Below are 57,671 nucleotides of genomic sequence, written 5' to 3' on the forward strand. Positions count from 1 at the left end.
TTACATTTAAATTTATATCCTAAATATTTCAAGGAATATAACTATGAAAATGTGAAGGAAGTTTTCAAAAGTCTTGTTAATAACGAAAGTTTCGTTTTCCTTTTGTTAGAAGATAACGAAGAAGCTCTCGGCTATGCTTGGATAGAGATAAGAGAATATCAAGAAAATGCGTTTAAAAAAGGATATAAGTCTGTTTATGTACACCAGATTAGCATAGTGGATACAAAGAGGAATAAGGGTTATGGTTCAAGCCTTATGGAATGTATATATGACATTGCGAACGATCGAGGAATAGACTTAATAGAATTAGATTATTGGTTTGAGAACAGTGTTGCAAAGGACTTTTATAAAAAGCAAAATTTTATAAAGTATAGGGAGTTTGTATATAAACAGTTGTAGTTTCTTGTTTTAATTAAGGGGCAGTTCAATTGAACAAAAAATATTAATATTAAATAGTAATTATCATAAAAATTTAAATAAAGGTTGTGCATCAAAGATGGACATTACCATAAAAAGAACAAGTTTAACTGAAGTAGATATGTTGTTAGCTATACAAAAAGAAGTTTTTGCAGAAGATTATGCCTTATATGAAGACCACGATTCAACCCCTGTAAATGAAACAGAAGCAAAATTGATCGAAAACATGAGCGTTTTTTTCATTACACAATATTGTCTGACAATGCTATTATTGGAGCAATAGATATTCGCCCTTTGGATGAAAACCGATTAAGATTAAGTAAATTTTTCTTAAGAAATGAATTTCAAAATAAAGGACTAGGAAGTAAGATAATCAAGTTAATGGAGTCCGAATTTCCGTTGATAAAAGATTGGAGCTTATATACTCCTTATTTAAACAAAAGAAATCACCATTTTTATGAAAAGCTAGGTTATATAAAAATATGTGGAGTACAAGTTACTGAAAAACTCCAGTTATTTAAATATGAAAAAAAGTTATAAGATTATTTATTTTTTTCTTCTCTATAAGAGATATCTTTAAGTTAGTTATAGTGACGACTTATTCCGATTTCTCAAAAAAAGATTATGAAGATTTGTACTTAAACTAACGGTGCGTTAGTTCATTAACAGGGGTTGCTTCGGCAGCCCTTTTCTTATGGAGCTAAAGAACCAGATACCCAAATAAAAAATGAAAATTTGTTATATTTTGGTAAAATAGATTAGAGGGAAGGGTGGGGAATCATGAGAAAATATTTAGGGATTATTTCGTTTACTTTAATTATCTTGGTTATTTGTTTCTTTGCTGCGAATATAACACGAGTAATTGATCATGGAGTAACAACTTTTCGTATATTAATGATATTTGGAATCATTATATCTTTCTCTTTTTCTTTTCTTAGTGAGAAAGGACTTTGGAGAAAATTTGCTTTAGCTCTTAGTATTTTCGTTGGTTTCGTTTACTTTATAGCCGTCGAATTAATGAGAATAGTATTCCAGGGTAATGGATTTTAAATTGTTTATTCAACAAACAAGTGCGTTAGCTGAAGATCGGAGCTGTCTTTAAGGCAGCTTTTTCTTATGCTACTAACGGGGCGGGTTAGTTGAAAAAAGAACTATTTTGAACTACCTAGAAATAAATACTATATAGAAAAAAGATAAGGAGGTGTTTGTATAGAAAAGGTACCTGTTAAAACGATTAAGAAGATAGAAGAGGACATTGAAAAAAATGATTTAGGAAAAGCAAGGGATGGACTAATAGGGTTAATTTCAACCTATCCTAATGAGTTAGAACTCCGTAAAAAGTTAGGGGACATCTAATTTGCATTAAAATATCCTTCAATGGCAGGTCGTTACTGGTATTTAGAAAAGAATAAGGCATCAGAGATGGAAAAAGCGTGTATTCTGTTCGAAAAAATCTTTGGGAAACGAACCCATTCTATTAGTACAACAGTGCTGTTTGATCTTTGTTCAACAATTGGGCCAGATAATAGAATAACACTTGGAAGTTAATTTGGATATTTTCGTGAATAAACCTTTTTGCTGCAACTTAAGTATAGATCTTCCCCTCCTCAACTCTTTCAATGGAATTCATATTTTCTTATTTTACTAAAGAAAACCCCAATTTATAAAAATGAATTTAAGTCTTTTTCACTAATTTTCGCAAAAATAATGATTTTTCAGAACATATAAAAGAGAAAGTAGGTAGAAAGTTCTGTAAAATTAACCCTATAGCAATCAGATAGAAAGGCAATTAATATTATTGTATGAATATTTTAAATTTTTAGAAAGGGATATTTTTTCGGGGAATTCTATTTAACTAAGAAAGTAGGGAAGATATGAAAATTCATTCATTCATTAAACGAACAGCAGCGATTACGCTGTCAGCTGGCCTGCTGCTATCATCAGCAAACACGCCTTTCATTCCTTATGCAAATGCAGCGAACATAAAGGCAGAAGACGTCTTGGCCTCGTTGACAAGTGAACAACGAAAAGCGTTAAATAAACTTGAAATGACAGATAATGTCGGATTGCAAGGATTTAAAATGGAAGAATTAAAAAAGGAAAAAGAAATCTCGGTCATCGTCCAGTTCAAATCAAAGCCGGGAAAAGTTGCAGTATTGGATGCGAATGTAAAAGGAAAGAAGCTTTCAAAAAAACAAGCGGATGATCAAGTAGAAAAGGAACATGCTCAGTTTAATAAAGACATTCAATCGATTCTTCCATCTACTAATCTTAGAAGCAAGAAAACAGGTCATAAAATCACTTCTACCTTTAAGACCGTTTATAACGGGGTAGCTATGAAGCTGCCAGCTAATCAGGTAGAGCAGCTCTTGCAATCCAAAGTCGTAAAAGCAGTATATAAAAATGTAGAATTTAAGGTCGATCCGATCGCCATGGGAGAGAAATCAGCCCCTGGTACATCCGTTGAAAGTATTCCATATTTAAAAATTGACCAGCTGCACAATGAAGGTATTACAGGAAAAGGAATCAAAGTTGGGGTTCTTGATACAGGGATTGATTACAACCACCCTGATTTGAAAGATGCCTATAAGGGCGGTTACGATTTAGTTGATCAAGATAATGATCCAATGGAGGCAACGTACAAGGATTGGCAAGCGTCGGGGCAACCAGAATTTAGCTGGTCCGGTTCTTCCTATTATACTTCCCATGGAACACATGTTGCAGGTACCATTGCTGGACAAGGAACGAATGCAGAGGTTTCTGTAAAAGGTGTGGCTCCTGATGTGGATTTATATGCCTATCGTGTTCTTGGACCATATGGATCAGGATCATCTGAAGGGGTCATTGCAGGTATAGAAAAAGCTGTAAACGATGGCATGGATGTTATCAACCTTTCCCTCGGATCGGACATCAATGATCCTTATGATCCAACCAGTACTGCCATTAACTATGCTGTCCTTAATGATGTAACAGCAGTTGTAGCAGCTGGAAATGCAGGATCAGATGATTATACATTAGGTTCACCTGGCTCAGCAGCACTTGCTTTGACAGTCGGGGCGAGTGATGTACCGATGGCGGTTTCTACTTTCAATGGGAAAATCGGAAATAAAGATTCGATCGAGCTTGTTAGTTTGGGACGCCACTATTCAGACCATTTAAAGGAATGGGAAGGGAAATCCTATGAGGTAGTGAATGTCGGTTTAGGAAATGGCTCTGATTATTCCGGCAAGGATGTAAAAGGGAAAATTGCACTTGTGGAACGCGGAGAATTCGCCTTAGCAGAAAAGGTCAGCAATGCAAAACAAAATGGAGCAGCCGCCGTTCTTCTTTATAACAATGTGGAAGGGCAAATTAATGCCAATCTTGGAGAGTCCGTTGACTTTGTGCCTGCATTTTCTTTAACAAAAGAAGCGGGAGAAAGCATTAAAGCACAGATTCAAGCAGGTGAAGCGAATTTTGCTTTCTCCAAATACGCGGATAAACAGACAGAAGGTGACCACTTAGCAGACTTTAGCTCAAGAGGCCCGGCAAGAGAAACATACGATATGAAGCCAGAATTGACGGCACCGGGAGTAAGTGTTCTTTCAACAGTCCCTTCTTATATGGTGGACGCTGAACATCAAGAAAACTATCAATATGCATATTCAAGATATTCTGGAACATCTATGGCTACTCCTCATACAGCGGGGATTGCAGCACTCATGCTTCAAGCGAATCCGCAATTAGAGCCGGAAGATATTAAAGCCGTTCTAATGAATACGGCAGATCCTCTCAACGGAGATTATAGTGTATTTGAAGTTGGAGCAGGAAGAGTTGATCCATACCAAGCTGTGTATAGTGGAACCAGCTTCAAAATTAACGATAAAACATTTGTTCCAGGTGCTGAGGAATTAATCAAGGTAAAAGAATTGACGGGCGGACTCAGCTTTGATGTTCACTATGCAGATAAAAAACTAAATCTGAAAAAATCAATCACTATTGAAAACCATGATAAAGTAAACAAAACTTTCAATGTATCTGTAACTGAATCGAATGGTTCAAACAGCTTGAAGGAAAATGGAGTGGAGCTGGATATTCCAAGCAAAATTTCTGTAAAAAGTGAAGACTTCAAAAAAGTAACACCACGTTTGCTTATTCCTAAGAAAGCAAAGGATGGAATTTACGAAGGATATATTACATTAACAAACAATGCGAATTCATCAGAGCAGTATCGGATTCCTTTCAGCTTCCGCACAATGGAAGATGGGTTTAATAAGGTCGGGCTACTAAATCCTGCCTTTTCCCCAGGTCATTTAAACCAAGTGGCATGGGATCCTATGCGTACTCCATTTGTAGTTGCTGATTTTAACCTTCGTGCACCAATGGAAAAAATGGATGTCGTTCTTCAAGATGGGAAAACAGGAAAGGACCTCGGGTTGGTCGGAACAATAAATTTAGATTACGCTTATGACAATGTAGATTATGGATTGTATGCATTTAATGGAGCTTATTATGAGTTTACAGGAAACTCAAAACAGCCCATTTCGGAAGAAGCAAGTTATGTGAAAAAACCGGGACATTACAAGTTGAAATTCATTGGTACAGGTACTTCCGGGAAGGTTACAACTGAAACGCAGCATATGCTCATCGATCTCGATGCACCGAGCTTCAAAAGTTCACTTGATGGAAAGTCTCCATTTATTGAATATAAGGCAGGTCAAGAAACATATCCATTCGACATTCAAATCACAGATCCAACCATTGACGAACTAAAGAAATTGGGCATAAATATCGATCAATCATCGAACTCGATGGTGTATTACTGGGGTCAAGGTGGTTTCCCTTCTTCGCCAATTCCAATGGATAAAGAAGGAAAGTTTGTCGAAGAAATCGCCCTGGATGAATCCATCCCAGCACTTCAATTTCGCATGAATGGATATGATATGGCAGGAAACAAACCTGCTACAAAGCAATATTACTTTGTAAAAGAAGGTACACCTGTTGCATATGCTATTGGCGAAAAGTATGAGGTGAAAACAGGCGATACGGTAAAAGCAACACTTTCATTAGATAACCTAAACGCAGTGTCAAAGGCGGAATGGAACTTTAATGGTGACGGAGGCTATGACAGAGGTTTAGATAGCGTAGAGTTAGTTGATGCCAAGCTTCACAGCGAATTCTCGGACAAAGCCTCGTTAACGATTAAAGACAATGTCGTTACTGTCCAATTTAATGAAGAGAGTAAAGCATTAGACCATGCAAAAGTCGTTGAGGTTACGTTAAAGGTTCAGGATGATCAATATACCCTTGGAGCAGCGATTAATCCGACTGTGAGCGTAATGAATGCTAATAATCAGACAAGCAGTGTGTTAGATGCTGGTTATATTTGGAAGGTTAATCCGCAATTCTCAATGGCCAGAGGTTATGTCTCTCCGCAAGGATTTAAAAATGAAGATGGTACTGTTACAGAGAAAAGGGATTGGAGCAAGGTTGGCGGTACAGTGAAAATCTTTGATTCAGAAGGAAATGAGTTCGATGCGACATCAACGGTAGAAGATAATGGACAATATGTATTCAACAAGCTGCCGTTAAGCACAAATGACTTCACGATTGAAATGAAAGCGCCAGGCCACTTTGTCACGAAAGAAAAACTGAATTCTGGTATTGGTTTTGAGCACAATGGTGAGTTATACGGTCAAAATCGCTGGATACCTGCCCTTGATATTACAGCAGGTGATGTAAACCAAGACCATGTCATTGATGTTCTAGATGCGATCGAAATTCAAAATGCATGGAAAACAAAGAAGCGTGCAGCGGATATCACCTTTGATGGAATAGTTGATGCCAAAGATATGAAATATGTTCAAACAAACTATCTCAAGCAAAATGAGCATGTTGATAATGCTCCAAAACCAATGAAGAAGTATAAAGGTAAGACATTGGAATCAATTTTAGTTGAGTTGGGAATACAGCCATAAATATTAAAAAACACGATGAAAGCTTAGCTTCATCGTGTTTTAACTTTTAAAGAAAGTATAAAATTTTTCTAAAAGTATTAAGAAAGAGAGTATTCCAATAAGGTTGTGTTATTTGGATTTTCTTCAGAATAAAATATTGTGGTAGATTGGGAATTCGTAAAAAAGGGAAACAAGAGTGAATATTGAAAAAGCTAATAATAGAGGGATGGTATTAAAGTAGTCTTGCGCTTTTCTTAATTTTACTAGAATATATAGATTATATATTTATTTTTTTCTATATATACTAGATAAAATTACAACCTAGAGGTGAAGCTATGATTGAGGGGAAACTTATCAAGTTTTATCGTGAAAAAGCGGGGTTGACTCAGGGGCAGCTTTGTGAAGGAATTTGTTCTGCTACACATCTTAGTAAGATAGAACGAGAGATAACAGAATACTCAGGGGAAATTACCCACTTATTATCCCAAAGATTGAATATCTGTCTTGATGATGAATTTGTGCGGTATCATAATCTTCAACAGAAACTAAAGCTATGGCACAACACGTTCGTTATGCAACAAAGCAAAGAATCAGAAATTTTAAAAGAAGAAATCGAAAAAGAAACACTGATTCAATTGCCAGATTTTCAAGTCTTCTATCAATTACTCTCTGCAAGGTATTATTTATCTAATTATCAGTTAGAAACAGCATTATTAATTATTCAAAACCTGCAAAAAAATGAATCATCTTTTTCTCCGCAAGACCGCAATATGTTAAAACATGTTCTAGGTATGTATTACTTTCACAACGGACAGTATCGGGATTGTATTCAAATTTTAACATCGATCGATCAAAGTCAATATAATCAATTTGAATATTATTACCATTTGGCACTAGCATATCACCTTATTCATTTTAATATAATATCGTATTATTATGCAGAGAAAGTTCTTGACTATTTTCAAAAAACGTTAAATGTCATCCGAATAATTGATACAGAGACGATCATGTTATTACAATTAAATGCAAAGGAGCTTCATGATTTTGAAGAGACGAAAGAACGTTACGAACAATTAATACGTACCTGTGATACCATTAATGAAATAGACCGTAAATCAAAGCTCCTTAATAATCTTGCATTTGAACTTTACAGAAGAAAAAAATACAAAGAAGCATCCGAACTATACAAAGAAGCCATGAAACTAATGGATGAAAAGGTTCCTCATTATTTAACTGCATTAGATGGTTATATAAATACTTGTTATAAAGGAAAACTACTTTCAAAAGAGATTTTATTGGAATTAGCACATAAAGGCCTTAGAATAGCAAAATCGACAAAATCGTATAACTGGATTTTTTTTGAATTACACCTTTATCAGCTTAATCATGAAGAAGACGATTACTATCATTTTATTGAGACCACAGCCCTTCCTTTTTTTAAAAATATGGGCTTCACCATGTTAATTGAACACTACGAAAAAAAACTCTTCCACTTCTATAACCGAATTGGTGCCGTTCAAAAAGCATTGGACCTTGCCAATTCTTACATACAAGGCAGAAAGAGCTACTATGATCATGAATAAGGCTTAATAAAAAAAGATACTCTATGCAGATGTTAATGCTGCATAGATTGGATTGAAGCTGAAAGTCAGCGTGAAAAAATAGTCAATCAAAGAAGAATTAAAATTGGAAAGCAATTAAAAGTTTAATTGAAAAATATCGAAAAGAAAATATGTAAAGCTGATAAGTCCATCAACTTAAAGTATGATGAACTATCAACAATTCGGCTACCTTGCCTAGTGATATTTAGTCAATCAAACAACTGAATTCCATTTTACTACATAGATACTTGGTATTGGATAATTAAAAGATAAATAGTGATATTCAATAAAAGGGCGCGTTTCTTTAATAAGAATCGCTTTTCTTATTGAACTCCCATGAAAATTAAAAAAGCACAAAATCTAGAAAAGACCACAACAAGATAGACCCATAAAAACGCTTTTTAAAAAAGGGCTGAGCCTTATGAGTGATCTGATTGAGTTTAATCAATCGTTAATCAAAAACCTCCAATAAAAGCAAATTAAGTAGAGGTTAGCGGACAACCAAAAAAGGATTAATCTCCATGAGTGCTTATCTATAAAGGGCGCGAAAGTCGTGGTACACCGTGGGCGTCGGAGTCAGACAAACGGGTGGGCTCAAAGGCACCAATGAGTTAAGTAAAAAGTATCCCTTATATATTGTCAGTAATGGACAGACAGATAGAATATTTACAAGCAATTGTAGAAACTTATAATTTGGATAGATTTATTCAAAATACATATAGTAACCAACTAATTAGATCTGGACATAAATCAGATTTAGTGCAAATGGTGAAAAATAAAAATCAAATTGGAAAAGGTTACGTTGTCGGACACCGGTCTTCGGATATATCTGCTGCTAAGGATAATGAACTTATTGCCGTTGGTGTGAACTTTGACTTTGCTCAAGGAGATGAATTAAAACAAGCAGATTTTGTAGTGAATAATTTCAAAGAAATCTTAGAGTTAGTTTAAATCCTAAAAGGCCGCCAATTGGCGGCCTTTTGAAATACGATTCTAAGCATACTTTCATATTCAAGTGAAAAAAACCTTTAATGAACTAAAGAGGCAGTTTAGTTGAAAAACAAACTGGGATTTTTATTTGTTTTACTAGTTTGGAGAGTAGCCTATAATTGTTTTTATATAAGGAGTAGTTAGAAAGAGGTTTATATGTTTCAAATTTTAAATATAACATCAGTACCTTTTATGTTTTTAGACCATAAAATTGTCGAAAGAATAATAAGCATAATCTGCTTTTTTCTTTCTGTTTTAATATATTTTCAATTAAGAAAGATGAAGAAATAATACAATGTTAAGCTAACGAGTTAAACATTTGTCTTATTCGACTAAAGGGTGCGTTAGCTGAAGATCGGAGCTGTCTTTAAGGCAGCTTTTTCTTTATGCATCTATCGGGGCAGGATAGTTGCATAGGAAGTAGTAAAATAGAGTTGAAAAAAGAATGAAATCCCTCATCTTTCATTGTTTATAAATGGTATAATAGGAAACAACTCCTAGTACAAGCGTTTAAAATGCAACTCCATTAAACTGCCCGTTTTTTGAATAAGAACCACCTTGTATTTTGCCATAAAATTCAAGTTTTTATTTTTTTTAACCTAAGGGCAACAATCTTTTAGAAAACAGCTTAAAAAAAGGGTGTAAACGGATCCTTCTAACTAAAAAAGGTGTATAGGAATGTATTTAATTGTCGAAATAATCTAATATCATTGGTGATTGTTATAGGTTAATATTAAATAATATGGTAATTTACCGCATATAAAATCGGCGTCTGTTTAAACAACAAGGCTCAATTGAATGCAGCCAGTGGAGGGATTTTTGTGAGTATAGCTATCGAAGAAAAACCGTCATTCCTATGTGCTAATTTTGAAGATGGAGTATTAATAGAAAAGGTCCGGCAAGGAAATATGGAGGCACTAGAAGTTCTGATGAAAAAATATCAATCTTTTGTAAAGATTAAGGCTAACAGATACTTCTTAATTGGGGCAGATAGAGAAGATATTATCCAAGAGGGGATGATAGGATTGTTCAAAGCCATCAGGGATTTTAATGGCGAGAAACAATCTTATTTTAAAGCGTTTGCAGAACTATGTATCACGAGGCAGATTATTACAGCCATCAAGGCAGCTACTCGTCAAAAACATACTCCGTTAAATTCTTCTATTTCGCTTGATATGCCTATATATGAAGAAAATCCGGATCATACTCTTATGGAAGTAATGACAGACACCGTTATTTCTGATCCTGTTGCGATATTGATAGATAAAGAATCTGCTGATGACTTGGAATTAAAATTATCTGAGGTTCTAAGTCCGTTAGAAAAGAAGGTTTTGGCTTATTACTTAGAGGACCTCACTTATATAGAAATGTCTGATAAATTAAATACTCACGCCAAGTCTATAGATAATGCGTTGCAGAGAGTGAAGAGAAAATTGGAGAGTTTATTGGAACTTAGAAATAGACACGCAATAGAAGGCACATTCAATAGATAAAAGAGCCGTTTACTATTAAGTTACTCTTTTGGCCAAAGGGTTTTTAACCCTTTGGCTTTATGTGTTTGAAAACCTTAGTTATATTTAATAGTGAAATTAAAAATACAACAAACACCGGTATGGAAGGAAGGGCACTGATGTTAACAGAAAGATTAAAACGATTATTCTCTCAACAAGCAAGTCACAGTTATTGCGGAAAACAAGAAGCCTATTGAATTCATGAAGATTCCGAACAAAAACCTAAAGAGGTTGGAACCTTTAAACTAGGTGAAAAGGTAAATGTAGTAGGTCATATCATAACATTAACAAATGTACATTACACAAAGGAAAGAAACGAATTCGAAGAAACACAGCCCAAAGAAGTATTGGGATTTGATATTGAATACCAAAATGGTACAAAAGAAGAACAAGTAGTTAGCGCAGGAGATTTTGAAGTGTATGACAGCAAAGGTGAAAAGATGGAGGTATATCCTCTCGATACATTAACCGAGAGTGTGCAAGCTGGTAAGCACGTTAACGGACCTGCTGCTTTCGGAGTAACCGATAATGCACCTTATGAAATCTTTTTCACAGATTATACTACGGGTAGCAAAGCAAAATGGATTATGGAAGTGAAATAATCATTTTCATATTCATTTTTATGAATCAGAAATTTTAGGCAAAAAGGTACTCACAACAATGGTGAGTACCTTTTTTTGTAATGCCTTTTATGTTTCAATCTTTTATATAAAAATATCAATGCATTGTTCTACAGTTGTTGCAGAGGCTAGCTGTTTTGCTTTTGTAGCCAATACATCTGCCGGTTCTGTATCGAGAATAACACCAAATAAGTTTTCTATTTCATCCAAGCTTTTTTCTAAACGGGTAGAGATGATTGAAATCGCTATTTCTTTGACAAGTCTGTGTTCAGCCATGTTAATACTCACTTGAATCACCCCTTCTAATAAACTTAAATACCTATATTCGATTATCCAAGTGTTAATTCCTTTTAAGAAAAGAATATGTCGAAAAATAAATCGACACCATTTACTTAATGTGTGCGAATAGATATCAAGCGTGATTCCACTATATCAAGTCTTTGCCTTTCCTTTTCCAAACATTTAGTAGATTTTGGTGGGATTAATCGGGGTAACTAGTTTGTCATAGTGTATCTCTTATATTTACAAACGATTAATAAGCTTTAATATTCTGCATCGGTCTTTTTATGACAAAATCCTTAGTTTTTTCTCCATTTTTGACTAATACCATCAATTTCCGCCCTTTACATGTTATAAATGCCGTAATAACCTCCTTTATTTTCGTCTTAACCGTGACTTTTGGTTTATCTTTCATGCGAAGGAATAAAATCACATGAGTTTAACAGAGCATTTAAAATGGTCTGTTAATTTTGAGGGTAGGGTTTGCTATAAGGAATATAGCATCCCTCAAAAAAGATTTCTTGGAGGTAATGTTGATGAAATCTGGCAATAGTGATTTAAACAGACGTAATTTCTTAAAAGTTGGCGGAATGAGTACTTTAGCATTAACACTTGGTTCAACTGGGGTATTTTCTCTTGCGGGAGCTACAAAAGGATTTGCAGCGGATTTCAGCAATCCAACAAGTGGATTTGGTGGCTATGGCCCATTAGTAAAAGATCCAAATGGAGTTCTTGATCTGCCAAGGGGATTTCATTACAAAATGCTTTCAAAAACTGGTGATATCATGCCTAATGGTGACCTTGTCCCATCTGCTCACGATGGAATGGCTGCCTATAAAGGGGAAAAGGGTACAACCATTCTTGTAAGAAACCATGAAAATGGGACAAATTCAGATTACCCTGTAAACGGGAAAAAACCTTGGAGCGCTGGTGCTGCCGGCGGCACAACCACAATAATCGTTGGACAAAATAACAAGGTCATTGATCAGTATGTATCAAGTTCAGGTACGATCCGTAACTGTGCAGGTGGAGCTACGACTTGGGGCACTTGGTTAACAATGGAAGAAACCCGTGATATGGGGCATGGCTTTGTATTTGAAGTAAATCCGCTTGATCCTGAAAACGAAATGTCAAGAACACCGATCCGTGATATGGGTTATTTCTCCCATGAAGCTGGGCATGTTGACCCTTCAACAGGAATTTGGTATTTAACCGAAGACGCAAGTCCAAGCTTCTTGTACCGCTTTACACCACATGACCGAAGTCAAAAGCTAGGTTATCTGCAAAAGGGAGGTATCCTTGAAGCAGCAGCGATTGATGAATTGCCAGCTGCAGCTGCAAGTCAATTTAGTACTGGACAAAAATTCGGGGTTGTTTGGAAAAAATTAAATCCTGAAATTGCACAGCAAGATGCTAAGGATAAAGGCTGTATTCAGTTTAGCCGCTTAGAAGGGGCTTATTTTTCTGAAGGTACTTTATGGTTTGATGATACAAGTGCAGGTTCAGCACGCCTTGGCCGTGTTTATCGCTACACGCCAGCGACAAACAACTTAGAACTATTCTATGAGTCTACTGATAAAAATGATTTAGAAGCACCGGATAACATTACGATCACTCCTTGGGGAGATCTTTGGATCGCCGAAGATGGCGGCGGCAATGACCGTATCGTCGGATTAACCCCTGAAGGAAATATTTATACTTTTGCTGAGAATATGATGAACGGTTCTGAATTTGCTGGCCCTACATTTTCTCCAGATGGAAATACTTTCTTTGTGAATATGCAAACACCAGGTATCACCTTTGCGATTTGGGGACCATTTGCACGCAGAAATTCTACCCGTAGACGAGCTATGAACCAGGCTTTGCCGCCAGCAAGTCTTGCTCCTGTTGTTTCGGATAAACTTACTGCATTCGCAGAAGAACAAGGCATGTCTATATTAGAAGCAGCAGCTTTAGAGCGTCATGGCATGCCAATTTTATAAGTGATGATCTCATTTTTTGAGTACTAACAAACCATCATGGAATAGGGGGTGAGACGTTTGTTATCCAGTATCGGCATCCCTGGTTTAATTCTCATTCTAGTCATAGCGTTAATCATTTTTGGCCCTTCTAAATTACCCGAAATTGGAAGGGCATTTGGAAACACATTAAAAGAATTTAAAAAATCGACAAATGATTTGATCAGCAATGAAAAAGAAGAAAAAACTAACTTTGAAGAAAAAAACAATCGAATAGCTCTTGAGAAATCGAAAAGACTGGAATCTAAATAACTATTTTTATCATTTAATAGAGTAAATGCATGGAGGAAAGTATGAATATAATAAGGAAGATTTATTTGAAGGGCTGCTTTTCGCTGGCGATGGCTGCCGCTTTTGCCGCAATTCCCGATACGGCAGATGCGGAGGAAAAGCTCAAGGAGGGAGAGAGGTTTGAACTCACCATTCTCCAGACAAATGACTTTCATGGTCATTTGGATGACATCGTCACGCTGGATGATGGAACCGTTCATCACAATTCTATTGCGAAGTATGCCACCATCATTGAAAGTGTGCGCAATGAAGAGGAGAATGTGCTTCTCGTCGATGGCGGGGATGTCTTCCTGCGCGGCGAGTTTCAAGCGGGTCAAGGAGAGTTGGAGACGTCCCTGTTGAAAGCTTTGGACTATGATGCAATGGCTCTCGGCAACAACGACTTCCGCGTATACCCTGCCGGGGAGGGCACACCGGACAGCCGTTATGAACAGTTAAAGGATTACCATCGCAACGTGAATTTCCCCATCCTTACTGGAAATGTCATTAATAGGGAAACAGGAAAGTACATACTGAATGTCAAGCCTTGGAAGAGTTTTACTTTCTCAGGCGTTAAAGTCGGGATGATCGGCCTTACTTCGATGAAGCCGGAAATTCGCGGTTGGGATGATGTTGCAGACCTCGATTTCATCGAACCGGTTGAAGCGTTGAATGCGTTGCTTCCTGAAGTGAGTGAGAAGTCAGACGTAAACATTGTCCTTTCGCATGCTGGAAATCCCGAAGACCACAAGCTGGCTCAGGTTCCCGGAGTTTCGGCGGTAATCGGGGCAGATACACACAAGGTCATCGAAACTCCCGAATATGAATTCAACGGAGAGGTGATGGTGCCAATTACTCAAGCTGGCGGAGAACAAGAACATTATTTGGGCCGTCTTAATTTGACTTTTGAAGTCGTTGCCGCCAAAATGACTTTGGTCGAATCCGATGGATTTCTCTACGACGTCACAAATGTTCCGGCTGATCCGGAGATACAAGCGATTATAGACGATTATCGTGCAGATTTGAAAGGGCAATAATCAACTCTTCATAGTACTATGAGGGAGGGTCAAAGCGAGGTTATTCGCTTTGTCCTTTCTCAATTAATAATAAAGTAAATACTGGAACGGGGTGTACAAGTCGTTGAAAACTAATTGACTGGCGCCTTTTTTATTTTTGCTCACCCGTCTTTTCCACTGACGGGAGTTGAACTTAGTGTAGAGTTTATCTGTTTAGTTTAGCTTAATTCCACTAATCAATGTGCTAAAAAGGATCATGGATCGTTAGGGAACAAAGCATTTGTTATGCCATTGAGATTGCGAAGATTTTTGCTTGGGGTTCCATTAAATTCCTTTTTGTTTACTGGAAATCGTTTGAAAGAATTTTTGATATCCATAAATAACCAGTTATTTTTTAACCGCTGATGGTCATTATAAATAAAGAAGAAGGGGCTACTGATTACGTATGATTCACATCATATAGTAAATGAGGTGTTAGTTAAAAACGTTTAACTTAACTACTGATAGCTTCATTAAAAAATCGATTCGAGCAAGGAGATGGTTCTCTTGCACGTAAAAGCAGAAAACTCATTCAATAATTGTCATTTATGCTTTGAAAGTTGATGAAACTTTTAAGATATAGGGGATGATTGCTTTGGATGGTAAACTCTAGTCAGATACCAGTTCTTACTCTAATGTAGATGAGGTGTTTATCGCAGAGAATTTATGCTGATTCGAAATGAAGCAAACCCCTTTTTCAGGCAGGGTGCAACGTTCCGTTGCATCCTGTTTTTATGTATTTACTTATTATCCAGACGTGAGCAATTTTATTATTCCCTTATACTCGTATGTGTTTTCATTTTACGGTAACCTGTGATGTTATAAATCAAATTCCATTTCAAACCTATTCATGGGTAAAAACAATTTCATAAAAAACAATCAGTCATTCATTTTTACTATCTTTTAAATGACCGGAACGTACGACTTTAGTTTTTAAATATTTTTCATTAAACTCGGAAATGTCTCCCCATAACGGAACTCTGCCTGCAACATTGGCACCTGAGTTTTGGAGAGCCTCTAATTTTCTCGGATTGTTGGTGATAAGGGTCACTGGATTAGAGCGCAGTTTTTTTAACACCCGAATGGCGTCATCATAGTTACGTGCGTCATCCACAAATCCAAGCTCCAAATTCGCTTCCACCGTATCCAATCCTTTTTCTTGCAGAACATAAGCCATGGCTTTACTAAATAATCCGATGCCTCTTCCTTCGTGATTCGCTAAATAAAATAAAGCTCCGGAGCCTTGAGTTGCAATCATCTTCATAGCCTGCTTTAATTGGAAGCCACAATCACAGCGTTTGCTTCCGAATATATCGCCAGTATGACAAATACTATGCATCCGGATAAGTGCATCAGCTGAATGTTGAAAATCTCCATACAGTAACACACTGGATTGCTGCATTTCCGCTAAGTTGGAAGAGGCTAAAGTTTCAATGATCTTATCTATATTATAAGTGCCGTCACCACAAAAATGACCCGCCATATTCTCACATCGTAACCAGCAATACCACTGGAATATAATTGTTTCGCCCTCTAAGTTTACGGGTAATTTGATTGGGCCGACTAAATAAATGGATGTTTCATCACTTTTAATAACGTTAATTTTATCTTCTAATATCAAAGCCACTTTTGCATTAATCATATAAACTTCCTCCCGATACTAAGATAACGTTTACTAGTTCATTTCATATTGTACCCAAAAAAGTCCACAAATTTACCAATGCAAAATAAAGGCGTAAAAGTCCTTTTTTAGTGATCGAAAACTTGATTTCCGTATAATCCAAAATTTAACAAGAACAACCGCAATAACGCAACATTATTGTTTTCACCCACTATTTTACATTTAATTTATTTTCAATAGTTAGATAGTGAAATATGTTTATTGAATTTACATATAATCGAAGAGAAATAGATTTATTTGGTCTTTGGTGATAGTTGAAAATGGAAAACCTTTCCGTTAACATATAATTAGAATCATATTATAGGAGGTTGCGCATTGGTTTTACACATTAAAGAAGTTACGAAAAAATTCGGGGATTTCACAGCAGTCAACAAGCTTGATTTAACTATTCCCGAAAAAGAAATGTTCGGCTTTTTAGGCGGGAATGGAGCGGGGAAAACGACCACGTTCCGGATGATACTCGGCCTGCTTGACCCTACTGAAGGGGAAGTTGTCTGGGATGGGAAGAAAATCGATTATACGACCAGTTCAATCATTGGCTATCTTCCTGAGGAACGCGGACTATATCCAAAACTGAAGGTGCGCGATCAAATTGTTTATTTGGCTAGATTAAGAGGGATGAACAAACGCGATGCTTTGAGAGAATTGGAGTATTGGCTGGATCGCTTTATGGTGCCCGATTATATCGATAAGCGAGTTGAAGAGCTTTCAAAGGGAAATCAACAAAAAATCCAGCTGATCGCATCCATGATCCATAAACCTGAATTGCTAATCCTAGACGAACCCTTCAGCGGACTGGATCCAGTGAATGTGGAAATCCTGAAGAAAGCGGTCATTGACCTAAGGGACAGCGGCACGACGATCGTTTTCTCGAGCCATCGCATGGAGCATGTCGAGGAGATGTGTGAGCATCTTTGCATCATGCATAAGGGTTCACCTGTTGTGGCAGGAAAGTTAAAAGAAATCAAGCGTTCTTTCGGTAAAAAGAATGTCTCAATTAAAGCAGATTTTGATCTATCTTTCTTGGATCATTATGCAGGTGTAACAAAAGTCAAGAACACGATGGAAGGGAAAATTCTTCAAGTAACTGGTGAAGATGTGGCTGAGGGCATGCTACGTGATCTTGTTCCAAGAGGTTTCGTCCGGAAATTCGAATTGGAAGAACCATCGCTGACGGATATTTTCATTGAAAAAGTAGGTGCCGTCTATGAATAAATTTTGGATTGTCCTTTCCCATACATACCTATCAAAATTAAAGACGAAATCCTTTATCATTTCTACAATCATTATGATGGCACTGATTCTCCTTCTTTCGAATCTTTCGAATCTTATTGATAAATTCGACAGTGATGAACAGGAAAAGGTTGCCGTAATCGATCAGACTGAAGGCGGTTTATTTGATTCTTATAAAAATGCTGTAGCAGGTGTGAACGATGACCTATCGATAATATCCGCCCAGAATGAAAAGGAAGCGGAGGAAATGGTCAGCGCGGAAGAAATCGTTGGGTATTTATTAATCCAAAAGGATAAAACGCTCGGCTTCAAGGGAACGTACAAAGCGAATCAAATTTCAGATTCTGCGGTAAGTAATGATTTACTATTAGCGCTTACTCAATTGAAGGGTCAAATAACGGCGAAGGAATTGAATTTGACAGAGCAGCAAATCGCTCAATTGAATACGCCGCCAGCATTTGATACGATTGCTCTTCAGAAAAATGCAAAAACGGAAGAGGATCTCAATCAAGCACGCGGTCTCGTGTATGTGCTCCTATTCGTGATTTACTTCGGTGTGTTGATGTATGCAACGATGATTGCAATGGAAGTGGCTACTGAGAAAACATCACGAGTCATGGAAATCCTGATTTCAAGTGTCCCGCCAGTCACACAGATGTTTGCCAAAATAATGGGTGTTGCTTTACTTAGTCTTACTCAAATGATTTTATTTTTTGGGGTGGGCTATTTCTCGATTAAACAAAACTTGACGGGGATGGATGAAGGATTCTTTTCATTTTTCGGTTTCGGCAGCACAGATATCTCAACGATCATTTATGCAATCATCTTCGCTTTGCTTGGGTATTTTCTATACGCGACTCTTGCGGCATGCCTGGGGTCCGTTGTCAGCAAAATTGAAGATGTCCAGCAAATGATTTCACCGATGACCATGTTAGTTGTCATCGCCTTCATGATTGCGATGTTTGGACTGGGGAATCCGTCAGCCAGTTATATTACGATCACATCATTCATTCCATTTTTCACGCCGATGATCATGTTCTTGCGCGTAGGGATGCTTGAAGTTCCATTCTGGGAAATCGCCATCAGCATAGGAGTGTTGATCTTAACGATTGTTTTACTTGGAATAATCGGAGCAAAAATCTATCGTGGTGGAGTCTTGATGTACGGTAGCTCAAAATCATTGAAAAGCATCAAGAATGCCCTGCAATTATCCAAGAAAAATTAACATGAAACCTGGATCTTTCACCCTGTTGGAGGGGTTCAGGTTTTATTAAGTTAATAATATAGGAACGAAAAGTAGCATAGATATAAGGGAACATAAATTAATCCCCTTTATGCAACCACGATTAGGAGTGAATTATTATGAGCAATCTGGTAACGTTAACGATAGTTTCAGAAGTGTTTCTCTTGCTATCCTTCATCATTATTATTTTATCAACCAAGAATCCGAAAAGAAATGTTCTCTGGGTCATCTTATTCATCATTGGAGCTGCTCCGCTTTTATATTTAGCCATAGATCATGTGAAAAACGATTATATGGACGCAAATATCGGACTGGGCCTTGCCTTTATGTATACCTGGTTATACAGCGCAGTTGCTTTTATCATTGGCATCATTCTTTTAGTGAAAAAGAAAAGGAATAATAACATTTCAAAAGAACTGTAATAATCACATTGGAATCTTAAATTAAAAGAAAATAATAACGCTGAAGAAACATAAACTATACCCCGAATAACGGACACACATCAAAAATGTCCCTTATCAGGGTTTTTTTATGTTTCAATAGGTAGAATGAGAATGGACGGAGGGTTTCTATGAGTAAGAATAAATAACCTATAATCCTGTACCTGGAAACTGGACGAAATTTTCAGTATTAGAAAGTTCTGTAGTAACATCCAAAGGAGATGGAAAATCATATATATATATATATATATATATATATATATATGCGACTTTTAATCCTAAGTATGCTTAAATGGCTACTATAATCCTTAAAACAATTAGAACATCTGTAAGTCTGGCGAAACATAGGAAAAATTCTGCTCAGCGTTTAGGAACTGCCAAAAAAGTACATTCTTGGGATGATATAATTCATTAACGATAGTCGAATGAAATTCCTTTTTCTTCTTGGCTCTTTTCGTAAAGATTGTTGTTTTTAAAACGAAACTATTTAAGGTTGATTGGATCCGAAGTGCGAGACTCCTGCGGGAGCAGCGGGACAGGTGAGATCCCACAGGCGTTTTACGCCGAGGAGGCTCACCGCCCGCCCCGCGGAAAGCGAGCATCTGGAGGGGAAATCAACCACAACTCACTACCTGGTAAATAGCAACAAAGTATGTGAAAACAGCCTTCTTCTTCAACAAACAACGCAGGTTTGTGAAAGAAGGAGAATCAATTTTAGTAAGATTATCTTGTTACATTGGTATCTCACCTGAGGAAGTATTAAAGGCATAACAAGATGGTTTATATGAAGAAATATTATGGTCATGTTCCGACGGGGAATCAGTTGGTTAATGTAAATACAGCGTAACATTATATTATACATTGGACTTCGATTGATGGCTATATTGCAAATGAGGATGGTATATTAGAGTGGTTAGGATCAACAGAAGTAGAAGGAGATTCTGGCTACAATTCAATCCTCGAAAGAATAGACACCGTTGTTATGAGAAAAGGAACTTATGATGTCATTCGTGGATTTGATATGGATTATCCTTAAAATGGTTATAAAAATCATATTTTCTAAATCTGTTAGTGGATCAGATGAATATGCTTCATTTATTAATCAAGATGTCAAAACCTACATTGAAAAAAGATGATACCACACAGAGATTGAAGAAATTTGCGACACTCCTGCCGAAATGACTGGCTAGCCGAGCCCCTGCGAGACTTGGCAGATAGGGAGCAGGCTCTGAGCTTAAGAATAATAAATGATAATAATACAGATAGTAATAAATGATGCACATAAATCTTTCTCTTTGCATAGGGTAGGAGGGTATGGTATATTAATTTTTGAGGAGGGATGGGCAATGGATGAAATGATGAATGGGCAAGATGCGGTGAATGAAGAAGAATGCTGTACGACCTCTTCCCACGGCCGAAAGAGTCATCACTCAGAAGCAGTAAAAAAGAACTTAACGACCCGGTTAAATCGAATTGAAGGTCAAATCCGCGGTATAAAGGGTCTTATTGAAAAAGATACGTACTGTGATGATGTGATCACCCAAATAGCAGCTACACAAAGCGCGATGAATAGTGTAGCCAAGATTTTATTGGAAGGCCATCTAAGGAATTGTGTGGTGGAACGCCTGAATGAAGGGGATACAGAGGTTATAGATGAAGTGCTTGTAACGATACAAAAATTAATGAAAAAATAAAGGAGCAGTGGATAAAATGGAAAATGTAACATTGAATGTTAGTGGAATGTCTTGTGGTCATTGTGTGAATGCAGTTGAAGGGAATGTAGGAAAACTTGCAGGTGTTGAAAGCGTAAAGGTGCATTTGGATGCAGGAAAAGTAGATGTAGCGTTTGACAAGGAAAAAGTATCACTTGAGAAAATAAAAGAAACAATCGATGATCAAGGTTACGATGTCGAGTAAGTTATGAGAGTGCTGTTAAGCACTTCTTTTTTACAAAGAAATATACCCCATAGTGGTATAGGGAGGCGGGATGAAGTGAGCAGCCAAATAAAAGAAACAAGTTTACAGATTTCTGGAATGACTTGCGCTGCCTGTGCAAACCGAATTGAAAAAGGGTTAAACAAAATGGAAGGCGTTGAGGAAGCCACCGTTAATTTGGCACTTGAGAAATCGGTTATTAAATATGATTCGGAAAAAGTAAGCAACCAGGACTTTGAAAAGAAAATTCAAGATCTTGGCTATGATGTAGTAAAAGAGAAAAGGGAATTTACGATTACTGGCATGACCTGCGCTGCCTGTGCAAACCGAATAGAAAAAGGGTTAAATAAGATGGATGGGGTGAGCATGGCTAATGTCAATCTAGCGCTTGAAAATGCGACCGTCGAATATGATCCTTCCCAAGCCTCTCCAATTGACATCATTCAACGGGTGGAGAAGCTGGGGTATGGGGCGATCATCAAGGAAGATAAAATGGAATCCGTGAATTTCCGTCAAAAAGAAATACAAAAACAAAAGAATACATTCATCTTTTCGGTCATATTATCATTCCCATTGTTATGGGCGATGGTAAGTCATTTTAGTTTTACTTCGTTTATCTATATGCCTGATTTCCTCATGAATCCTTGGGTGCAGATGGCATTCGCTACCCCCGTTCAATTTTTGATTGGAAAGCAGTTCTATGTTGGAGCTTATAAAGCCTTGAGAAATAAAAGTGCCAATATGGATGTATTAGTCGCGATGGGAACATCCGCTGCCTATTTTTACAGTGTTTATCAGGCGATCATCTCGATGGGTTCCCATCACAATACGGCACAACTTTATTTCGAAACAAGTTCGATTCTTATCACGCTCATACTTTTGGGTAAGCTGTTTGAAGCAAAAGCAAAAGGACGTTCTTCCGAGGCCATCAAAAAATTGATGGGGCTTCAGGCCAAAACGGCATTGGTTCTAAGAAATGGGGAAGAACGGGAAATACCACTTGAAGAAGTCATCGTAGGGGATACGATTTTGGTGAAGCCGGGTGAAAAGATCCCTGTCGATGGCAAGGTAATCGAAGGGAACTCTGCCGTCGATGAATCCATGTTAACGGGTGAGAGCATCCCGGTAGATAAAACAAACGGGGATACTGTTATCGGTTCAACATTGAATAAGAATGGGTTTCTCAAAATGAAAGCGACGAAAATAGGAAGGGATACAGCTCTTTCCCAAATCATCAAAGTCGTCGAAGATGCTCAAGGTTCGAAAGCGCCGATTCAACGGCTTGCTGACCAAATTTCCGGTGTTTTCGTTCCCATTGTTGTCGGAATCGCTCTTTTAACTTTTCTGGTTTGGATGATTTGGGTTAACCCGGGAGAATTCACACCAGCTTTTGAAGCGATGATTGCAGTGCTAGTCATAGCCTGCCCATGTGCGCTAGGCTTGGCCACTCCAACCTCTATCATGGCAGGCTCAGGAAGGGCTGCCGAATTCGGCATCTTATTTAAAGGCGGGGAACATCTGGAAACCACCCACCATATTGATACGGTCATCTTGGATAAGACGGGAACGGTAACGAATGGTACCCCTGTTTTGACAGATGTCCTCATTAAGAATGGTATGGAGGAAGAACAATTTTTATCATTAGTCGGTGCAGCTGAAAAACAATCTGAACACCCTCTTGCTCAATCTATCGTTCAAGGAATTCAAGCAAGACAGATTTCACTTGCAGCGGTTGAGGAATTTGAAGCGATGCCTGGATACGGGATTAGAGCTGTGGCGGATCAAAAAGTGATATTCATCGGAACCCGTAAATTGATGAAGCAAAAAAACGTGGATATCACTAAGGCGCTAACAGCGATGGAAGAATTTGAAGAGCAAGGGAAGACTGCAATGCTAGTAAGCATTGAAGGGGAATATGCCGGACTCATTGCTGTTGCGGATACGATAAAAGAAAGCTCGCTTGAGGCGATTAAAAGGTTAAAAGCAATGGATATCCAGGTCATCATGATAACCGGGGATAATCAAAGAACAGCAAATGCCATCGGACATCAAGTTGGCATTGACCATGTAATCGCAGAAGTCCTACCTGAAGGGAAAGCGGAAGAAGTGAAAAAACTGCAGGCCGCCGGTAAAACAGTGGCAATGGTCGGCGATGGGATAAATGATGCTCCCGCGCTGGCACTAGCCGATATAGGAATGGCAATAGGAACCGGGACGGACATAGCCATGGAAGCTGCCGATATCACTTTGATCCGGGGTGATTTGAACAGTATTGCAGATGCCATCCTCATGAGCAGGAAGACGATGAAAAACATTAAACAAAACCTATTCTGGGCTTTTGCCTATAATGTAATCGGAATACCAATTGCCGCAATCGGACTTCTTGCCCCGTGGTTAGCGGGTGCTGCCATGGCCTTCAGTTCTGTGTCAGTCGTATTGAATGCACTTCGCCTTCAACGGATAAAGCTTTAAAGATCATGTAATATATATTGATAGTTACTGACTGCATATACCCATTATACGGGCGTATGAATTTTAATCATCCAAATAAAGCCGATGATTCCTTGGCAAGAGGATCATCGGCTTTCATCTGGAATGAGGGGCATGTTACTGCAACTCTTATAGGTTGTCAAACCGCTTATTTTAAACAGTAAAAAACATAATCTGTAGGTGTGCCATTTTCGCCTTGTTGATGGAGCATCGCTGATACATTACCGCGATGATAGGTCCCATGATTCACTACATGATGGATGAGGTCGGCAAGTACAAACTCACAAGCCCCCATTTTCGGATGTTCGGTTACAATGGTCCGTTCAAGATCAGGCTGCGAAGTAAGGAAATTGTCGTAATCCTTTGCAAGTTCATCATATGAGGATTCCAGTTCATATAATGTGATTCCGTCCACTTCTTTCCGACGCTGTTCAACTTTCTTAAAAGTTTCTTGAACTGTGCTTCCTTTCATTATCTCCAACCAGGTAATATCTGTTGCGTAAAGGTGAACAAGGACTTCCTTGACTGATGGAAAGACACTTTTTATCGTGTCTCCATAGACTCCTTCCGGTAATTGTTTTAGTTTTTGGAACACTTGCTGATTAGCCCAAACATGGTAATCATACATTTTCTTGGCACGGTTATTTTCCATTTTTTCACTCCTTCAATTGTTACATATCCTTTTCGACATCATTTAAAGAATTCCTTTATCAAAGGCTGCTTCCTAATCTGATAAGTTGTCCATGCAAATGCTTAGTTTTCTACATACCATGATAATAGATGCTATCCTACTATTGTTATTACGTTTGATTGCCATCAAAGAGTCCACGAGTGTGAAAATTCACTTTATTTTCAAATGTTGTTAATATGATAGTAACTCTTATCGAGAGGTGGAAAAAAATGAGAGCAGATGCTGTTTTTGAAGGTGGGGGGGTCAGGGGAATTGCTTTTATAGGGGCAATTCAAGCAATGGAAGAGGAAAATGTCGAATGGGAAAGACTTGCTGGGACATCAGCAGGAGCAATAATAGCTGCTCTTTTGGCTAGTGGCTATAAAAGCCATGAAATTAGAAAACAGTTTAGTGAAATCAATTACTCAAAGATTCGAGGCAGGACAATTCTGAATCGAATTCCCATTTTGGGCTTCTTTTTGGAACTCATGGTTCATCTTGGGATTTACAAAAACGATTATTTGGAGACATGGGTGGATTCACTTCTTTCTGAAAAAGGGATAAAGACATTCGCGGATCTTCCAGATGGAAAGTTGAAAATCATTGCTTCTGATGTTTCGAATGGAAAGATGCTTATTTTGCCAGATGATTTGGACCGCTATGGTATGTCTCCTGCTGATTTAAAAGTTTCAACTGCCGTAATGATGAGTGCCTCCTTACCATTTTTCTTCCGTCCGGTTATTTGGAAATCAAAAGACCGGAAAAAATCCTACATTTTAGATGGTGGTTTACTTAGTAACTTCCCGATATGGATATTTGATACCGACAATCCTCGTTTTCCAACATTCGGATTCCATTTTGTGAAAGATGAAGTTAACATAGGCGGGGTTATCCCAACGCCCATCCACCTTTTCAAAAATATATTCAAAACGATGCTCCAAGCCCATGATTTACGACATATGGACGAAGAAACGATTGAACGCACGATTCAAATTCCTGTTGGCGGCATCAATGCAACGGATTTTGAACTGAATGAGGAAGAAATCAACTTTCTCTATAAATCAGGCTACACTTCTGCAAAAGAATTTTTGTCGAATTGGGATTTTGAACAATATAAGGTCAAACGCTTGCAAAGAGTCAAAAATGAGTAGGAGAAACATTCCTCTATCAATCGGTCCAAAAGGGGGAAAGAGGGGACAAGGAGCTGTTACAACGGCTCTTTTTCTTATTGAATGAATGAATCAATGGTTTAATTCAAAAGCAATAAGTGGGATTACATTCATAAAAAATTAATATAATTTATTATTTTAAAATTATCTAAATGAATAAACGGAAAACAAAGTTGGAATAAAGATTATGAAATTCAATGAATAGATCCTCAAGGAGAAGTAGTTGGCGTATCTCAATGCACTGTGAGGAGCGGAAAATGAGACAAAAAATATAGATGTAGTGAGAAAGGATGGGATCTTTGTTAAACATCCCGGCTTTCATTAAGGTTTAGTAAGTCAAATAGAAAAGTGGATACAGTTGCGCCAAGCGAACAATTAATATCCCACTTATCTGGTAGATTTCAGCTGCCTTAACAGGTACGTCTATGGTCGGCCCACATGTATCAGGACCGCTTGCTTTTCTTATAGAAAAATAATAAAAGCTTAACCGTCGTTTAACGTTGCCCGAGATTTTTGAGAGATAGAATGGAATCTCAGCCATCCCGGCAGCAAAGCTAGAGATAGAAATGAAATGGATTGTGGGATAAAGTCTGTTAAGATTTTACTACTTAAAAAAACGTCTATCAATTTTCCCCACTTGGTATATAACATTTACTAGGAATATAATCCTGAAAATAAGAATAAAGATTGACATTCACACATCCTCATAATACGATACTTTACAGAATAATAGGAATTATCTTTTTATTTTTTTGTTAGAAAACCAAAACTCAGTTTTATATTATAAAACAAAAGCCTCCTTGTATATACATATTCTCCAAGAGTGAACTGGGCTTTTTCTTATTTTGGAAGCGCTGCCAATTTAGGCGTTTTATATAACAAGGGGGGATAAGGTATGGAAGCAAGAATGGAAACAAAGCAAGAAAAGCCATTAAATTTTGGCCGGAAATTTCGCTGGACAGTCGTCATCTGGTTATTGATTGGGGGAATAATCAACTATCTAGATCGTGCCAATCTCTCCATTGCAGCTCCCGAAATGATGAAGGAACTCGGGCTAAGCGTGACCGAAATCGGGTTATTGGGAACCTTTTTTTCTTGGAGTTATGCATTAATGCAGCTTCCTTCAGGCTGGCTGATCGATCGGTTCGGGACCAAAAAGGTGTATACAATCGCGCTTATTTGGTGGAGTGGTGCGACCATTTTAACGGGAGCCGTTCATAAAATGGGTTCATTTATTGCCGCAAGGATTTTACTTGGAGTGGGTGAAGCACCGTGTTTTCCTACAATGGCTAAGATTACATCGTATTGGTTCCCAAAAAAGGAACGCGGCCTGGCAACTGGAATTTGGGATTCTTCCTCCAAATGGGGACCTGCCATTGCACCGCCACTTCTCGTTTTCATTATGGTGACTTTTGGGTGGAGAGCGTTGTTTTATATTACGGGTGTAATCGGCATCATTTTCGCGATCGGTTTTGTTATTTTTTATAAAAATCCTGAAAAAAGCCAAAAACTTTCCAAGGAGGAATTTGAATACATTAAGTCGGAAGGTGGTGGAGTGGAGCAAGGCATTCAATCATCAAAAATAAAATGGGGTTCGTTATTTAAATATCGAAGCGTATGGGGGATGATTCTAGGCTTCTTCTGTACCATCTGGATCTGGAATATTTTCCTTGTATTCCTTCCCCTTTATTTGTTTGATGTCCATCATGTCTCACTTAAAGAAATGGGTATATATGCTGGTATTCCTTGGCTTGGCGGAATCTTTGGCAATATTTTCGGAGGATATCTTACTAAAAAATTGGTCGACAAGGGAATTACTACACCTATTAAAGCAAAGCGTGCCTTAATTAGTATATGTGCCATCTTGGCAGCTATTGTTGTGTGTGCAGTTCCACTTGTTAAAGGGCTCGCTATTACCTTACTTTTACTGACCCTTGCTCTTTGTTTTATTTCTGCCATTACAGGCAGCGCATGGGCACTCGCCGGCGACATTGCTCCTCCTTCTATGGTTGCTTCCGTAGGAGCAATTCAGAATTTTGGCGGTTATTTTGGTGGTGCCTTTTCCCCTGTTGTGGCAGGCATGATAGTGGATACAACTGGTTCTTACTCTCTCGCCTTTATATCTGGCGGTTTAATCGCCGGATGCGCAGCAATCTGTTATTGGTTTATTGTAAAACATCCTATTCAAGAATAGTATTATCGAGGAGGAAATAAATTGAAGCCAAAAGTGTATATAGCAAGACCAGTACCGGCCGAGGTAGAGGCATTTATTTCGAAGTATTGCCAGTATGAAAAATGGAACGGCCCTGAACCCATTACCAGAAGCCAACTGTTAAAGCAAATTTCTGATGCGGAGGGACTGCTCATCACAGGAGAAAAAATAGATGATGAATTTCTGGACCATGCACCACGTCTAAAGGCTGTCAGCAATATCTCGGTAGGCTACAACAACTTTGATCTGGAGGCAATGAAAAAGAGAAGCATAATCGGTACAAATACACCTGGTGTTCTCGATGAAACCGTGGCTGATTTAGCTTTAGCCTTAATGCTCTCAGCAGCCCGTCGTATTCCGGAAATGGACAAGCTTGTAAAGGATGGCAAGTGGGGAAATAAAAGCGATGAACCCCTCTTTGGCGTTGATGTTCATGGAAAAACATTGGGCATCATCGGTATGGGGAGGATTGGGGAATCTATTGCAAGACGAGCCAAATTCGGTTTTAACATGGAAGTTTTGTATCATAATCGGCGAAGGAAATCCGAAGTGGAGGAAACGCTCAGTACAAGCTATTCTTCTTTAAATCACCTTTTACGGGAATCAGATTTCGTTCTATTAATGGTCCCTTATACTCCAGAGACGAGGCATCTTATGGGACGGGAGCAGTTCGCACTGATGAAAAAATCAGCGATCTTTATCAATACATCCCGGGGTCAGACGGTGGACGAAAAGGCCCTCATAGAAGCACTGCGAAATAAGGAAATTCTTGCAGCCGGTTTGGATGTATTTGAAAAGGAACCCATTTCGCATGACAATCCGCTTTTAGCCATGCCTAACGTGGTAACCCTGCCCCATATAGGTTCAGCTACTCATCAAACACGATTTGATATGGCCATGCTTGCGGCGAAGAACCTCGTTGCTGTTGTTACAGGAAGGGAGATAAGCAATGTTGTCCCTGAATTGAAAGGATTTCAGTCACTAAAATAGTAATGAATCATTAACACAGCGGTAATATTAGGTTGACCCATTTAAAAGAATCTTTGATAAAAAAGGCATCCATTCATTTTGGATGCTTTTTAATTAGGAAGAGTGATGATGTTAACAATTACTCTAATGATTTAGCGGATATTACATAAAAATTAGACCACGAGTCCATGAAAAATATAAGAAGTAAGAGAACCATGAAGTATTAGTTCATACCTGTTTTTAGACATATTCTAAATCATTTGGTTCTTTTTCATTTGTAAGTAAATTCAACAGTTCATCTAGTTCCTGGCTTTTATGTAATGTTTTTGGGGCAGTAAATCCATAAATCAATCCGGTGGTTATTAATTCTTTCCTCAATATCTCAATTTTTTCAAATAATGCTTCCATACTCTCCAATGTAGAATCCTCAAGTGCTTTCTTTTTTTGTTATGAAACTATTATTACATAAATTAGGATGATTTTAAACCAAAAGTGAGTATTCACTTATAAAATTATTGCTGAAGTATTTTTAGTCCAATTTTAGAAAACCATGATCTAAACCTTCCTTTGAATCAAGGTTTCCTTCCTGTAGTGGGATCCAACCAAGAGATGGCGATCTTTCTTTTATTCCATTATTTCGCTGGCTTCTTTAGGCTCTTATAGTTTTAAAGGTTTATTGTAAAAATAGCCTATTGAAGTTATTTGTAACGATTAAATAAATGATTCGTTAAGAGAACTAGGCTGAAAGACTGTCGTTATATGTAAAAGTTTGTAGGGCTATGTAAATGTATGAGTGAATCAAAACTCTTTTTGTATTCAATGGGTATCATAAGACCTGCCTAAAAATTCCTAATTTATTGATTTATTGATTTACACATCTTCATACACCTTTAAAAGGGCCATACTATACTTGAACCAGATTCAAATAATAGGAGGGAAAGATCAATGAATAATGAAAGAGCAATGGATGATTTAATTAAGAATTGGAGCGAATTAGGTAAGAATATGGACCGCCGAAATTTTATCCAGGGAGCGAGTAAGCTTGCCGGACTTTCATTAGGTCTTGCTCTTGCCCAATCAATGGGCGGGATTGAAGTGAATGCTGCCCCGAAATTCAGTGATTATCCATTTACTCTCGGTGTAGCTTCAGGAGATCCGCTCTCGGACAGTGTCGTTTTATGGACAAGGTTGGCACCGGATCCGTTGAATGGAGGAGGAATGCCAAAAGAAGCCATTTCCGTTAAATGGGAAGTGGCAAAGGATGAGAATTTCCGAAAGATTGTCCAGCAAGGCAAGGATATAGCCAGGCCGGAACTTGGCCACTCCGTACATGTGGAAGTAAGCGGATTAAAACCTGATAAAGTCTATTTTTACCGTTTTAAAAGCGGCGGGGAAGTAAGTCAGACTGGGAAAACGAAAACACTTCCGCCAATAGGTTCAAGTGTTTCGAGCTTGTCATTCGCGTTTGTTTCATGCCAGCAATTTGAGCATGGTTATTATACGGCCTATAAACATTTGGCAAAGGAAGATCTGGATATTGTCTTCCACCTTGGCGATTATATATATGAATATGGACCAAATGAATATGTTTCTTCTACAGGTAATGTCCGTGTACATAGTGGACCAGAGATCATTACACTTGAAGATTATCGGAATAGATACGCACAATATCGCTCTGATACCCATTTAAAAGCGGCACATGCAGCTTTCCCATGGGTCGTGACTTGGGATGATCATGAAGTTGAAAACAATTATGCAAATGTTATCCCGGAAAAAGGGCAATCGGTAGAAGCTTTCATCAAGAGAAGGGCCGCCGCTTATCAGGCTTACTATGAGCATATGCCCCTTCGAAAATCATCTTTGCCTAAGGGAGCGGATATGAGGTTATACCGAAATTTCACATATGGCGACCTGGCCTCTTTCTTTGTATTGGATTCACGTCAATACCGGGATGATCAGGCAAACGGTGATGGAAGTTCACCGCAAACGCCTGAGTCACTTGATCCGAAACGGACATTACTAGGTCCAGAGCAGGAACAGTGGCTAACTGACAATTTATCAAAATCAAAAACGAAGTGGAATGTTCTGCCTCAGCAGATTTTCTTTGCACAACGGAATTATGGAACACCAACCGCCCCAAAATTCAGCATGGATTCCTGGGATGGCTACCCGGCTGCACGCGATCGCTTAATTGATGTAATCAAAAGCAACAACCTGGAAAATCTGGTCGTGTTGACCGGTGATGTACATGCAAGCTGGGCCGCCAATTTAAAGGCAGATTTCGATGATCCAAATTCAAAGATTTTCGGTGTGGAGTTTGTCGGCACTTCAATCACATCTGGCGGAAATGGTGCGGATAAGCGTGCGGACACGGATAAAATACTAAGTCAGAATCCGCATATTAAGTTCTTTAATGATTACAGGGGATATGTTCGGTGCAAAGTAACACCAGAACAATGGAAGGCGGATTACCGTGTAGTCCCATTCGTGACAGAACCAGGTGCAGATATATCGACAAGAGCATCCTTTGTTTTTGATAAGGATCAAACAGGGCTGCGAAAGGTTGCATCAGCAGCGGTTATGGAAGGTGCACAAAAAACGAACGAAGTCGAGGAGGATCGGACACGTGCCCATAATCGCGCACATGAAAAACAAAGAATGAAAAGTCAGGGGAAAGTGACTAATTGATAGGGACCTTATGATGCTTGACAGGAATGTAGCGAAGAAAAATGAGAAGAACAGAGGAGTGAGTAGGAATGCTTTCAAATATAGGAATACCCGGTTTGGTGATTGTCCTTGTGATTGCACTGATTATTTTTGGACCGTCCAAACTGCCGGAAATAGGCCGTGCATTTGGCCGGACATTATCCGAATTCAAAAGTGCAACCAAAGGATTGGTGAATGATACGGAAAAAGAAGAAGAAAATGAGAATAAAGCTGCATTAAGAGCTGTTAAAAAAGAGGGATGAAGTAAATGAGATAGAGCGGGCGGAAAGACTCGCCTGCTTCTTTTCATGAGAAGGGTTAGAGGGGAAGCGCTATTTGCAAAATGGCAAATAATATGTCTAAAAAGGGGGAGTGAAAGTGGAGAGTAAGGATTTACACGTTATTGAGCATATGGAGGAACTCCGAAGCAGAATCATTAAAACACTGATAGGCTTTGTGGCCTTTTTCATAATGAGCTTCATATTCGTACAGGATATTTATAATTTACTGATTAAAGATTTGGAAGGAAAGCTTGCCGTGCTCGGGCCGAGTGAGATCCTATGGGTATATATGATTATTGCTGGGGTTTGCGCGATAGCTGCAACGATTCCGCTGGCAGCCTATCAGTTATGGCGCTTTGTGGCTCCAGCTTTGAAACCGGAAGAGAGAAGGGTTACATTTCGCTTCATACCCGGACTGTTCATTCTATTCATCACAGGTATCTCATTTGGATATTTTGTGTTGTTTCCAATAGTTCTGGGTTTCCTAACTTCCCTATCGGCCGGGCAGTTCGAGATGATGTTCACTGCGGAAAAGTATTTTCGTTTCATGATTAATTTGATCTTACCTTTCGGGATTTTATTCGAGATGCCGCTTGTAGTCATGTTCCTGACCAGATTAGGCATCATCAATCCAGCGGTGTTGAAAAAGTCTCGCAAGATTTCTTATTTCGTCCTGGTCATCATCTCAATCCTGATTACACCTCCAGATATAATTTCGGACATTTTGGTTATCGTCCCTTTACTTGTGCTTTATGAAGTGAGTGTACAGCTGTCCAATATGGTTTATCGTAAAAGGCTTATGAAAGATGAGTCAGCATTATCCGTGACATGAAAAGGATAATCACAGCCTATTGAAAGTAACATTTCTTGGGAAATAATTAATGGAACAATAAAAGGTTGAGGGGAGCCCCCTCAGCTTTTTATTGTGGGATAATACTTTTTGGGAATGATTAGGGGGTATGCTTTTGCATTTGCCTTCTAACCAATGTGATTATGTAAGGGGACGAAGTTTTAACCTATAAAAGCCTTCTATTTGTCCAATCCTGTGGAATTAAATTATTTAGATCAAAGTTTTTGTCAACTAATCACAAGTTACATAAGTTGAATATAAACTCTGCAATGTCTAAATGATTATGTAGTAGACCATGAACCTCTTCTAGTTTTAAGGGGGGTGTTTTATTTTTTTTATTTAGAAGGAGAGAGGATTCTGGTTAGCGAATAATTGTAATCACTTGAATTGAAAAATGCATTCTTTGTAATAACATTCCAAAATATCGAAAGGTGAAAGGTTCGAATCTTATTATCGTTCAAGTATAAATATATTTAGGGGGGAAAGAGCATTATCAAAATATCGAACAGGATGGTGAGAATGTATGAAGGATTTATTGAAAATTATCGCAGGAAACATTTCCATGACCTTTGCCTATGCTTATTTAATCGTTCCCAATGAAATCATCAATGGCGGGGTAACTAGCTCGGCATTATTATTGAATGCATTATTGGGCTATAACATTGCCATGCTCGCCAATTTGGTTACAGGATTACTGTTAATCATTTGTTTAGTTTTTCTAGGGAAAGAGTACTTTTTTAAGTCGATCGTAAGTTCCATTAGCTATATGGTTTTTTTTAATTTTTTTTATTCATTGAACTTTCATTTTGATATGAATATCGTTTTAGTGATTTTCATTTCGTCGATTTTTATAGCGATAGGATATTATTTATGTATAACTGCAAATGCCTCCACTGTTGGCTTTGACGTGATTGCCTTAATTTTACATACCAAAAATGAAAAAATAGATATTGCTGCGACAATAAGGATTATTAATCTTATCGTACTGATATTGGGCCTTCTGGTTTATGGTTATGCATCGATTGTTAAGGGAATTGCTTTTACATTGCTTTTTTCATATCTTTTAAAGAAAATGCTGGATAGAAAGCAGAAGGCAGTAACGTCAGCTACGGAAAGTGTGTTGGATGAAACACCAAAGGTAAATGAAGTAAAATAACTAAAATTGGAGACTTAATGGACATCGTTTTTTATTTGAAAATGTTCATTTTGTTATCTAAATATTCTGATTTTTAAATTGACTTTAAAAAAATCAGAGTGTATTATACACATAGAAAGTGGTACTAACATCATGACGTAATGATGTTAGATTCGCTTCGTTTTTCAAAATAGCCTTAAGGAAGGAGGACTAGTGATATAGAATCTTAAGTTCATAGCGTCATACCCTGTGTTGTTTGAAAATGCCATGTTTCCAGTTCCCACTATCTTTGTGAAAGTGTAAAGGACAGGCAGTTGAAAAGCCTGCTTTACATTCAAGTAGCGATTATCTTAGTTGATTCCCCAAATTATTGAAAGTTGGTGGAGGGTATGAAACATCAACAGGAAGAACTGAAACCAGGTCTGAAACAAAGACATTTAACGATGATATCTTTGAGTGGTGTCATAGGCGCTGGTTTATTCGTAGGAAGCGGTATCATTATTGGTCAAACGGGCCCCGGGGCGATATTATCATATGTTTTGGCAGGCTTGATCGTTGTGTTAGTCATGAGGATGCTTGGGGAAATGGCCACAGTGAATCCTAATACTGGATCTTTTGCGGTTTATGCAAGAGAAGGGATAGGTGAATGGGCCGGTTTTACAACAGGGTGGTTATATTGGTTCTTTTGGGTTATCGTAATTGCTTTGGAGGCAACGGCTGGAGCAGCAATCATTCACAGCTGGCTTCCTTCCGTTCCCGTCTGGGTCATAAGTCTATCATTGATCATCCTATTGAAAATGACGAATATTTTTTCCGTGAAATCGTTTGGTGAGTTCGAATACTGGTTTTCAATCATTAAAATAATCAGTATCATACTATTCCTGTGCCTGGGGGTGGCCGTGATATTAGGGTTTATCCCAACGATAAAACCACCTGGCACTTCCAATCTTTTAAACTTTGGCGGGTTTATTCCAAATGGTCTAAGTTCTGTGCTTGTTGGTGTTGCAATCGTTTTTCATGCATTTGTTGGAGTGGAGATACCAGCGATTGCCGCGGGTGAAACCAGTGATCCGGTCAAATCAGTTAGAAGTGCATTGAATAGTGTGGTTTGGCGAATCCTGATTTTCTATATCGGGTCCATCGCCATACTGGTGACGCTCTTACCTTGGAATTCGGCTTCTTTGCTGAAAAGTCCATTTGTCGCCGTACTTGAAATGCTGGGAATCCCTTCTGCTGCCCTGATCATGAATATAGTGATTCTCATTGCATTGCTATCCTGTTTGAATTCGGGATTATATACGAGTTCACGCATGTTATTTTCACTTGCACAAAAGGGTGACGCCCCAAAGCTATTTTCTAAAGTGAGCAAGAACGGTGTCCCTATATTTGCTGTAGTCGGCTCTACTATATTCGCCTTTATCAGCACCATTTTCAGTTATGTTTCACCAGATAAAATCTTTTTCTTTTTAGTGAATTCCTCGGGCGGAGTCGGAATTCTTGTTTATCTGGCCATTGCGGTTTCCCATCTCCGATTAAGGAAGAGAATGGAGAAGGAGAATCCTGGAATATTCAAGATCAAGATGTGGTTATTCCCGTATTTGACTTATGCAACCATCATTTCCATGATTTCAGTGTTAATATTAATGGCTTTTATCGATTCGCAGCGTCCGCAGTTCATCTTTACCATGCTATTTAGCTTGATCGTTATTTGTTCATTCTTTTTCATTCGGCGAAAAAAAGCGAAGTATTTGGAGAATGAATTAAATATTGCTTCTGGTTCCCCTAATTCTGAAAAGTTTTAGCTTTGGCTCTACACCATTGGTTTAATTTAAGGTTACTTCTATGGAATTCCTCAGACAAAATTCTTCAATTCACTAATCAGCTAGAATATGATTCCCATAGAAAAAGAGAATTGTGCCAATAAGTGCTTGGTGCCATCTGTCTTTTAAATCATGAAGGAGGGGTTATATTGAATGGTTTCCGTGTAATAACCAGTGGAGTTGTCCTTGGAGCCATATTGCTGTCAGGCTGCGGCAATTCAGCTGAACCGGACGAGGCTCAACAAGAAAAAAGTCCAATCATGAATGAAAATCCGGAATCAAATACGGGTGAAACCCAAAATCCGGAGGTCATTAAAAAAGGTGTCGGCGATGTGATTCAATCCATAAAAGATTTGGAATCAGAATTAAGTGCGGAAGCGGATCCAGAGAGAATTCAAGAAATGGGAAAAGATATGAGTTCAATTTGGGATTCGATAGAAAAGCAAGTGGAAGATGAATACCCGGATTGGTATGAAAGGATTGAGAAAAACCTTTACCCATTAATTGGGGAGTCAGGGAATCCGGAAAAGGACCTTGAAAAGATTAAACGACTCTCTGAAGCAACAAAGGAAGATTTACAGTTATTTTTGGAAGAAGTTAATTGAATTCTCTTTATACCCTGGTTTAGCAAGTTTGGTGATTTTGGAGGAGGTAAGATGAGGAGGGGAGCATAGATTGGAAAGGGCAAAAGCATGCAAAGAGGTTCAAGCAGTGATATTCGATTGGGCAGGAACGACGGTGGATTATGGTTGTTTTGCACCTGTCCAAGCATTTGTCGAGATATTCAGGATAAGGGGGATCGATATTACCATTAAGGAAGCAAGGGAACCTATGGGTTTATTGAAAATGGATCATATTATGGAACTCCTGAAAATGAAACGAATCTCTAATTTGTGGAGTGCTAAATTCGGGAAAGAACCGGACGAAAGAGATCTAAATTCATTATATAAAGACTTTGAGGCTTTGCTTTTTAAAGTTCTAAAGGATAATGCCAAGCCAATACCCGGCGTAATTGAATTAGTCAGCCGTTTAAGGCAGCAAGGAATAAAAATCGGTTCGACAACGGGGTATACTCGTGAAATGATTGATGTTGTTAAAGAAGAGGCGGAAAAATGGGGCTATCAACCCGATTCCATCGTTGCGTCCACCGAAGTGCCTACAGGTAGGCCTGCTCCTTGGATGTGCTTTAAGACGGCGATGAATCTCCAAGTGTATCCACTCAGCAAAATCGTTAAAGTGGGTGATACGATCAGTGATATCAAAGAAGGAATTTCTGCGGGAATGTGGACTGTTGCCGTATTGAAAGGCGGCAGTGAAATCGGACTTTCAGAAGCAGAAATCAGTGAAATGGACCCTTATGATCTGCAAAAACGGATGAAAACTGCAGAAAACCGTTTTTTGAATGCAGGTGCCGATTTCGTAATTGATGAAATAGGTGAATTATTGGAAATCATCGATAGAATCAACTACAGATTGACTGAAAAAAAGGATATATTTATTGGTTAAAAAAGAGTCAAATACATGTGTTAGTGCCTATGCTGGACAGAGATTTTAAATTAATTCGAAATATTCAAATTATTTATTGACTGTTACGCATAATGGTAGTATTATACATCTTATAACTGGTACGGACGTCGTAACGTCATTATCAGAAATAAATTTAATTAAGGAGAATGTGCTATGGTCGAAACAAAAATGTTAAGAGGTACGAAAGTAAAAATGACACCAAGTGAAGCCATCGTTGAGACATTAGTGGCCGAGGGAGTTAAACATATCTCGGGAATTTTGGGATCTGCTTTCATGGATATGCTTGATTTATTGCCAACTGCAGGCATTCGTTTCATTGGTGTCCGCCATGAACAAAGTGCAGCACATATGGAAGATGCTTATTGTCGTGTCTCTGGTGTTGCTGGAGTTGTCATCGGGCAAAACGGGCCTGGAATGACGAATATGGTCACCTCTGTCGCAGCGGCCAATCAAGCTCATACTCCAATGGTGGTCATATCACCTTCAGCTGGTACACCAACAGTTGGATGGGATGGTTTTCAGGAATGCGATCAGGTTTCCATCTTCAAGGCAATCACTAAAGAAACAGTTAGAGTGACACACCCAGGCCGGGTCGCTGATTGCCTAAGGACAGCATTTCGGATTGCCTATGCCGAGAGGGGACCGGTTTTATTCGATATCCCTCGTGATTACTTCTATGGTGAAGTGGAAGATCAAATACTTCAACCACATCAATATCGCGTGGATGAAAGGGGCTGCGGGTCTTCTGAATCCTTGGATAGAGCGGCAGAAATTTTAGCCGAGGCGAAGTATCCGGTGATCATTTCCGGTAGGGGAACGGTTGATTCAGATGGCATTGAGGAAATTAAGAATATGGCGGAATATTTAACGGCTCCGGTAGCTGTCTCATATATGCATAATGATGCTTTTCCTGCTGATCATCCATTGTCAGTAGGCCCAATCGGTTACATGGGTTCAAAGGCTGCGATGAATACACTTAAGAAAGCGGACGTCATATTGGCGGTAGGCACAAGATTATCGGTATTTGGAACGTTACCATGCTATGACATTGATTATTTCCCGAAAGATGCGCAAATCATCCAAATTGATATTAACCCAAGGCAAATAGCGAGGACGCACCCTGTGGAAGTGGGAATCATCGGAGATGCCCGCGAAGCGAGTCGTGAAATCTTGAAACGGTTGAGGGCTGATAAACCAAACCTAAAACAAGAAAAAGAGCGGATAGTAGAAGTTACGAATGAAAAACAAAAATGGGAAGAAGAATTGGTGAATCTTGCGATGATCGATGGAACCCCGATCAATCCGCGTCGGGCCCTATTGGAATTGACAAAAGTGTTGCCTGAAAATGCCATCGTTACTACAGATATCGGTAATGTATCTTCAACTGCAAACGCTTACTTGAAATTCAATCAGGGACGCAGGCATATCGCTGCGCTTACATTCGGAAATACTGGATTTGCTTACCCATCCGCACTAGGTGCCAAATTAGCTGAGCCGAATACGCCTGTTATAGCCATTGTTGGAGATGGCGCGTGGGGCATGAGCTTACATGAAGTGAGCACGGCCGTTGAAGAAAACATACCTGTCATAGCTTGTGTCTTCAATAATAATGCTTGGTGCGCTGAGAAAAAGAATCAGGTCGATTTTTATAATAACCGTTTTGTCGGGGCCGATATCCAAAATCCTGATTTTGCAGAAGTTGCCCGATCAATGGGTGCTGTAGGCATTAGGGTGGAAAAAGCAGACGAGTTAGGCGCTGTCATTGAAAAAGCAATAAAATCAAACAAACCGACTGTCATTGATATACAAGTGGATGGAACACAATTGGCTCCGCCATTTAGAAAAGATGCATTAAAAATGCCTACTAGATTATTAGAAAAATATTCTCATTTAGATCATAAAAACTGGGATAAATAAAAAAAGGTGATAGGACAGCTGCGATGCCCTGATGAACGATTGGGGTCATCGCACCATCACCAATTCGCATAAAAGGATCTGTAACAGCATGGGAACTTAACTTAGTTGCATTCGATGAAAAATAAGGGGGTTTCAAAAGTGAAGATGGAAACTGAAACGAAAGACCTTGTTCAAATGGATAAAGACCATTTATGGCATGCGATGCATCGCTATAATGAGAAGGATGCTCCCATGATGGCTACAGAAGGATCCGGCTCATGGTTCACTGATACTAAAGGGGATAAATATTTAGATGGTGTCTCCGGATTATGGTGCTTGAACCTTGGTCACGGACGAAAAGAGATTGCCCAGGCAGCATATGAACAAATGATTAACTTATCTTACTTCCCTTTAACATTAAGTCATAGGCCGGCAATCGAATTATCTGCAAAAATAAGTGAACATTTAAAGGGCCCTTATACAACTTTTTTTACGAACAGCGGCTCCGAGGCGAATGAGACAGCTTTTAAAATAGCCAGGCAATATCATTCCCAAAATGGAAATCAGGGTAAATACAAGTTCATCTCAAGGTATAGAGCTTATCATGGCAATACTTTTGGCGCGCTCAGCGCAACTGCACAGGCTAATCGGAGAGTGAAATATGATCCGGCGGTTCCAGGTTTCCTGCATGTTCCACCCCCGTACAGTTATCGAAGCCCGTTTGGGGAAAACGTTGAAAACTCCGATTTGCTTGCAGCTGAATATATCGATCAGGTCATTAACTTTGAAGGAGCTGAAACGGTAGCGGGCGTTATCCTTGAACCATTCATCTCTGGTGGCGGGGTCCTTATTCCTTCAAAAGAATACTTAACGAGGGTTTCGGAAATCTGTAAGAAGCATGATGTTCTATTAATTGTGGATGAAGTGGTTTCAGGTTTTGGAAGAACCGGAAAAATGTTTGGGTTCATGCACTCAGATGGGGTTCAACCGGATATTGTTACGATGGCAAAGGGTTTGACCAGCGGTTATCTTCCACTTGGGGCAACGGCAGTGAATTCCAGGATTTATGAGAAGTTCAAAGACAACGGAAATTTAAATCATTTCAGGCATGTGTCAACATATGGAGGCCACCCTGCATCTTGCGCAGTTGCGCTAAAGAACATTGAAATCTTGGAAAATGAAAACATCGTTCAACGAGTATCTGAACTTAGTGAATCGACACTAAGCGCGCTCTTTGGATTGACAGCCCTGGATAAAGTAGGGGAGGTTCGGGGAGTTGGGTTTTTATATGGCATTGAATTAGTGGAAGATAAAAAGACAAAAACGCCTGTTTCCGAAGAGTTCATGGGTAAAATAATCGGGGCTTGCAAGGCAAAGGGTCTTATCATCGGACGTAATGGTGATACGGTTCCTGGATATGGTAATGTACTCATCATTGCACCGCCTTTATCTTCGACCGTTGAAGATTTACGCTTTGTCATAGAAACGGTTAAATCCGTTTTATGTGAATTATGCTAACCAAAAGATGATTAGCTTTAGGTTTAGGGTGCTATCTATATAGAAGAAAAAAATGAAGATGGGCATGATATGTCTAGCCGATTTGACATCCATGTCCATTTTTTCATATTAAGTCTAACAGTGTGGGAAAACTGGGGAATCCAAAACAGGAGGAAATATGCAATCACAACAAAGGTTATTGGTGGTTCTGGCACATCCCGATGATGAGTCATTCCTGTGTGGGGGAACCATTGCTAAAATGTCTGAGCGAGGTGTTCAGATAACTTTACTATGTGCGACAAAAGGCGAAATGGGCAGACGAATGGGAAATCCCATTGTAACAACAAGGGAGGCATTGCCAAAACTAAGGGTGGAGGAGTTAAAAAAAGCTTGTGAAGAATTGGGGATTAGTGATTTGCGATTTTTAAACGTAAGGGATAAAACGGTTGAATTTGAAAGCTTCGATTTATTGGCCGAGAGAATCGTAAAGGTGATTCGTGAAGTTCAGCCGGATGCACTAATTACATTCCATGAGAAATACGGCGGGCATCCAGACCATTGTGCGATTGGCCGTGCTGCCGCATTTGCTTTCTTAAACTCCGGTGATCCCGATTTTTATCCAGATCCATTATTTCCAGCTATTAAGGTTCAGAGTTTGTACTTTGTCCTTTGGCATGCTTTTTATGATGAATGGTTAAAGGGAAACGGGCCGCCCAGTGTCACAGAAGTCAATATAGCAGGGACTTTAAAGAAAAAGATCCGTGCCTTAAGGTCACATCGTTCCCAGACTTTAGCGGTTCCTGAATTGTGGACGAATCAAAATCCAAGCTTGCCTTTTTTAAAGGAATCCGAGTATTTTATCAAAGGGAATTCACTTCCTAATCTAGAAGAAACCGATTTTTTTTAAACGATTGAAAGGATGGGATGATATTTAGTTTATCTGGAAAGGGGGAAGGAATGTATGGAATTAGAAAAATATGAGCCATTGGAAGAAACACCTCAGGTGCAGCAAAACCCACTTCAAAATAAGGTGCTTTTGTGGCTGAGCGGTATCGCTTTCACTTTTTTCATTGCCATCTTAGGCTTGGGGCTGTCGAAGATTTCAGGATTCGATCGAATCGGTCCACTTGCATGCTCGATCATCATTGCCGTGATATATCGTCAAATTGCGGGATATCCAGAAAAGTTCCGGACGGGAATCGAATTTTCCGCAAAAAAACTTTTGCGTTTTGCCATTATTTTATACGGGTTGAAATTAAATATCGATGTAATTTTCAATCAGGGACTGCCATTATTGGTACGTGACATAGGGACAGTAACATTCGCCATAGTCGTGATGGTCCTGATTGCAAAGTGGATTAAGGCAGATGCTTCCATTTCCCTTCTTCTTGCTGTTGGAACCGGGATATGCGGTGCAGCAGCCATCGCGGCAATATCTCCAATCGTGAAAGCGAAGGAAGAGGATACAGCCATAGGCGTCGGGATAATCGCTTTAATGGGAACTCTTTTCTCCATTGTTTATACACTTTTACGTCCGATCCTTCCGCTATCTGCTTTGGATTATGGAATCTGGTCTGGGATCAGTCTTCATGAAATCGCCCATGTTGCTTTGGCAGGAGCACCGGCTGGTGAAGATGCGCTAGCGATTGCACTCCTCGCCAAATTGGGACGTGTCTTTTTACTCATCCCTTTATGTTTCATTTTTATGTATTGGATGAAAAAGCGAACATCCGGGAAAATGGGCCATGATGCCAAAATTGATTTTCCATGGTTCCTCGTTGGTTTTATAATCATGAGCCTAATAGGAAGTTATGTGTTTGGAAGTTATATTACGGTTTCACCTCTCGTAATGGATGGCATTTCCCAAGCGACTACATTTATATTGACTATGGCCATGATCGGTCTTGGACTGAATGTTAGCCTGCAGGCACTGCGAACAAAAGCCATGCGTCCCCTTTTAGCCATGACCATTACCTCTTTGCTGCTTTCCTTAATTTCGTACTTTATCATTTAATATATAAGCTTTCATATATGCCTGAAATGTGATGAAGGTTGCATATAGGATAAGCCCTGAATACATAGAGCTATTCAGGTTTTTTTTATTCACTCGAAGAAAAACAGAATATGAACGCTGGAAACTCAACATAATCCTAATTTAAGGGAAAAATTGAACGCTGGCATGTTTGAATATTATAACTATTTGGTTTACAATATAAGAACTGATACGAACATTACGATGTCTTTTTCTGTTTGGAGGAAATTTTATGGAGCTAGACTTTAAAAATCCAATCCCTTTACATGCTCAATTGAAAACCATATTGGAAAATCAGATTTTGGAAGGTTATTATAAAGACAAAATCCCGAGTGAAAGGGAACTGATGGATATGTATTCTGTCAGCAGGAGCACTGTACGGGAAGCCGTTTCCATCCTGGTTCGTGAGGGAATATTGGAAAAGAGACATGGGAAGGGAACATTCGTCTCCCTTAAACCTGTGCAAGAATGGCTTAAGATGATAAGTTTTACGGAAACCACTAAAAGCATGGGGATTAAACTACTAGATCATGGCCGTGTAATGACACCTGAAAATATAGCTGATGCAAATGGGTTTGAGGATGAATCTTACCATATTAAAAGGCTGCGGTTACAGGGGGATGTCCCAATAGCCATTGAATTGCATTATTATTCTTTGGACCTAGGAAAAAAATTGACGAAATTCGATTTAAGTACAACCGTATTGTATGATGCACTCGAAGGTGAATTAAACATTGACTTTTGTGAAGCGGAACAAATCATAACCTGCGGCTTTCCAACAAAAGAAGATGCAGAACATTTGGGTATAGCCGAAACGATGTGCTTACTGATTACAGAACGAATGATTTTTGATTCTGATGGTAACTTAGTAGAATATTATAAAGGGTTATTCCGATCGGATATGTATTCATTCGCAATGAAAATGTCCCGGAAAAATTGAATTCCACATAAAGTGACCTAAGCCTTTCTAAGAAGAAGAGAGGCTTAGGTCATTTTCAAATCTACCGGGATCCAATAATACGATTTTTATTGGAGAGTATGCCGATGTTAATAACATAGGCATGTTTTAAAATAACCTATTGTTATATTCAAATTATTTACTTACCTCAAGAGCTAAAGAATCAAGGCTTGCCCACCGTTTTCAGCCGTTCGGTTTTGAGGGCTTGCCATCCTCCAATTTAGCCGAAATAAGCCCAAGGGCAACTCCCAGCAACGCACCTGCTCCCACTTCCACAGGCTGATGTCCGAGCAGTTCATTCAGTTCCTTCTCACGCTCAACATACTCAAAGCTCGGAAACTCTCCGGAAAATTTGGCCATATTATCTTCAAGATCATTCACGAGCTTAGCGATTTCGCCTGTATGGCGGCGAATCCCCTGAGCATCATACATCACAATCACGCCAAACACTGTCGCAAGCGATGTTTCCGTATGCAGCCATCCTTTATTCGCTGCTACATACGCTGCCAGGGCGGCCACCCCCGCAGAGTGCGAACTGGGCATGCCACCCGTTGTGAAAGCCTGCTTCGAGTCCCACTTTCCCGTCAGCTTATAATGCGTTAAAATTTTCAGCCCTTGCGCAATGCCAATCGCCGACAGCGCCGTTAAAATTCCCCGATTCATCTTTTCCATGAGCAACTCCTCCACTCCAGACCAGACCAGTCCAACCCAACCCAATCCGGGAATTTATCTTCCCTCTTTTGATACCCCAAAAATATTTTTTATATGCAGCAGTTCGATGATGAATGAATCATGATATCACTTTTTGCTGTGTCCGAGTTCAGCTGAAGCATCCTATCCGAGGTGGGTTCAGGCTTATTTTTTCGGAAAAGGTCACTATTTCATAATAATATTTATAGGATGGGAACCTTAAGGAAAATATATAACGGAAGATAATTAACATGGTTTTAAGGTGGCAATGGAATGAACAAGATCAAGGATATGAATCCGAAAGAGTTAAAAAAGATCATGACGGTAACCGAGAGAATGTCTTTCACAAAAAACTTCAGGTCCGCTACTGCAGAAGAATGGTTCGTATTCATACCAGGCTTCAATGATCCTGGTACAGGGGGAGCTGCTGGAAAGGCTATCGTTCACTACAACCTATATGGAAACAAAGATATGTTCATTAACACAACGGTCATACTGGATGATCCTGTTCTATTTGAGGAAGAAAATTTTCAGCTGGTTTACTCTATTTGTGATGAACTTATAAATCGTCTAGTGGGATACGCTGATACTTTACTGTCCGTACACGCAGGTTCCAATTCTTATAATGCCGAGTACAAACGATAATGTTCGTAAGATAACAAGGAGGAAAAACGGTGAAACATAATCTTGTTCAGTCAATAGTCGAACAATCAGTCATGCTTACAAGTGAAGCAGATTGGGATAAGCTCATTCAACAAGTTAAAAATGCAAAATTTGTTTTGCTGGGTGAGGCATCACATGGGACATCCGAATTTTACACGGCACGAGTTGAAATAACAAAAAAGCTGATTCAAGAAAAAAGGTTCACCTTTGTAGCTGTTGAAGGCGATTGGCCCGCATGCCAGGCAATTAATAGGTATGTTAAAGGCTATGACCTAGTGACTAAATCCGCAAAGGATGTGCTAAAAAGTTTTGACCGCTGGCCGACCTGGATGTGGGCAAACGAGGAAATGATCGACCTGATTGAATGGATGAAAGAATACAATGAGTCTGGACAAAATCAAACGAAAGTTGGATTTTATGGGATAGATATCTACAGTCTTTGGGAATCCATGGATGAAGTTATCCGTTACTTAAAACAAATTGATTCAACTGACCTTGAAGCTGCCAGACTGGCGTTCACTTGTTTTGAGCCATTCAATCGGAATAACGAGGAGTACGCAGTTTCTGCAGGTATTTTTTCGGAAGACTGTATAGAGGAAGTAGCCAAATTACTGACGACTATTCAACGAAAAAAAGAAAAATACCCCCACCATGAAGAATTGAATTTGAATCTTCAAGTGAATGCATTGGTAGCATACAATGCCGAAAATTATTATAGGACCATGGTCGTCCATGATGATAGATCATGGAATATTCGAGATATGCATATGGTTGATGCACTTAATGAAATTATGGATTTTTACGGCTCTGAAGGCAAGGCGATTGTATGGGAACATAATACCCATGTTGGTGACGCCAGCGCTACTGATATGAAAGATTCCGGGATGATTAATGTCGGCCAGGTCATTCGAGAGCAAAACCCGACTGAAGATGTATTTATCACAGGTTTCGGAACCTACAGAGGAACTGTTATAGCAGCAGAGGAGTGGGGCGTGGATTTCGAAATTAAAACAGTACCCCCGGCAATGAAGGGAAGTTGGGAGGAGGCGATGCACCTTTCGGGGGCTTATGATAAGTTGCTAATTTTCACTGATGAAAATCGTCAGCTATTCCAAGGGAGGATTGGACATCGGGCGATTGGGGTTGTATACAGACCGGAATATGAACAATATGGTAACTATGTACCTTCTGTAATGTCTGATAGATATGATGCTTTTATTTATATTGATGAAACCCAGGCCCTTCACCCGCTCGTTCAAGAAAAAGCACCCGTTCTGTAATAAAAAGACGAAGCCGTTTATGTATAAACAGCTTCGTCTTTTTGTTCGTGCTTATTCTTAATGCTACCCAATGTTGGAGATATTATCGCGACGGAAACCAAATTTATTGGTTTGATCATTTCTATTTTTATTTGAGATTAATGAAAATCTAATGAATCGTTACGTGCAAAGCGATTTAATTTTTAAATTAAAAACCATTTCATAAATAATGGTTCAGTTAGACAAAAGGGTTCTTTCTAAAAGTAAAACAAAGTTGATTGGAGCGGGTGTTCGAGACTCCTGCGGGAAAAGCGCGTCCAGGGGAGACCCCGTAGGCGCAAAGGCGCCGAGGAGGCTCCCGGACCGCCCGCGGAAAGCGAGTGCCTGGAGTGGAAATCAACGTTCAAATTATACAATCCCCTAAAAAAATCAATTTTCACTGATTTTGTCTACAGTCTGAAACCATTCTATAAGATGGTTTTTATCTTGATATCTATTTACGGATGACTGGTTTTTTATATAAACTGCCAATTAATAATATGAAGTAATTAAGAATCGGGCCTCCTAAACAGACGGTTAATAAAGTTCCGATACCTATTGGTCCACTGTAAGTGATTGCCAAAACCAAGAAGAAAGATAAATGAATGTTTTTGAATATAGTGTATTCATTCCAGTTTGTTAATGTTTGTTTTACTCACATTTAACACTTATTCGTTAATCAGTTCCTTTATCATTAATAGATGTGGACCGCCATCTTCCATAAAGACATCGGATGAAGTCCGATAGCCGAGTTTTTTATAAAAGCCCTCTGCCTGTGTTTGCCCATGTAATTTAACCTGAGTAATACCTTGTTCCTTTGCAATTTCTTCCAACGTTTTAAGTATTATTTTACCGAGACCAAATTTACGGTAAGGCTCCAAGATGCAAATTCTCTCCAATTTACCTAACCCATCAACAACTCTCAATCTTCCAGTTCCGACTGGGTTTTCATTATAATAGACTAATATGTGTTCAGATAAAGCATTAAGTGTATCAAATTCATCAAATTCAAATTCTAATAGGAAACCCTGTTCCTCGACAAATACTTCTTTTCTGATATGAAAGGCTATTTTTAAATCATTTTCAGTAGTTATTCTTTTTGAATCCAATGTTCTTCATCCCTTTTCTAGATTTATATAAAAAGACAAGTCATAATAAATGTATATCCTATTTTAGTATAAATGAAATTATTTTTGTTGTAAATACAACAAAAAAGTCAGGGGCTTTTTGAATGAAGGAAATACTCCGTGAAATTGGAATGATAGCAAGGGCATTGGACTCTATAAGTAATATCGAATTTAAAGAATTTGACCTTACAAAAGGGCAGTATTTGTATCTTGTTCGAATATGTGAAAACCCAGGTATCATTCAGGAAAAGTTAGCAGAAATGATAAAGGTTGACCGAACGACAGCAGCTCGTGCCATTAAAAAACTTGAAATACAAGGGTTAATCGAGAAGAAAAATGATGAGGAAAACAAAAAAATTAAAAAGCTATATGCAACCGATAAAGGTGAAAAGGTCTATCCTTTTTTGAAAAAAGAAGGGGAGTATACTGACAAGGTTGCGTTATCTGGATTTTCTTTGGACGAAGCGGAAACGATGCTTCATCTTCTTCAAAGAGTCAGAAAAAATATTGAGGTAGATTGGGAATTTGTGAAAAAGGGAAATAAAAGGGGGTATTGATACATTATAAGAAAGAGGCTCGATTCCGTTTCGGAATCGAGCCTCTTTCTAATTATCCAGCTACATTTTCAGTGAACTGACTATTGTATAGCTCTGCGTAGAAACCATTCTCCCTTAAAAGGTCTGAATGCGTTCCTTTCTCAATTACTTTTCCTTGTTCCATAACAAGAATCAAATCTGCATCCTTAATCGTTGAGAGACGATGGGCAATGACAAAGCTGGTTCGTCCTTCCATCAGTCGGTTCATGGCCTTTTGGATAAAGACTTCTGTCCGAGTGTCCACACTAGACGTCGCTTCATCCAATATCATGATTGGCGGATCTGCTAGAACAGCCCGGGAGATTGTCAAAAGCTGCTTTTGGCCTTGTGAGATGTTCGAAGCTTCTTCGTTTAAGATTGTCTCATAACCATCTGGCAGTGTCCGAATGAAATGGTCGGCATGTGCCGTCCGAGCAGCTGCAAAAATTTCTTCATCAGTTGCTCCATTTTTGCCATAAGCGATATTTTCTTTAATCGTACCATTAAAGAGCCAGGTATCTTGAAGTACCATACCAAAATTCTTTCGAAGATCATTACGTGACATATTCCGTGTATCAAGACCATCAATCGTAATCTTTCCGCCATTGAGTTCATAAAATCTCATCAAGAGATTTATCATGGTCGTTTTTCCAGCACCAGTCGGTCCAACAATTGCGACAGTCTGTCCAGGCAAGACATCGATGTTCATATCTTCAATTAACATTTCTTCCCCATATCCAAAGTCCACATGTTCAAAAGAGACAGCACCATTTGCCCTTTTTATATTAACTATGGTTTGTTCTTTCATTTCTTCTTCTTCATCAAGTAGTTCAAAAACACGCTCAGCGGCTGCAACCGTCGACTGAATAATGTTAGCGATGTTAGCCGTTTGTGTGATTGGCTGGGTGAACTGCTTTGAATATGTGATGAATGCTTGAATGTCACCAATTGAAATCGAACGTTGCGTTACCAATATTCCGCCAACAACGCTGATGAGGACATAGCTCAAATTTCCGATAAAGAACATTACGGGCATGATGATACCTGATATAAACTGGGCTTTGCTTCCCGCTTTATACAATTCTTCATTAACTTCAGTAAACTGGGCACTCGCCTTTTTTTCATATCCGAATGCTTTAACGACTTGATGGCCGGTATATATTTCTTCAATGTGACCATTTAATTGTCCGAGTTTACGCTGTTGATCGGCAAAATGTTTTTGGGATCTTTTTAAAATAGGCCGGATTGCAAATATTGACAAAGGTAAGCTGATTATCGAGATTAATGTCAATAATGGGCTTATCGAAAGCATCATGATGATAATTCCCACAATCGTTACGATTGATGTGATGAATTGCGTTAAGCTTTGCTGAAGGGTGCTCCCGATTGTATCAATATCATTTGTCATTCGGCTAAGTGTTTCACCGTTTGGACGTCCTTCAAAATATTTGAGTGGAAGTTTCTCGAGCTTTTTGTTCACATCTTCTCGAAGGTCATATACCGTGTCTTGTGCAACACTTGACATAATATATTGTTGTACATAGCTGAAAAGGCTGCTTAAAGCATAAAGCCCGGCAAGGAGTAGAAGAATCTGGCCAATTTTATCAAAGTTAATAGCTGCTCCTGGTATTCCCTGGAATTTCCCGTAAGCTCCTTCGAATAATTCTGTAATTGCATTTCCCATGATCTTCGGTCCTAAAATCATAAAAATCGTACTCATGATTGCAGCTAAGAACACGGAAATCAATCTGTTGCGCCTCGGTTTTAAATAGGTCAATAGACGTTTTAATGTTCCTTTAAAATCTTTTGCTTTTTGACCCATCATCATCATGTTACCGCCACCAGGGCCATGCCCGACCTGACCGCCGCCTTGAGGTTTTTTTTGATTACTCATGCAATTTCCTCCTCTGTGAGCTGTGATAAGGCAATTTCACGGTAAATGTCGTTTGTGCTAAGCAACTCTTGGTGTGTTCCAATGCCTACAATGCGGCCTTCGTCTAACACAATGATTCGGTCAGCGTCAACGACGGTACTGACACGCTGTGCAACGAGAAGTACCGTCGAATTTTTCGTTTCATCTTTCAGGGCTGCGCGAAGGTTGGCATCCGTCTTGTAGTCCAGTGCCGAAAAACTATCATCGAATATATAAATATCCGGTTTTCGAATGAGTGCCCTTGCAATCGAAAGCCGTTGTTTTTGCCCTCCTGATAGGTTTGAACCGCCTTGATCGATTTCTGCCTCATAGCCGCCTTTCATATTGCTGATAAAATCCTCCGCTTGTGCGATCCGAGCCGCATGCTCAACTTCATCTTGTGTGGCTGTTTGTTTTCCAAAGCGAATGTTTTCAGAGATAGTACCTGTAAAGAGGGAGGCCTTTTGTGGTACAAAGCCAATTTTTGAACGGATTTCATCTTGTGATGACTTCCGAATATCAACACCATTGACGCGAATCGTTCCGCTTGAAATATCATAGAAGCGAGGGATCAAATTGACAAGAGTCGTTTTCCCGGAACCAGTTCCACCGATTATTGCGGTGATTTCACCAGGATTTGCAGAAAAACTAATATCCGATAATGCAGGTTCTTCTGCTCCTGGGTAACTGAACGTAACATGTTCAAATTCAAGGGTACCGTGTACACGATCTGCCTTTTCTGTCCCCTCATCCAGGAATGAAGGTTTCATGTCAAGGACTTCGTTTATCCTTGTTGCCGACACGGCAGCTCGTGGAACCATAACGAACATCATGGAAGCCATAACGAGAGCGAACATAATTTGCATAACATATTGGATAAATGCCATTAAGTCCCCGATCTGCATACCGCCGTTATCAATACGGACTCCACCAAACCAAATGATACCAACAACCGTCAAGTTCATGACAAGCATCATTACAGGCATCATGAAGGCCATGATTTTATTGACTTTGATTGAGACATCCGTTAATTCTTTATTCGCTTTCTTTAGACGTTCTTTCTCCTGTGTTTCACGATTGAAGGCACGAATGACGCGAATGCCAGTTAAATTTTCTCGTAATACAAGGTTCAACCGGTCTAATCGTTTTTGAACCGTTTGAAAGAGCGGCACACCTTTATATAGAATAAGCAAGATTGACCCAATCAAAAAAGGCATTGTGACAACAATGACAAGTGATAATTTTGCATCCATGGATACAGCCATGATTACTCCGCCGATTAACATGATAGGTGCACTGATAACCATACGAAGCATCATGATAACCACTTGCTGGACCTGTGTTATATCATTGGTCGTACGTGTAATCAATGACGCCGTACCGACTTCATCAAATTCTTGTAACGAAAATTTTTCAACGTGATTAAAGACCTTCAGGCGGAGGTCGCGTCCCATTCCCATTGCCGCTTTGGACGAATAGTAACTTGCGATTATGGATGCACAAGCGCCAAGTGCGGAAACCAACAGCATAAAACCGCCGATTTTCCAAATATAAGAAGTGTCTCCTCGAACTACGCCTTTGTCAATAATATCAGCCATTAGTGTAGGCAAAAAGAGGTCCGACATGGACTGAATAAACACCAGACCGATAACTGCTAAAATAATCCACTTATAAACAGATAAATTTTTCAGTATTTTTATCATTTTGTACACTCTCCTTGTTCGGTTGCTTGTGCTTCTAAAAAGTTTGTAATTTGAAGATGTGTTTTTAGCAACTCTTCAAACTGTTCTTCGGAAAGCATTTCAATGGCCGTTTGAAAGACTTGGTGAATGCTTCCTTCGTGAAAATGAATCGTTTTTAATAAATTTTCGCCCTTATCGGTGATTGACAATTGAATCTCACGCCGGTTGCCCTCCACAGGCTCACGATGGAGCAAACCTCCGCGAACCAGACCATCGACCGCTTGGCTCAAGGTGCTTTTTGGAAGAAATGTTTTCTCCCCGACATTTTTTTGGGAGGTCTCTTTGTAAAGGGTAATGGTCATCAAAATGGAATATTGAGGAACTGTTAATCCATTTTCTGCGGCTGTCTTTTGAACGAACCGCATGATATTTTTCTGTACGTTCCAAAATGAACGTAATAGTTGTACGGAACGCATTAATTGTTTTTCATTCTCCACTCAACATCACCATTCTTTCTGTATTGAACTGTTCCATTTCGAACATTTAATTTTATGAATCATTTTAATTTACAGCTATTCTTCCGCTTAGTCAACAAATAAATAATTTCAGCACCCAGGCTTTTATCTAGTCTTGGTGCGTATATGGAAATGAGTTAAAGTCAGGTCAGGCCAAAACTGTTAAACCCATTGTATTTTTGTTAAGGCTGTTTTCGCATACTTTGTTGCTATTTACGAAGTAGTGCAGTGTGGTTGATTTCCCCTCCAGGTGCTCGCTTTCCTTGGTGCGGGCGGTGAGCCTCCTCGGCGTAAACGCCTGTGGGGTCTCACCTGTCCCGCAGCTCCCGCAGGAGTCTCGCACTTCCGTTCCAATCAACCTAAAATAGTTTCGTTTTAAAAACAACAATCTTTACGAAAAGAGCCTTTGTTAAAGAAAGGTTTTCTCGTGAAAACAACGATACAAAGTGAAATTAACTTGAAAATGTGAGATGAAAAGTGGTAGGATAATATTGCATTGGGTTAGTACCAGGTAATAATAGTAGATGATAACGCATTTGAGGGTGTTAAATGGCAAGCATGCATACATATAAGAGCTTTCCCTTCCTTAGATACATAACAGGATATAAGTTTGCGAGACAAACAAACAGCTAAAAGAAAGGTTAGTAATTTGTGATATAAAGACCCATATTTATATTGGGTGACAGCGTGAGGAGAACATTCTGGTTTTAACAGAAAACCGTTTTAATTATTAGGAGGGATGATGACATATGGTTGAAAACCGCCATCTACAGGCAGGTCTGAGTGATGAGCAGGTGCTTGAGATGTATAGAATTATGTTGTTGGCAAGAAGAGTGGATGAACGGATGTGGCTGTTGAACAGATCTGGAAAAATTCCATTTGTCGTTTCCTGTCAAGGTCAAGAAGCAGCTCAAGTGGGTGCAGCATTTGCGTTGAATCGTGAAAATGATTATGTCCTTCCTTATTATAGGGATCTAGGAGTGGTGCTCGCGTTTGGGATGACCGCCAGGGATTTAATGTTATCCAGTTTTGCCAAGGCAGAAGATCCAAATTCAGGCGGACGTCAAATGCCTGGGCATTTTGGGCAAAAAAAGAATCGAATCGTGACGGGATCTTCGCCAGTTACGACTCAAGTGCCACATGCAGTGGGGATTGCACTCGCTGCAAAAATGGAAGGAAAAGATATTGTTTCATTCGTTACATTTGGTGAGGGTTCATCAAACCAAGGTGATTTTCATGAAGGAGCGAATTTCGCAGGTGTACATAAACTTCCGGTCATCTTGATGTGTGAAAATAATCAGTATGCCATTTCCGTCCCTATTGAAAAGCAATTGGCTTGCGGGAAAGTGTCCGACCGGGCAATTGGTTACGGCATGCCAGGGGTGACGGTTGATGGAAATGATCCGATCGAAGTATACCGGGTGGTGAAAGAAGCTGCTGAGAGAGGAAGGCGTGGTGAGGGCCCAAGCTTAATCGAAACGGTTTCATACAGGCTTACACCACATTCAAGCGATGATGATGATAGTCAATACAGGTCGCCTGAGGAAGTATCGGAGGCAAAAAAAATAGATTCAATCATTACTTTTGGTGCCTATTTAAAAGCAGTGGGAATCATGGATGATCAAATGGAGAAACAATTGAACGAGGAAATAATGGAAATTGTGAACGAAGCGACGGATTATGCGGAAAATGCTCCATTTGCAAATGAAGACACGCTCTCAAAATACGTTTACGCAGAAAGGTAAGGAGGAAAGAAGATGGCAGTGATATCTTATATAGATGCCGTGATAATGGCGATGCGGGAAGAAATGGAACGTGATTCCCGTGTATTTGTATTAGGTGAGGACGTTGGGGTAAAGGGCGGCGTGTTTAAAGCGACTTCAGGGTTATACGAACAATTCGGTGAACAGCGTGTCATTGATACACCGCTTGCTGAATCCGCAATCGCAGGTGTCGGCATCGGCGCGGCCATGTATGGAATGAGGCCGATTGCGGAAATGCAATTCGCTGATTTCATCATGCCAGCCATCAACCAAATCATTTCGGAAGCTGCAAAAATCCGTTATCGCTCCAATAATGACTGGCATTGTCCTATCGTCATCAGAGCTCCATACGGCGGAGGTGTACATGGGGCGTTATACCATTCACAATCCGTTGAAGCCATTTTTGCGAATCAACCGGGACTTAAAATTGTCATGCCCTCTACACCCTATGACGTGAAAGGATTATTGAAAGCTGCCATTCGCGATGATGATCCGGTCCTTTTCTTTGAACATAAAAGAGCCTATCGCTTAATTAAAGAAGAAGTGCCGGATGATGATTATGTTTTACCGATTGGTAAAGCGGATGTAAAACGTGAAGGCGAGGACGTTACAGTGATCACTTATGGCCTTTGTGTTCATTTTGCGCTTCAGGCAGCTGAAAGGCTGGCCAGTGATGGCATATCCGTCCATATACTTGATTTACGTACCGTTTATCCATTAGATCAAGAAGCCATAATGGAAGCTGCATCTAAAACAGGAAAAGTCCTATTGATTACGGAAGATAATAAGGAAGGAAGCATCATTAGTGAAGTATCGGCGATCATTGCAGAAAACTGCCTCTTCGATCTTGATGCCCCAATCATGAGACTCGCTGGCCCGGATGTTCCTGCCATGCCATATTCACCATCATTAGAGAAATCATTCATGGTGAATCCTGAAAAAGTGGAAAAGGCACTGCGGGACCTGGTTGCCTATTAAATGGTCTGCATGAAGGAACGAACTCTTCGTATCCGTTTAAATTGTTGTTTATATTTGGATTGATCTAAAAAACGAACTTAAGTCTAGCATCTATAAAATAGGTTGCCAGGCTTTTTTTTTTGCGCTGAATAAATCATCTATAGTTAAAATATAATCCGTTTGATTACGCTAGAGGGAGCATATAAAACCTGTGATTTTTTTGGGAATTTTCACTACATGAATAATATACTATTGAAAAGAATTCTGGACAATTATCCAATAATAAACTATTGGTATGGTGTTTCAAAGTACATATTATGGAATTGTAATTGTCAATATTAACGCAAAATTCAGTATATTAGCAATAAATATTGTGTATTTTTAAATGTTGAACGCAGTACAGTGATTGGTGAACATTGAAACTAGCAAGGGACTATTATCTTTTGAAATCTACGGGCGCAGGTAATTTCGTATAAAAAATTCATCATGAAGTATTATATGAAGATAATATCTATTTCGAAGGAGGAAAAAATTGAGCGATCATATTAGAAGCGAATTATCATTATTCACCGAGTACCTTGTATCATTATTATTCACAGCTTGCATTGCGGTTTTTCTCACAAAGTTCACTGATTCATTTCCATGGCTTTCCTTTATTGGTGTTTCAATTGGTCTTGCCCTCATGATTTCCTGTTGGGAACAAAAGAAAAACCAATGGTCTCTTTTTATTACAGGCTTATTATTGAACACTGCTGTTTGGTCTATTGTTTTAAATTGGTCCTCATTTTTTTAAATATATTTATTCCTGAAAATTACAAAACAGCCTGATCCATTTTGATTGGATTTGGCTGTTTTATTTTGCGTTTAATTAAGGCCATCGATATAGTTGAAAAATTGCCTCTTCACTTTTTCTGTGATAACCACTCTGCCACGATTGCAGCTTCTTCGTTTGAAATAACGCCTGCTGGCATTCCATTTTTACCATTTTTAATAATATCCTCTATATCATTTTGTGTATATTTCGCACCAATTTTATTTAAAGCTGGACCAGCTCCTCCTTGTAAATTTTCCCCATGACAAGATATACAACTATTACTCACAATTTCTTCAGGATTACCAGCTGAAGTATCCTGTGTTCCCCCATTTGAATTTGGGGAGGGTGAGGGTTGATGGCCTCTGTAAAAAAACAGTAAAAATATTAAACATCCAGCAAGAACGATACTGGCTCCAGAAGTAAACCAAATTTTTTTCATAAATACCTCCGTATTTAATGTAGCGTGGAGTGAAAATCTTTTTGATAAAAGAACAAAGAACGTTTCTAATATATCTCCTGCATAATAATCGAATCCGTGGAAAATACATAAACCTCTAAGGTCTTATTTTACTCTTCCAAAGTATTTAAGCATTATTATTAATTTATATCTTTCCCTAAAGTTTATTTTTGCATGAATACATTTTTAATAAAAGGTAAGATTCTTTTACTCTAACCTCGGGTACCAAAAATTCCTTTATAACATTTCCAACTTTCTGCAAGGTTATTTAATAAAAGTTTATACATATAGTCGAATTACTGAAAAACTCATATGAACTATTTAGAAAGATGAGGAATTTGAATATTGAAACTGTAAACAAAACAGGCATGTCTAAATATAAGCTAGGTATAAAATTGAGCTGTTTTGTGAATATATGTAAAAGGAATAAAAAAGGCGCTTAAACATCCTTTAGTGTGAATAATAACGTTTACTGTAAAGGTTACAAACGGTTTTTAGTAAATGTAACTGATGTTTTTTATGGAGGATTGACGTGATGTTTCAGAATATTGGGATTCCAGGCTTGGTCGTAATTCTTATCATTGCGCTTGTAATTTTCGGTCCGAAAAAACTACCTGAAATTGGTCGAGCATTTGGACGGACATTAACGGAATTCAAGGGTGCAACAAATGGATTAATTTCTGATGAAGATAAACAGGAAGAGAAAAAACATGAGTTATCGATTGCTGAAAAGAAGATGCTGGATAAACAGTAGAGTCCATAGTGGTATGCAGGTGGGCATTTTTCATATAACTGGAGGTGGCCACCTTGGAAAACAAAGATATCTCATTGAACATCTTGATGAAACTCGGCAACGAATGATTTCGTTGGTGCGATAGTTTTTGTTGAAGATATAATTAAAGATCTTGGGAGCGATTTAGCTATCCTGGGACCAATTGATATTTTATGGGTGTATACGATTATTTCGTGTGTTTTTGCCATTGCGGGTACGATTCCTGTAGTTGCCTATCAGACTTGGGAATTTATAGCATCTGCCCTGACAAAAGAAGAACGCAAAGTGACTCAAAACGTTTATCCCAGGATTATTCATTTTGTTTATTGTCGGAATCTCTTTTGGATACTTTCTGTTATTATCCATTGTGCTGGAATTTTCAACAAATATGTCAGCAGTGATTAGGAATTCTCAATCCAGTAAGGTTGGCAAAAGCGTGGAGATTATCCAATTTTTTTCTGGTAGTCGTATCAATTATGATTACTCCTCCGGATTTCATATTGGATATACTCGTCATTATTCCTTTACTGGTTCTTTACGAATTAAGTGTCACCATATCCAAGATTGCTTATAAGAAAAAGGTAGTAAGCGATGCATCAATGTGATAAGAAAATTCACACCTTGATTATGAAATAGGAGGTTTTTTTTTGTCGGACAAAGAGAAAAGTCAAATAGAAAGACAAGGTAGTACGAGACGTACCTTTTTAAAGAATTCCGGTTTAGCTGTTGGAGGGCTTATTTTAGGTGGAGCAGTTGGAAGCATGTTTGATAGAAATTCGGAAAGTGGTGTGAAAACAGAACAGAAGAGTCAAACTCAAGCTAATAATCCGAATGAAGCCCTGATGTTTTTTTATCCAGAAGAATATCAGACGACAGCGGCAGCTGCAGAACGTATTTTCCCAAAGGACGATCTTGGACCAGGTGCTATGGAATTAAATGCGGCGATTTATATTGACCATCAACTCAACAGTGGGTGGGGCGTAAATGAAAAGGATTATAAACTTG

Annotated in this window: 50 protein-coding genes and 3 pseudogenes (2 of these 53 cut by a window edge); 42 read left to right on the plus strand and 11 right to left on the minus strand. The window is 38.9% G+C overall.

Annotated features, from left to right (window positions below; all coding sequences use genetic code 11):
* From ACJ9PY_RS10290 to ACJ9PY_RS10335, 10 genes and pseudogenes are all read left to right on the plus strand, one after another.
* Window positions 1–399, plus strand: partial view of a GNAT family N-acetyltransferase gene (locus tag ACJ9PY_RS10290; RefSeq protein ID WP_057276046.1) — the 3' portion only. Its footprint begins 63 nt before the window's first position; only the last 399 of its 462 coding nucleotides appear in the window; the start codon falls outside the window, past its left edge; it ends in the stop codon at window positions 397–399.
* A gap of 97 nt (window positions 400–496) precedes the next feature.
* Window positions 497–700, plus strand: coding sequence for a hypothetical protein (locus tag ACJ9PY_RS10295; protein WP_411739945.1), 204 nt, complete (start codon window positions 497–499; stop codon window positions 698–700).
* Window positions 670–957: a GNAT family N-acetyltransferase gene (locus ACJ9PY_RS10300; RefSeq protein ID WP_411739946.1), complete on the plus strand. Its 288-nt coding sequence runs from the start codon at window positions 670–672 to the stop codon at window positions 955–957. The genes ACJ9PY_RS10295 and ACJ9PY_RS10300 overlap by 31 nt, the downstream gene beginning before the upstream one ends.
* A 240-nt stretch (window positions 958–1,197) precedes the next feature.
* Window positions 1,198–1,467 (plus strand): hypothetical protein, encoded by a 270-nt coding sequence (locus ACJ9PY_RS10305; RefSeq protein ID WP_411739947.1) that lies wholly within the window; start codon window positions 1,198–1,200, stop codon window positions 1,465–1,467.
* A gap of 159 nt (window positions 1,468–1,626) precedes the next feature.
* Window positions 1,627–1,914 (plus strand): annotated as a pseudogene (locus ACJ9PY_RS10310) (DUF6584 family protein); the annotation flags it as partial.
* 377 nt (window positions 1,915–2,291) lie between these two features.
* On the plus strand, window positions 2,292–6,374 hold the full coding sequence (locus ACJ9PY_RS10315; protein WP_411739948.1) for a S8 family serine peptidase: 4,083 nt from the start codon (window positions 2,292–2,294) through the stop codon (window positions 6,372–6,374).
* Window positions 6,375–6,688: 314 nt separating this feature from the next.
* A complete protein-coding gene (locus ACJ9PY_RS10320; RefSeq protein ID WP_411739949.1) occupies window positions 6,689–7,936 on the plus strand; it encodes a helix-turn-helix domain-containing protein in 1,248 nt (415 codons plus the stop codon).
* A 663-nt stretch (window positions 7,937–8,599) separates the two neighbouring features.
* Entirely contained in the window at window positions 8,600–8,905 is a 306-nt protein-coding gene (locus ACJ9PY_RS10325; RefSeq protein ID WP_250161084.1) for a 5'-nucleosidase, read from the plus strand.
* 860 nt (window positions 8,906–9,765) lie between these two features.
* On the plus strand, window positions 9,766–10,437 hold the full coding sequence (sigH, locus tag ACJ9PY_RS10330; protein WP_411739950.1) for an RNA polymerase sporulation sigma factor SigH: 672 nt from the start codon (window positions 9,766–9,768) through the stop codon (window positions 10,435–10,437).
* Between the two features lie 365 nt (window positions 10,438–10,802).
* Window positions 10,803–11,057, plus strand: a complete 255-nt coding sequence (locus ACJ9PY_RS10335; protein WP_197483690.1) for a hypothetical protein — start codon at window positions 10,803–10,805, stop codon at window positions 11,055–11,057.
* A 102-nt stretch (window positions 11,058–11,159) separates the two neighbouring features.
* Here the strand turns inward: ACJ9PY_RS10335 and ACJ9PY_RS10340 are convergent, their stop codons facing one another.
* Entirely contained in the window at window positions 11,160–11,351 is a 192-nt protein-coding gene (locus ACJ9PY_RS10340) for a hypothetical protein (protein WP_142398307.1), read from the minus strand.
* 539 nt (window positions 11,352–11,890) lie between these two features.
* Here ACJ9PY_RS10340 and ACJ9PY_RS10345 point away from each other — a divergent pair.
* The 3 genes from ACJ9PY_RS10345 to ACJ9PY_RS10355 are packed head-to-tail and all read left to right on the plus strand — an operon-like array spanning window position 11,891 to window position 14,679.
* A complete protein-coding gene (locus ACJ9PY_RS10345; RefSeq protein WP_411739951.1) occupies window positions 11,891–13,336 on the plus strand; it encodes an alkaline phosphatase PhoX in 1,446 nt (481 codons plus the stop codon).
* 57 nt (window positions 13,337–13,393) lie between these two features.
* Window positions 13,394–13,624 (plus strand): twin-arginine translocase TatA/TatE family subunit, encoded by a 231-nt coding sequence (gene tatA / locus ACJ9PY_RS10350; protein WP_278089990.1) that lies wholly within the window; start codon window positions 13,394–13,396, stop codon window positions 13,622–13,624.
* 41 nt (window positions 13,625–13,665) lie between these two features.
* Window positions 13,666–14,679 carry a bifunctional metallophosphatase/5'-nucleotidase gene (locus ACJ9PY_RS10355; RefSeq protein WP_411739952.1) on the plus strand — a complete coding sequence of 338 codons (1,014 nt, stop codon included), beginning with the start codon at window positions 13,666–13,668 and terminating at the stop codon, window positions 14,677–14,679.
* Window positions 14,680–15,580: 901 nt separating this feature from the next.
* Here ACJ9PY_RS10355 and ACJ9PY_RS10360 read toward each other — a convergent pair.
* Complete coding sequence (locus tag ACJ9PY_RS10360) at window positions 15,581–16,339, minus strand: GTP cyclohydrolase II (RefSeq protein ID WP_063576561.1); 759 nt, start codon at window positions 16,337–16,339, stop codon at window positions 15,581–15,583.
* A 354-nt stretch (window positions 16,340–16,693) separates the two neighbouring features.
* Here ACJ9PY_RS10360 and ACJ9PY_RS10365 point away from each other — a divergent pair, with 354 nt between their 5' ends.
* The 6 genes from ACJ9PY_RS10365 (at window position 16,694) to ACJ9PY_RS10390 (ending at window position 23,701) form a co-directional block, all read left to right on the plus strand.
* Complete coding sequence (locus ACJ9PY_RS10365; RefSeq protein ID WP_403190404.1) at window positions 16,694–17,593, plus strand: ABC transporter ATP-binding protein; 900 nt, start codon at window positions 16,694–16,696, stop codon at window positions 17,591–17,593.
* Window positions 17,586–18,836 carry an ABC transporter permease gene (locus ACJ9PY_RS10370; protein ID WP_063576559.1) on the plus strand — a complete coding sequence of 417 codons (1,251 nt, stop codon included), beginning with the start codon at window positions 17,586–17,588 and terminating at the stop codon, window positions 18,834–18,836. The genes ACJ9PY_RS10365 and ACJ9PY_RS10370 overlap by 8 nt, the downstream gene beginning before the upstream one ends.
* Window positions 18,837–18,973: 137 nt before the next feature.
* Window positions 18,974–19,276, plus strand: a complete 303-nt coding sequence (locus tag ACJ9PY_RS10375) for a hypothetical protein (protein WP_048679343.1) — start codon at window positions 18,974–18,976, stop codon at window positions 19,274–19,276.
* A 1,373-nt stretch (window positions 19,277–20,649) separates the two neighbouring features.
* Entirely contained in the window at window positions 20,650–20,988 is a 339-nt protein-coding gene (locus ACJ9PY_RS10380) for a metal-sensitive transcriptional regulator (RefSeq protein ID WP_231892270.1), read from the plus strand.
* 16 nt (window positions 20,989–21,004) lie between these two features.
* The gene (gene copZ / locus ACJ9PY_RS10385) at window positions 21,005–21,211 is read left to right on the plus strand and encodes a copper chaperone CopZ (RefSeq protein WP_053534714.1); all 207 of its coding nucleotides are present in this window, start codon (window positions 21,005–21,007) and stop codon (window positions 21,209–21,211) included.
* Window positions 21,212–21,286: 75 nt separating this feature from the next.
* Complete coding sequence (locus ACJ9PY_RS10390) at window positions 21,287–23,701, plus strand: heavy metal translocating P-type ATPase (RefSeq protein ID WP_411739953.1); 2,415 nt, start codon at window positions 21,287–21,289, stop codon at window positions 23,699–23,701.
* Window positions 23,702–23,867: 166 nt separating this feature from the next.
* Here ACJ9PY_RS10390 and ACJ9PY_RS10395 read toward each other — a convergent pair whose 3' ends face one another.
* On the minus strand, window positions 23,868–24,371 hold the full coding sequence (locus tag ACJ9PY_RS10395; protein WP_063576555.1) for a DinB family protein: 504 nt from the start codon (window positions 24,369–24,371) through the stop codon (window positions 23,868–23,870).
* Between the two features lie 248 nt (window positions 24,372–24,619).
* Here ACJ9PY_RS10395 and ACJ9PY_RS10400 point away from each other — a divergent pair, with 248 nt between their 5' ends.
* From ACJ9PY_RS10400 to ACJ9PY_RS10410, 3 genes are all read left to right on the plus strand, one after another.
* Window positions 24,620–25,540: a patatin-like phospholipase family protein gene (locus tag ACJ9PY_RS10400; protein ID WP_411739954.1), complete on the plus strand. Its 921-nt coding sequence runs from the start codon at window positions 24,620–24,622 to the stop codon at window positions 25,538–25,540.
* A gap of 913 nt (window positions 25,541–26,453) precedes the next feature.
* Window positions 26,454–27,752, plus strand: coding sequence for an MFS transporter (locus ACJ9PY_RS10405; RefSeq protein WP_095679598.1), 1,299 nt, complete (start codon window positions 26,454–26,456; stop codon window positions 27,750–27,752).
* A gap of 21 nt (window positions 27,753–27,773) precedes the next feature.
* A complete protein-coding gene (locus tag ACJ9PY_RS10410) occupies window positions 27,774–28,760 on the plus strand; it encodes a 2-hydroxyacid dehydrogenase (protein WP_411739955.1) in 987 nt (328 codons plus the stop codon).
* Window positions 28,761–28,979: 219 nt separating this feature from the next.
* Here ACJ9PY_RS10410 and ACJ9PY_RS10415 read toward each other — a convergent pair whose 3' ends face one another.
* The gene (locus ACJ9PY_RS10415; protein ID WP_082352106.1) at window positions 28,980–29,147 is read right to left on the minus strand and encodes an aspartyl-phosphate phosphatase Spo0E family protein; all 168 of its coding nucleotides are present in this window, start codon (window positions 29,145–29,147) and stop codon (window positions 28,980–28,982) included.
* A 537-nt stretch (window positions 29,148–29,684) separates the two neighbouring features.
* Between ACJ9PY_RS10415 and ACJ9PY_RS10420 the strand changes: the two genes are divergently transcribed.
* From ACJ9PY_RS10420 to ACJ9PY_RS10475, 12 genes are all read left to right on the plus strand, one after another.
* Window positions 29,685–31,427 carry an alkaline phosphatase D family protein gene (locus ACJ9PY_RS10420; protein WP_106028213.1) on the plus strand — a complete coding sequence of 581 codons (1,743 nt, stop codon included), beginning with the start codon at window positions 29,685–29,687 and terminating at the stop codon, window positions 31,425–31,427.
* A gap of 68 nt (window positions 31,428–31,495) precedes the next feature.
* A complete protein-coding gene (locus ACJ9PY_RS10425) occupies window positions 31,496–31,708 on the plus strand; it encodes a twin-arginine translocase TatA/TatE family subunit (protein WP_034312740.1) in 213 nt (70 codons plus the stop codon).
* Between the two features lie 148 nt (window positions 31,709–31,856).
* Window positions 31,857–32,558 carry a twin-arginine translocase subunit TatC gene (gene tatC, locus ACJ9PY_RS10430; protein ID WP_207118122.1) on the plus strand — a complete coding sequence of 234 codons (702 nt, stop codon included), beginning with the start codon at window positions 31,857–31,859 and terminating at the stop codon, window positions 32,556–32,558.
* 541 nt (window positions 32,559–33,099) lie between these two features.
* Complete coding sequence (locus tag ACJ9PY_RS10435; protein ID WP_369316377.1) at window positions 33,100–33,732, plus strand: YitT family protein; 633 nt, start codon at window positions 33,100–33,102, stop codon at window positions 33,730–33,732.
* Between the two features lie 368 nt (window positions 33,733–34,100).
* On the plus strand, window positions 34,101–35,513 hold the full coding sequence (locus ACJ9PY_RS10440; protein WP_057276002.1) for an amino acid permease: 1,413 nt from the start codon (window positions 34,101–34,103) through the stop codon (window positions 35,511–35,513).
* A gap of 167 nt (window positions 35,514–35,680) precedes the next feature.
* Window positions 35,681–36,136, plus strand: coding sequence for a hypothetical protein (locus tag ACJ9PY_RS10445; RefSeq protein ID WP_411739956.1), 456 nt, complete (start codon window positions 35,681–35,683; stop codon window positions 36,134–36,136).
* Window positions 36,137–36,206: 70 nt separating this feature from the next.
* Complete coding sequence (phnX, locus tag ACJ9PY_RS10450) at window positions 36,207–37,037, plus strand: phosphonoacetaldehyde hydrolase (RefSeq protein ID WP_411739957.1); 831 nt, start codon at window positions 36,207–36,209, stop codon at window positions 37,035–37,037.
* A gap of 174 nt (window positions 37,038–37,211) precedes the next feature.
* The gene (xsc, locus tag ACJ9PY_RS10455; RefSeq protein ID WP_057275999.1) at window positions 37,212–38,975 is read left to right on the plus strand and encodes a sulfoacetaldehyde acetyltransferase; all 1,764 of its coding nucleotides are present in this window, start codon (window positions 37,212–37,214) and stop codon (window positions 38,973–38,975) included.
* Window positions 38,976–39,119: 144 nt separating this feature from the next.
* The gene (locus ACJ9PY_RS10460; RefSeq protein ID WP_235568121.1) at window positions 39,120–40,472 is read left to right on the plus strand and encodes an aminotransferase; all 1,353 of its coding nucleotides are present in this window, start codon (window positions 39,120–39,122) and stop codon (window positions 40,470–40,472) included.
* A 157-nt stretch (window positions 40,473–40,629) separates the two neighbouring features.
* Window positions 40,630–41,358, plus strand: a complete 729-nt coding sequence (locus ACJ9PY_RS10465; RefSeq protein ID WP_411739958.1) for a PIG-L family deacetylase — start codon at window positions 40,630–40,632, stop codon at window positions 41,356–41,358.
* A gap of 54 nt (window positions 41,359–41,412) precedes the next feature.
* Complete coding sequence (locus tag ACJ9PY_RS10470) at window positions 41,413–42,465, plus strand: YeiH family protein (RefSeq protein ID WP_411739959.1); 1,053 nt, start codon at window positions 41,413–41,415, stop codon at window positions 42,463–42,465.
* A gap of 250 nt (window positions 42,466–42,715) precedes the next feature.
* Window positions 42,716–43,423 (plus strand): GntR family transcriptional regulator, encoded by a 708-nt coding sequence (locus ACJ9PY_RS10475; RefSeq protein WP_034312712.1) that lies wholly within the window; start codon window positions 42,716–42,718, stop codon window positions 43,421–43,423.
* A 201-nt stretch (window positions 43,424–43,624) separates the two neighbouring features.
* Here the strand turns inward: ACJ9PY_RS10475 and ACJ9PY_RS10480 are convergent, their stop codons facing one another.
* Window positions 43,625–44,113, minus strand: coding sequence for a divergent PAP2 family protein (locus ACJ9PY_RS10480; RefSeq protein ID WP_034312708.1), 489 nt, complete (start codon window positions 44,111–44,113; stop codon window positions 43,625–43,627).
* Window positions 44,114–44,422: 309 nt separating this feature from the next.
* On the opposite strand from ACJ9PY_RS10480, the gene ACJ9PY_RS10485 reads away from it, so the two are divergent.
* Both ACJ9PY_RS10485 and ACJ9PY_RS10490 read left to right on the plus strand, forming a co-directional pair.
* Window positions 44,423–44,776, plus strand: a complete 354-nt coding sequence (locus ACJ9PY_RS10485; RefSeq protein WP_095679613.1) for a hypothetical protein — start codon at window positions 44,423–44,425, stop codon at window positions 44,774–44,776.
* Between the two features lie 29 nt (window positions 44,777–44,805).
* Window positions 44,806–46,074: an erythromycin esterase family protein gene (locus ACJ9PY_RS10490; protein ID WP_411739960.1), complete on the plus strand. Its 1,269-nt coding sequence runs from the start codon at window positions 44,806–44,808 to the stop codon at window positions 46,072–46,074.
* Between the two features lie 472 nt (window positions 46,075–46,546).
* Here ACJ9PY_RS10490 and ACJ9PY_RS10495 read toward each other — a convergent pair.
* Together ACJ9PY_RS10495 and ACJ9PY_RS10500 are read right to left on the minus strand one after the other, a co-directional pair.
* Window positions 46,547–46,713 (minus strand): annotated as a pseudogene (locus ACJ9PY_RS10495) (YitT family protein); the annotation flags it as partial.
* A gap of 47 nt (window positions 46,714–46,760) precedes the next feature.
* Window positions 46,761–47,201, minus strand: a complete 441-nt coding sequence (locus ACJ9PY_RS10500) for a GNAT family N-acetyltransferase (protein ID WP_411739961.1) — start codon at window positions 47,199–47,201, stop codon at window positions 46,761–46,763.
* Between the two features lie 122 nt (window positions 47,202–47,323).
* Between ACJ9PY_RS10500 and ACJ9PY_RS10505 the strand changes: the two genes are divergently transcribed.
* Window positions 47,324–47,776 (plus strand): MarR family winged helix-turn-helix transcriptional regulator, encoded by a 453-nt coding sequence (locus tag ACJ9PY_RS10505; protein WP_063576541.1) that lies wholly within the window; start codon window positions 47,324–47,326, stop codon window positions 47,774–47,776.
* Window positions 47,777–47,828: 52 nt separating this feature from the next.
* Here ACJ9PY_RS10505 and ACJ9PY_RS10510 read toward each other — a convergent pair whose 3' ends face one another.
* Genes ACJ9PY_RS10510 through ACJ9PY_RS10520 form a run of 3 tightly spaced genes read right to left on the minus strand, consistent with a single transcriptional unit; the run spans window position 47,829 to window position 51,885 of the window.
* Window positions 47,829–49,688, minus strand: coding sequence for an ABC transporter ATP-binding protein (locus ACJ9PY_RS10510; protein ID WP_411739962.1), 1,860 nt, complete (start codon window positions 49,686–49,688; stop codon window positions 47,829–47,831).
* Window positions 49,685–51,409: an ABC transporter ATP-binding protein gene (locus ACJ9PY_RS10515; RefSeq protein WP_411739964.1), complete on the minus strand. Its 1,725-nt coding sequence runs from the start codon at window positions 51,407–51,409 to the stop codon at window positions 49,685–49,687. The genes ACJ9PY_RS10510 and ACJ9PY_RS10515 overlap by 4 nt, the downstream gene beginning before the upstream one ends.
* Window positions 51,406–51,885, minus strand: coding sequence for a MarR family winged helix-turn-helix transcriptional regulator (locus ACJ9PY_RS10520; protein ID WP_057275992.1), 480 nt, complete (start codon window positions 51,883–51,885; stop codon window positions 51,406–51,408). The genes ACJ9PY_RS10515 and ACJ9PY_RS10520 overlap by 4 nt, the downstream gene beginning before the upstream one ends.
* A gap of 767 nt (window positions 51,886–52,652) precedes the next feature.
* Between ACJ9PY_RS10520 and ACJ9PY_RS10525 the strand changes: the two genes are divergently transcribed.
* Complete coding sequence (locus ACJ9PY_RS10525) at window positions 52,653–53,648, plus strand: thiamine pyrophosphate-dependent dehydrogenase E1 component subunit alpha (protein ID WP_145505913.1); 996 nt, start codon at window positions 52,653–52,655, stop codon at window positions 53,646–53,648.
* A gap of 12 nt (window positions 53,649–53,660) precedes the next feature.
* Window positions 53,661–54,644, plus strand: coding sequence for an alpha-ketoacid dehydrogenase subunit beta (locus ACJ9PY_RS10530; RefSeq protein ID WP_095679607.1), 984 nt, complete (start codon window positions 53,661–53,663; stop codon window positions 54,642–54,644).
* An 881-nt stretch (window positions 54,645–55,525) separates the two neighbouring features.
* Here the strand turns inward: ACJ9PY_RS10530 and ACJ9PY_RS10535 are convergent.
* Window positions 55,526–55,876: a c-type cytochrome gene (locus tag ACJ9PY_RS10535; protein WP_063576534.1), complete on the minus strand. Its 351-nt coding sequence runs from the start codon at window positions 55,874–55,876 to the stop codon at window positions 55,526–55,528.
* A gap of 553 nt (window positions 55,877–56,429) precedes the next feature.
* Here ACJ9PY_RS10535 and ACJ9PY_RS10540 point away from each other — a divergent pair.
* The 3 genes and pseudogenes from ACJ9PY_RS10540 to ACJ9PY_RS10550 form a co-directional block, all read left to right on the plus strand.
* The gene (locus ACJ9PY_RS10540; protein WP_063576533.1) at window positions 56,430–56,648 is read left to right on the plus strand and encodes a twin-arginine translocase TatA/TatE family subunit; all 219 of its coding nucleotides are present in this window, start codon (window positions 56,430–56,432) and stop codon (window positions 56,646–56,648) included.
* Between the two features lie 13 nt (window positions 56,649–56,661).
* A pseudogene (gene tatC / locus ACJ9PY_RS10545) lies at window positions 56,662–57,271 on the plus strand (twin-arginine translocase subunit TatC).
* Between the two features lie 42 nt (window positions 57,272–57,313).
* A protein-coding gene (locus tag ACJ9PY_RS10550; protein WP_095679609.1) for a gluconate 2-dehydrogenase subunit 3 family protein crosses the window boundary here: on the plus strand, window positions 57,314–57,671 show its start. It continues 407 nt past the right edge of the window; 358 of the gene's 765 nt are visible here — the first part of the coding sequence; its start codon is at window positions 57,314–57,316; the stop codon falls past the right edge of the window.

It is taken from the genome of Peribacillus sp. S4, assembly GCF_046715815.1.
In the GTDB taxonomy this organism is placed as follows: domain Bacteria; phylum Bacillota; class Bacilli; order Bacillales; family DSM-1321; genus Peribacillus; species Peribacillus frigoritolerans.

Bases quoted from the DNA above. Each gene is read 5' to 3' on its own strand.
- ACJ9PY_RS10295 (WP_411739945.1), top strand. From the start codon at position 497: ATGGACATTACCATAAAAAGAACAAGTTTAACTGAAGTAGATATGTTG.
- ACJ9PY_RS10305 (WP_411739947.1), top strand. From the start codon at position 1,198: ATGAGAAAATATTTAGGGATTATTTCGTTTACTTTAATTATCTTGGTT.
- ACJ9PY_RS10315 (WP_411739948.1), top strand. From the start codon at position 2,292: ATGAAAATTCATTCATTCATTAAACGAACAGCAGCGATTACGCTGTCA.
- ACJ9PY_RS10320 (WP_411739949.1), top strand. From the start codon at position 6,689: ATGATTGAGGGGAAACTTATCAAGTTTTATCGTGAAAAAGCGGGGTTG.
- ACJ9PY_RS10325 (WP_250161084.1), top strand. From the start codon at position 8,600: ATGGACAGACAGATAGAATATTTACAAGCAATTGTAGAAACTTATAAT.
- ACJ9PY_RS10340 (WP_142398307.1), bottom strand. From the start codon at position 11,351: ATGGCTGAACACAGACTTGTCAAAGAAATAGCGATTTCAATCATCTCT.
- ACJ9PY_RS10345 (WP_411739951.1), top strand. From the start codon at position 11,891: ATGAAATCTGGCAATAGTGATTTAAACAGACGTAATTTCTTAAAAGTT.
- ACJ9PY_RS10355 (WP_411739952.1), top strand. From the start codon at position 13,666: ATGAATATAATAAGGAAGATTTATTTGAAGGGCTGCTTTTCGCTGGCG.
- ACJ9PY_RS10360 (WP_063576561.1), bottom strand. From the start codon at position 16,339: ATGATTAATGCAAAAGTGGCTTTGATATTAGAAGATAAAATTAACGTT.
- ACJ9PY_RS10370 (WP_063576559.1), top strand. From the start codon at position 17,586: ATGAATAAATTTTGGATTGTCCTTTCCCATACATACCTATCAAAATTA.
- ACJ9PY_RS10375 (WP_048679343.1), top strand. From the start codon at position 18,974: ATGAGCAATCTGGTAACGTTAACGATAGTTTCAGAAGTGTTTCTCTTG.
- ACJ9PY_RS10380 (WP_231892270.1), top strand. From the start codon at position 20,650: ATGATGAATGGGCAAGATGCGGTGAATGAAGAAGAATGCTGTACGACC.
- copZ (WP_053534714.1), top strand. From the start codon at position 21,005: ATGGAAAATGTAACATTGAATGTTAGTGGAATGTCTTGTGGTCATTGT.
- ACJ9PY_RS10395 (WP_063576555.1), bottom strand. From the start codon at position 24,371: ATGGAAAATAACCGTGCCAAGAAAATGTATGATTACCATGTTTGGGCT.
- ACJ9PY_RS10400 (WP_411739954.1), top strand. From the start codon at position 24,620: ATGAGAGCAGATGCTGTTTTTGAAGGTGGGGGGGTCAGGGGAATTGCT.
- ACJ9PY_RS10405 (WP_095679598.1), top strand. From the start codon at position 26,454: ATGGAAGCAAGAATGGAAACAAAGCAAGAAAAGCCATTAAATTTTGGC.
- ACJ9PY_RS10415 (WP_082352106.1), bottom strand. From the start codon at position 29,147: ATGGAAGCATTATTTGAAAAAATTGAGATATTGAGGAAAGAATTAATA.
- ACJ9PY_RS10420 (WP_106028213.1), top strand. From the start codon at position 29,685: ATGAATAATGAAAGAGCAATGGATGATTTAATTAAGAATTGGAGCGAA.
- ACJ9PY_RS10425 (WP_034312740.1), top strand. From the start codon at position 31,496: ATGCTTTCAAATATAGGAATACCCGGTTTGGTGATTGTCCTTGTGATT.
- tatC (WP_207118122.1), top strand. From the start codon at position 31,857: ATGGAGGAACTCCGAAGCAGAATCATTAAAACACTGATAGGCTTTGTG.
- ACJ9PY_RS10435 (WP_369316377.1), top strand. From the start codon at position 33,100: ATGAAGGATTTATTGAAAATTATCGCAGGAAACATTTCCATGACCTTT.
- ACJ9PY_RS10440 (WP_057276002.1), top strand. From the start codon at position 34,101: ATGAAACATCAACAGGAAGAACTGAAACCAGGTCTGAAACAAAGACAT.
- xsc (WP_057275999.1), top strand. From the start codon at position 37,212: ATGGTCGAAACAAAAATGTTAAGAGGTACGAAAGTAAAAATGACACCA.
- ACJ9PY_RS10460 (WP_235568121.1), top strand. From the start codon at position 39,120: ATGGAAACTGAAACGAAAGACCTTGTTCAAATGGATAAAGACCATTTA.
- ACJ9PY_RS10465 (WP_411739958.1), top strand. From the start codon at position 40,630: ATGCAATCACAACAAAGGTTATTGGTGGTTCTGGCACATCCCGATGAT.
- ACJ9PY_RS10470 (WP_411739959.1), top strand. From the start codon at position 41,413: ATGGAATTAGAAAAATATGAGCCATTGGAAGAAACACCTCAGGTGCAG.
- ACJ9PY_RS10475 (WP_034312712.1), top strand. From the start codon at position 42,716: ATGGAGCTAGACTTTAAAAATCCAATCCCTTTACATGCTCAATTGAAA.
- ACJ9PY_RS10480 (WP_034312708.1), bottom strand. From the start codon at position 44,113: ATGGAAAAGATGAATCGGGGAATTTTAACGGCGCTGTCGGCGATTGGC.
- ACJ9PY_RS10485 (WP_095679613.1), top strand. From the start codon at position 44,423: ATGAATCCGAAAGAGTTAAAAAAGATCATGACGGTAACCGAGAGAATG.
- ACJ9PY_RS10505 (WP_063576541.1), top strand. From the start codon at position 47,324: ATGAAGGAAATACTCCGTGAAATTGGAATGATAGCAAGGGCATTGGAC.
- ACJ9PY_RS10510 (WP_411739962.1), bottom strand. From the start codon at position 49,688: ATGAGTAATCAAAAAAAACCTCAAGGCGGCGGTCAGGTCGGGCATGGC.
- ACJ9PY_RS10515 (WP_411739964.1), bottom strand. From the start codon at position 51,409: ATGATAAAAATACTGAAAAATTTATCTGTTTATAAGTGGATTATTTTA.
- ACJ9PY_RS10525 (WP_145505913.1), top strand. From the start codon at position 52,653: ATGGTTGAAAACCGCCATCTACAGGCAGGTCTGAGTGATGAGCAGGTG.
- ACJ9PY_RS10530 (WP_095679607.1), top strand. From the start codon at position 53,661: ATGGCAGTGATATCTTATATAGATGCCGTGATAATGGCGATGCGGGAA.
- ACJ9PY_RS10535 (WP_063576534.1), bottom strand. From the start codon at position 55,876: ATGAAAAAAATTTGGTTTACTTCTGGAGCCAGTATCGTTCTTGCTGGA.
- ACJ9PY_RS10540 (WP_063576533.1), top strand. From the start codon at position 56,430: ATGTTTCAGAATATTGGGATTCCAGGCTTGGTCGTAATTCTTATCATT.